Genomic DNA, 57,107 nt, shown 5'->3' with positions numbered 1-57,107 from the left:
GCCCGCGCTCGGCCAGGCGGTGCACCAGGTGACCACCGATGAAGCCGCTGGCGCCGGTGACCAGGATGTCGGGGGCGGCGGCGGAGGGGCTGTCTTGGCTGAGTGAGGACATGGATCACACCAGGAGGTCGAGGGAGTGTTCGAGGTCTGCTTCGCTGTGGTCGGCGTTGATGAAGAAGCGGAGCCGGCACTGGTCGCGCGGGACGGCGGGGTAGCCGATCGGCATGACGTTGACGCCGCGCTCCAGCAGCGAGTTGGAGAGCGCCATCGTCTTCTCCCAGTCACCGGTGATCACGGGGATCACCGCGGAGAGGCGGGAGACGCCGACGTCCAGGCCGCGGGCTCGGGCACCGGCCCGGAAGAACTCGGCCAGCTCCTGCACCCGGGCGACCCGTTCGGGCTCGTCCTGGACGACGCGCAGCGCCTCCAGGGCGGCGGCGGCGTTCGCCGGGGAGATGCCGGTGGAGAAGATGTGCAGCGGCGCCGTGAACTTGAGGTACTCGATGAGCGGACGGCGGGCCGCGATGTAGCCGCCGAGGCTGCCCAGCGCCTTGCTGAGGGTGCCCATCCACAGATCGACGTCGGTCGGGTCGGTGCCGTAGTGCTCGCCCACGCCGCGGCCGGTGCGGCCCAGGACGCCGATGGAGTGCGCCTCGTCGATCATCAGCATGGCGCCGTGCCGCTTCTTGACCTCGATGAAGCGCGGCAGGTCGGGGATGTCGCCGTCCTGGCTGTAGGCGCCTTCGATGACCACGAGCGCCCTGCGGTGCGAGGCCCGCGCTCCGGCCAGGATGCGGTCCAGGGCGGCCCAGTCGTTGTGCGGGAAGGACCGGCGCCGGGCGCCCGAGAGGATGCAGCCGCGCACGGTGCTGTCGTGGATCCAGGCGTCGTGCACCACCAGGTCCTCCGGACCGAACAGGTGGCCGACGGTGGCGACGTTGGTGGCGTGGCCGCCGGCGAAAACGATGGCCGCCTCGGCGCCGACGAACCGGGCGATCTCGGCTTCGAGTTCGTGGTGCAGCGGGGTCTCGCCGAACAGGAGCGGCGTGGCGGAGGCCGAGGTGCCGTAGCGGTCGACGGCGTCCTTGGCGGCCTGGCGCACTCGCGGGTGGTGGGAGAGCGCGAGGTAGTTGAAGGCCGCGAAGTTGACGACCTTGGTGCCGTCGACCGTGGCGAGCGCGGCGTTGAAGCCCTCGTGGGTGCGTCCGTAGGGGTTCGCGCCGCCGGTCCGGGTCTGCCGGAGCCTGCCCTGGAGTTCGGCGTACTCCGCCCAGTCCTCGAAGGTGTGCTCCTGGCGGACGGACGCGCCGGGCGCCGGTACGGGGTCCGACGCGCCTCCCGGGGCGGAGCCGGCGGCAGGCACGGGGGTGGGGGCCGGGCGGGCAGGTACGGGGACCGGCGGCGCCGGAACGGGCGGCGCCGGGAACGGCTGGGGGACGTAGTAGGTGTACCCGGGGGCACCGTGCGGCGGGTAGCCGTACGGGTAGGGGTACGGCACGCCGGGCTGCGGGGCCGGGGCGGCGACGGCGTAGCCGTGGGGTGGGGCCGGGAAGGCGCCGTAGGGGCCGTACTGCGGGGCCGGGGCGGGCGGCGGCGGTACGGCCGCGGGGTGGACCGGAGCCGTGTCCGCGCCGGCGCTGCCGGGGCGGGGGCCGCCGGTGCGGGCGCCGTCGCCGTCGTCGCCGGCCGTGAGCCGACCGATGATGTCCTGCACCGTGGGGTCCTCCGGCAAGTCCTGGAAGGTGTGCGCGCGTTCGGGGAAGCGGGCGGTGAGTCGGCGGTGGAGGTCGGTCCGCATCAGCGAGTCGAACCCCAGGTCGAGGCCCAGCCGGGCGTGTGCCGGCAGGTCGGCCACGGGGTATCCGCAGACGCGGGCGACGGTGTCGAGCACGGTGCGGGGGATCTCGCCCGCCGGGTCCGGCAGGGCCGTGCCCGTCACCGTGGGCTGGGGCGGCATGGGATCGCCTTCCTGGTCGTCAGAGGGCGCCGGGAACCGGTAGGTCCGGCGTTCGAAGGGCGTGTGCGGCAACGGGACCCGGGCGGGCGGGTGCTCCCCGTCGAGGGCGGCCCAGTCCACGGTTCCGCCGGCACAGTGGTGGGCGCCGAGCGACCGGAGCAGCGTGCGCCGGCCGGGTGCGCCGCGGCGCAGCGAGGGCAGCCACAGCGGGGGACGCGTCCCGCTTGCCGGGGCGTCGGCGACGGCGGACCGGCCGAGGTTGAGCAGGGTCGGGTGCGGACCGATCTCGACGAAGGCGTCGCAGAACGGCCCGTCCTCCGTCTCCCGGTCGCGCAGCCGGGCGAAGCCCTCGGCGAAGCGCACGGTGCCGAGCAGGTGCCGGACCCAGTACTCGGCGTCCACCCGCTGCACCGGTTTGCCGGTGGCGTCGGAGATCCACGGAATCCGCGGAGGGTGGAACCGGACGGCGCGGGCGGCCTCCAGCAACGGCCCGGCGGCGCCCGCCATCAGCGGTGAGTGGAAGGCGTGCGAGACGGCGAGCGGCCGCACGGTGACGCCCGCCCGCTCCAGGTCCGAGCGCAGCCGCGCGATCTCGTCCGCCGCGCCGGAGAGCACCAGGTGGCGGGGCGCGTTGACGGCGGCGAGGGCCACCTGGTCGTGACCGGCGGCGGCGTCCCGCACCGTGCCGGGGTCACCGACGCAGGCGATCATCGCGCCCTCACCGGGCTGTTCGTCCATGGCGCGTCCGCGGACGACCGCGAGCGTGAGGGCGTCCTCGAGGGAGAGGACACCGGCGACGCACGCGGCGGCGAGGGCTCCGGCGCTGTGTCCGAGCACGGCGGCCGGGCGGACCCCGCAGCTCGTCCACAGCTCGGCCAGGGCCACTTCGAGGGCCACCAGCGCGGGCTGGCAGTGCCGGGTGCGGCCCAGGTGCCCGGCGTGCTCGGGGTCGAAGAGCAGGCCGGTCACCGGGATCCCGCCCAGGTCGCGCAGCACCTCGTCGGCGCGCCGCAACGTGCGGGCGAAGGCGGGGTGGGTGTCGTACAGCTCGCGGCCCATGCCCGGGTACTGGGTGCCCTGTCCGCCGAAGAGGAAGGCGACGGTGGGTGCGCCGCCGTGCGCCGGGCCGCCGCGGGCCACGTCCGGGACGGGTTCGCTTCGGATCAACGCGTCGAGGGCGGCGTCCAGTTCGGCGGTGGTCCCGGCGGTGAGGACGGCCCGGTGGGGCAGGTGGGAGCGGCCGGTGCCGGCGGAGCGGCACAGCGCCGCGACCGATGCGCCGGGGTGGGCGGCGAGGTGGGTGCGGTACCGGCCGGCCAGGGTGGTCAGGGCGGTCTCGGTGTGTGCGGACAGGGGCAGGGCGTGCACCGGGCCTGCGAGCGCCTCGCAGGCCGGGGTAGCCGCCGCGGGTTCGGGCGCGGACTCGACGATCACGTGGGCGTTGGTGCCGCCGAAGCCGAAGGAGCTGACGCCGGCGCGGACCGTGCCCCGGGCGGGCAGCGCGCGCCGGGCGGTGGGCACGGCCAGGCCCGCACCCGTCCAGTCCAGGTGCCGGTTGGGCGTGGTGAGGTGCAGCAGCGGCGGCACCTCTCGCTGCCTCACCACGAGAACCGCCTTGATCAGCCCGGCGATGCCGGCGGCCGCCTCCAGGTGGCCGATACCGGTCTTGACGGAGCCGACCAGGCAGGGCGAGCCGGCGGGGCGGCCGCGGCCGTAGACACCGGCCAGCGCCTCCCATTCGACGGGGTCGCCGAGGGCGGTGCCGGTGCCGTGCGCCTCGACGAAGTCGATCTGCCCGGGCTCTACCCCGGCCCGCGCCAGCGCCTCGGTCAGCACGGCACGCTGGGCCGTGGCGCGGGGCGCGGTCAGGCCGTTGGCCCGGCCGCCGTGGCCGAGCGCGGAGCCGGTGAGCACGGCGTGCACGCGGTCGCCGTCGGCCAGCGCGGCGGACAGCGGTTTGAGGCAGACCAGGCCCGCGCCCTCACCGCGGACGTAGCCGTCGGCGGCGTCGTCGAAGGTGCGGCAGCGTCCGCCGGGGCCGAGCATGCCGCCCCGGGCGAGCGCCGCCGAGAGCCCCGGCGTCAGCATCAGGTTGACGCCGCCCGCGAGGGCGACGCCGCACTCGCCGTCCCGCAGGCTGCGCAGTGCGGTGTGGACGGCGGTGAGGGAGGAGGAGCAGGCGGTGTCGAGGGCGAGGCTCGGCCCGTGCAGGTCGAAGAAGTACGAGAGCCGGCCCGCCGCGACGGACTGGGCGTTGCCGGTGGCCGAGTACATGTCGACCAGGTCGGGGCGGGGCATCTGGAGGTCCGCGTAGTCGTGTCCGCTGACGCCGACGAAGACGCCGGTGTCCGTGCCCGCCAGGGAGGAGGGTGCGATCGCCGCGTCCTCCAGGGTCTGCCAGGCGACCTCCAGGAGCAGCCGCTGCTGGGGGTCCATGCGTTCCGCCTCGCGGGCGGAGATGCCGAAGAAGCGGGCGTCGAAGTCGTACACGTGGTCGAGGAACCCGCCCGGGCGCCCGCCCGGACCCGCGACGTCGCCCATCCGGTCGGCGGGGGCCTCGCCCACCGCGTCGCGGCCGTCCCGCAGCAGCCGCCAGTAGCTGTCGGCGTCGGGGGCGCCGGGGAAGCGGCAGCCGATGCCCACCACGGCGACGGGTTCGTCCGCGAGGGCGCGGCGGACGGAACCGTACGGGCGCGGGTGCGGGGCGCCGTCGGTACCGCCGGGTTCCGCCGGGCGGATCCCGGCCGCACCGGCCAACGCGCCGCCCGTACCGCTGCCGGCGGCGTCGGCGCTGACGTGCGCCGCCAGGGCCCGGACGGTCGGGTGGTCGTAGAGGGTGGCCGGGGTGACGGGCGAGCCGAGCCAGTCGCCGAACCGGTCGGCGAGGGCGACGGCCTGCTTGGAGTCCAGTCCGAGGGAGGTGAAGGGCACCGTCGGGTCGATCACCGAGGGGCGCAGGCCCAGCCGGGCGGCGACGGCGCGCCGCAGCCAGGTCTCGGCCTGGGCCCGCGTCCGCTCCGGCGCAGGTGCGGCGTCGGCGAGGGCCGTCCGGCACAGCTCGGTCAGCGCACCGGCGCCGTCCGGCTCGGGACCGGACAGGAGCGCGCCGACGTCCAAGGGGACGCCGAGCCCTTCCGCCAGCAGCCGCACGGCCGTCAGCAGCCTCGGGAATCGCGGGGCCCGGTCGTCGGCGTTCGCGACTGCGAGGGCGTCGGTGACGAGTGCGGCCGTACGGTCCTCGGTGCCGGTGCCGGTGTCCCGACAGTGCGGCGGGGTGCCGTGCAGGGGTGGGCCGTCCTGCACGACGCTGGCGGCCACCACGGGCAGTTCGAGCTCGAGCAACTGCTGTCGGCACGCCCGGCGCTGGATCTTGCCGCTGGTGGTGCGCGGTACCGAGGAGCGCTTGAGCAGCACGACGGTGTGTGGGGTCACCTGGTGCTCGTCGGCGACGGCCGTGCGCAGACGGGCCAGCAGGGCGTGCGGGTCCCCGGCGCCGGGCCCGCCGATCTCGTAGGCGAGCGCGAGTTGTTCGCCGTCCTCGGTGGGGATGCCGAACGCGGCCCCGTGCCCGGCGCGCAAGCCCGGGCAGACGCGTTCGGCCGTCTGCTCGACGTCCTGCGGGTGGATGTTGCGGCCCTGGACGATGATCACGTCCTTCGTCCTGCCGACCACGAAGAGCGTCCCGTCGTGGCGGAAGCCCAGGTCCCCGGTGCGCAGCCACACGGCGCCGGGTTCGCCCTCCACCCGGGTGCCGAAGACCTCCGCACCGGCCTCGGGACGCTTCCAGTAGCCGCGGGCCACGGCAGGTCCGGCCACCCGGATCTCGGCGACGGTGCCGTCGGGGACCCGGCGGCCGGTGGCGGCGTCGACCACCGCCACCTCGACGTCGGCGACGGCTGCTCCGCAGCCGACGACGCGGGTGGTGCGCGCGCCGTCCGGGCCGGGGCGGCGCGCGGTGCCCGCCTCCAGGGCCGCCGCGTCGAAGGTGCCCACCACGGGAGCCTCGTCCGGTTCGGCTCCGGTGACCATGAGGGTCGCTTCGGCCAGGCCGTAGCAGGGCAGCAGCGCGGTGCGCTGGAAACCGGCCGGCGCGAAGTACTCGGCGAACCGGTCGAGGGTGTCGGGGCGGATCGGCTCGGCGCCGTTCAGGGCGAGACGCCAGCGGCTGAGGTCCAGGCCGGCCCGCTGTTCCGGGGTGATCCGTAGCAGGCACTGCTCGAAGCCGAAGTTGGGCGCGACGCTGGTGGAGGCGCCGGTGCGGGAGAGGGTCTCCAGCCACAGCAGCGGGCGCCGCACGAAGGTCGCCGGGGCCATCAGGTGCGCGGGGAAGCCGCCGTACACCGGGGTGAGGATGCCGCCGATGAGGCCCATGTCGTGGTACGGGGGCAGCCACGACACCATGCCCGAGTCGGCGTCGTGCCCGAGCCGGAGGTGGATGGAGCGCAGGTTGCGCACCAGGTTGCCGTGTCCGACCATCACGCCCTTGGGCGTGGCGGTGGAACCGGAGGTGTACTGGAGGAAGGCCAGGGACTCCGCCGTGAGGCCGGCGTCCTCCCACGTGGTGGTGAAGTCGCCGCTGTAGAGGTCCTCGGTCACCAGCCAGCGCACGCCGTCGAGTCCGGTGCCGACGTGTCCGGTGCCGCGGGCGGCCACGGCCTCGCGGACCTGCCGGGTGGTGAGGGCGTGGGTGGCGGCGGAGTCCCGGGCGATCGCCGCGAGCCGGGGCACCGTCTGCCCGAACCGGGCGTTGTCCGGCGGGTAGGCGGGGACGGCCACGGCGCCTGCGTACAGGCAGCCGAAGAACGCGGCGAGGTAGTCGAGGCCCGGCGGGTGCAGCAGCAGGACGGGGCCCTGTCCCACCTGTTCGCGTCGCAGGTGTGCGGCCACCTCGCGGGCGTGCAGGTCGAGTTCCCGGTAGGTCCAGGCGACCGAGGTGCCGTCGCCGTCGGTGAGGAACCGGTGGGCGAGGGCGTCCGGGGTGTGCTCCGCCCGGTGCCGCAGCAGGGCGGTGACCGTCTCGGGTTCGGGTCCCCGCCAGTGCTCGCGCATCGGCTCCGTCGGCCCCTGACTCACGTTCTTCTCCCTGGATCGCCGGGCCACTTACCGGGCCGTTCCGAGCGGTGAGCCGACGCGGGGGGCCGCGTCCAGGCCGAGCCGGCGGTAGTCGGTCTTGCCGTTGGGGCTGAGCGGCATCCGGTCCAGGCGGACGGCGCCGTGCGGCACCATGTAGGACGGCAGGTACCGTGCGCAGTGCCGTTTGAGTTCGACCAGGCCGATCCGGTCGGCGCCCTGGCGCAGGGTGTAGTAGAGCCGCAGCCGTGCCCGGGGGCCGGAGCCGTCGACCAGGACGGCGGCGTCCGCGATGCCGGGGTGGCGCAGCGCCGCGGCCTCGATCTCGCCCAGCTCGACCCGGTAGCCGGAGAGCTTCACCATGCGGTCCTTGCGCCCGCGGTAGACGAGCCGGCCGTCCTCCTCGTAGCTGACCAGGTCGCCGGTGGGGTGGACGCCCCGGCAGTGGGCGGAGGAGACCGGCTCCTCGGTGCACCGCCAGTAGCCGGGGGTCACGCATACGCCGGACACCTGGAGTTCGCCGATGGCGCCGGGCTCGCGGACGGTGCGGCCGGCGTCGTCCACGACGGTGGTCTCGGCGCCGGTGATCGGCAGGCCGATCGGCACCGGGGTAGCCCGGAGCAGGTCCTCGGGACGCACCCGGTGGTAGGTGCAGACGTTGGTCTCGGTGGGTCCGTAGAGGTTGTAGAGGGGGGTGCCTGCGGGGAGCAGTTCGTTCAGCGCGCGCAGCTGCGGTACGGGGAAGACCTCGCCGGCGAAGAGGACGTAGCGCAGGCTCGCGGTGTGCCCGGGGGTGAGGGCCGAGGAGGCGGTCAGGAGGTGCAGGACCGACGGCACGGAGTACCAGACGGTGACCCGGTGCCGGCGGATGCCCTCGGCCAGGGCGGTCACGTCCTTGGCGTCCGCGTCGGGGACGATCCACACCGCGGCGCCGCAGGACAGCGCGGTGAACAGGTCGAAGGTGCTCAGGTCGAAGTTGAAGGAGGCGTGGCCCGCGAACACGTCGTCGGGGCCGACGTCCAGTTCGCCGCGGGCCCACGCCACGAAGTTGGCCAGGGAGCCGTGGGAGATGCGCACTCCCTTGGGCGTGCCGGTGGACCCCGAGGTGTAGAGGACGGCGGCGAGGTCCCCGGAGGTGAGGGACGGCAGCAGGGTGACTCCGCCCGCGCGGCCCTGCTCCCAGCTCTCCCACCGGGCCACCGGGGTGCCGCCCACCGTGTCGGGCAGTTCGCCGCCGACCGCGACGACCGCGGTGACGGACGCCGGCAGGTCGGCGTCGCCGAGCAGGGCGGCGTGGTGCGCGTCGGTGAACAGGACGAGGGGTTCGGCGTCCGCCAGGATGGTCCGCACCCTGTTCACCGGCTGGCCGCCGTCCAGCGGGACGTAGGCGCAGCCGGTCTCCAGGGCGGCGACGATCGCCTCGGCGTAACGCGGCTGCTTGTCCATCCAGATGGCGATCCGGTCGCCGACGCGCGCCCCCAGGCTGAGCAGGTGGGCGGCCACGGCCTCGACCCGGGCGGTGAACTCCCCGTACGTCAGCGGGTCGGGGCCGACGAAGGCGGGCCTGGCCGCGTGCAGCGTGGACGCGTCCTGGGGCAGGCGTATCACGGAGGGAGTGGTGGCGCTCATGGCGTGTGGGCCCTTCTCCTTGACGTGCGTGGGTGGCTCGGGGCCCGGGCCCCGTCCGGCAGGGAGGGGGCCTGCCGGGCGGGGGCCGGACGTGCGGGGTGGACGGACACGACCGCTGCGGGGGGGGGCTGCGTGCTGGACGGACACGGCTGCTGCGGGGCGGACGGGGACGGCTGGAACGGGGCGGGGAGTCCGCCACCGGTACAGGCGGCCGTCACGGGGCGGCGGGCAGCACCCCGGTCTCGCGGGCGGCGTCGACGAAGATGTCGGCGGCCAGGTCCAGGTCCTGCGGTGTGTGCTCGCAGGTGACGCTGACCCGCAACCGGGCGTCACCCAGCGGGACTCCCGGGTAGACCACGGTCTGGCAGAACAGGCCCCGGGCCCGCACCGCCCGGCCCATCTCCATCGCGCGGCGTTCGTCACCGATGACGATGGGCAGGATCGCGCTCTCGGAGTGCTCCAGGTCGAAGCCTGCCTCCAGCAGCCGGCCGCGCAGCGTGCCGATGTTGGTCCACAGCCGCTTGAGGCGCTCGGGTTCCGCCTCGATGACGTCGATGGCGGCGATCAGCCCGGCGGCGACCCCGGCGGGGATGTTCGCGGCGAAGACGTAGGAGTTGGAGTAGTAGCGCAGGTACTCGACGACCTCCTCCTCGCCGACGACGAACCCGCCCATGCCGGCCAGGGTCTTGCTCATGGTGCCAAGCTCCAGGTCGACCTCGCCCTTGAGGCCGAAGTGCTCGGCGGTGCCGGAGCCGCGTACGCCGAGGACGCCGGTGGCGTGGGCGTCGTCGATCATCACGCGGGCGTCGTACTCCTTCGCCAGCCGGACGATCTCCGGCAGGTCGCACACGTCGCCGTGCATGCTGAAGACGCCGTCGGCGACGACGAGCCTGCCGCCGGTCCCCTGCGCGGCGCTGCGGCTGAGGATGCGTTCGAGGTCGGCCATGTCGTTGTGCCGGTAGATCTTGCGGACGGCGCCGGAGAGCCGGGCCCCGTCGACGATGCTCATGTGGTTGAGCCGGTCGACGACGAGGGTGTCGTAGCTCTTGACCAGTGCCGAGATGGCACCGAGGTTCGCGGAGTAGCCACCGGGATAGACGATGCAGGCGGGCCGCCGCTTGAAGGCCGCCAGCCGCCGTTCCAGCTCCTTGTGCAGCATGTTGGTGCCGCCGATGAACCGGGAGCCGGTGTGGGTGGCACCGTAGGTGCGGGTGGCGTCGCAGACCGCCTCGATGACGGCGGGGTGGTTGGCGAGGCCGAGGTAGTTGTTGGAGGCGAACATGAGGAACTCGCGCTTGCGTCCCTCCAGTTCGTCGAAGATCACGGCGCGGTTCCCGCACTGCGAGTGCAGCGGCATGCCGTACCAGTACAGACGGTCCTGCTGACGGGAGCGCAGGTAGCCGGCGAAGCTGCGGGTCTTGGCGAACAGGTCGGGGTCGCGCTGCTCGGTGAAGTCCTTCATCGAGCGGTGGTCCCAGCCGTCCCGGGCACCCGCGGGCGCCGTCGTGGGCCGCTCCGCTTCGGCGCCCGTGCCCGTGCCCGTGTTCCGGGTGAGCGCCGCGCGGTCGCGCAGCGCGTCGGCCAGGGCGCGCAGAGTCGTGGCACCGGCGAGGTCCGGGGCCGCCCCGGCGAGGCCGAGCCGTTCGGTGGCCTCGGCGACGACGGAGGCCAGGACGACCGAGTCGACGCCCAGCTCGCCCTCCAGATCGGCGTCCAGGGGGAGTTGGTGCCGCTGGTACTGGGTCTGCCGCATGGCGGCGGCGACCACGGCCTCGGTGACGGGATCGTCGGCTCCCGCCTCGCCGCCGACGGGGACGTCGGCCCCCGATCCGCTGCCGACCGGATCGCCGGTCCCGGCGCGGGCGGTGGCGAGGGTGCCGGGTCCCGCGCCGGCGTCGGCCAGCGCGGCCCGCACGGCGTCGGCGAGTTCGCCGATGGTCGTCAGGCCGGCCGGCAGCTCGGTGGGCAGGGCGAAGTGCTCACGGACGGAGAGCAGGACGGACTCCATGATGACGGAGTCGATGCCGAGGTCCGCCTCGAAGTGGCTCTCCGGCCGCAGGTGACCGACGTCGTACAGGGTGCGGGCGGCGATGACCTGCACGACGCCGTCGCGGATCCGCGCGGCGTCCGGGCGCGCGTTCACGGTGCCGGTCATGCGGCGCTGCCCCCCTCGTCCTGCCGGAGCCGGTCGACCAGGGCGCAGATCGCGTCGACGGACCGGAAGTTCTGCGGGGTGACCTCCGTCAGGGGCACCGTGACGCGGAACTCGCCCTGGAGGTAGTGGACGAGGTCGAAGACGGCGGCGGAGTCGATGATGTTGAGCTCCGCGATGGGGGTGTCCGGCTCCAGGCCTTCGGCGTCGCCGCCCATCCAGGCGTCGGCGATGTAGTCGGTGATCAGTTTCCGAGGAGTCATGGTCGTCCTTGGTTCATCGGTCGTCTGCACGCTGGGGCCGGACCCGGCTCCGGGTCGGGCCCGCCGCCCTCAGACCGGATCGATGGCGGGCCAGGTCAGTGCGGCGGCGCCCCAGGTGAGGCCGCCGCCGAACGCGGTGAGCAGCACCCGGTCGCCGGGCCGGAGGGTGCCCCGGGCGTGCGCGTGGTCGAGTGCCAGGGGGATGGAGGCGGCCGCCGTGTTGCCCACCTCGGCGATGTTGCTGACGCTGCGCTCCCGGGGGATGCCGATCTCGTCGGCCAGTCGCGCGGTGATGCGGTGGTTGGCCTGGTGGCTGACCAGCCAGTCCACGTCGTCCAGCCGCCAGCCCGCCCGGTCCAGCACGTGCGCCGCGCACTCGCCCATGCGCTGGACGGCGAGCCAGAAGACCCGCTTGCCCTGCATCGTGAAGTAGCGGTCGGCGGGATCGGCCGGCTCCGCCCCGTCCGGCCGCGGCGGGCCGCCGGACGGTACGGTGATGAGGTCCACGCCGGTGCCGTCGCTGCCCAGCCGGAGCGGGCCGAGGGCACCGGTCTCGTCCTGCCCGCCGGCCCGCAGGACGACGGCGCCCGCGCCGTCACCGAAGATCACCGAGGTGGAGCGGTCCTCGGGGTTGAGGATGCGGGAGAACGTCTCCGCGCCGACGACCAGGACCCGTTCCGCGGCACCGGAGGCGATCAGACCGGAGGCCGTGGCGAGCCCGTAGAGGAAACCGGAGCACACCGCGGACACGTCGAACGCCGTGATCGGGCCCGCCCCCAGCCGGGCCGCCACCGTCGGCGCGGTCGCCGGGCAGGGCCGGTCCGGGGTGGTGGTGGCCACGATGACCGCGTCGATGGCGTCCGCGGACAGACGGGCGGACTTCAGCGCCCGCTCGGCGGCACCCACCGCCAGGTCGGAGGTGTGGGTGCCGTCCTCGACGACGTAGCGCCGCGCGATGCCCGTACGGGCCCGGATCCAGGCGTCCGAGGTGTCCATGGTCCGTTCCAGCTCCGCGTTGGTGACGCACCGGGACGGCAGACAGGAGCCGATGCCGGTCACCACGGACGCCCGCGTCACCGGGCACCGCTCACGGATCGGCTCCGGTGTGCGGTCTGCCGGCACGTGCGTCGGCGGAGACGGGAAACCACGTGTGCGCTCCTCACGTCGTGGACGGTTTGCCGGCCGGCGGGTGCGGGGAGTAACCCGGGCGCCGTGGCCGTCCCGAGTCTGGCCGGGGCCCCTGACCGGACGCTGACGGCTGACTGACCGCGTCCGGAGCCCGGCCGGGACGCCCACCGGGAGTCAGTGAGCCGTCAGCGAGCCGTCAGCGCACCGCCCCAGACTTGCCGCAGCGTCGCGTCGCCGCCGCGCCCCGCACCCGCACACCCCGCGGACGGGGTGGTGCGGCGTGCGGCGACCGAGCCACACAGGAAAGGCGGACCCCACTGATGAGCACCACCTACGACAGGCTCGTTGATCTGCTGGTCGACGGTTTCGCGGTGGACCGCGCCGCGATCCGTCCGGACGTGACCTTCGAGGAGCTGGAGATGGACTCGCTCTTCCTCGTGGAACTGCTTCTCGTCATCCAGTCCGAGTTCGGTGTGAAGATCGGCGAGGACGCCGCGGTCCCCACCGACACCATCTCCCACGCGGTGGACCTGGTGGACGGCGAGATCGCGGCCGCGGCGTCATGACCGACCGCTCCGTCGCCGTGACCGGCCTCGGTCTGGTGACCGCGGCGGGCCTGGGCGTCGACGCGACCTGGGAGGGTGTGCTGCGCGGCCGGTCGGCGGGAGCCAAGGACGATCGGCTCGCCGGACTGCCCGTGGACATCGCCTGCGCGGTGCCGGGCCTGGACCCGGCACGGCACGTGGACCGGCGCAGCGCCCTGTTCCACGACCGATTCGTGCAGTTGGCGATCGTCGCCGCCCGGGAGGCCGTGGCCGACGCCGGTCTGGACCCGTTGACCTGGGACGGCGCCCGGGTGGGCGTGGTCGTCGGCTGCGGACTGGGCGGCGTGTCCACGTGGGAGGCGCAGCACCGGCGGCTGCTGGAGCGCGGTCCCGCGGGGGTCTCCGCGCTGCTGGTGCCCATGCTGGTGCCGAACATGGCGGCCGGGCACCTCGCGATGGACCTGCGTGCCCTGGGCCCGAACCTGGTGACCGCGACCGCGTGCGCGTCGGGCGGCACCGCGCTCGGCATCGCGGCGCGGCTGCTGCGGGACGGGACCTGCGACATCGTGGTGGCCGGCGGCAGCGAGGCGGGGATCAGCCCGCTCATGGTCACGGGCTTCGCGCAGATGGGCGCGCTCTCCCGCCGTGTCGAGGAGCCGGCCGCGGCGTCCCGGCCCTTCGACGCCGACCGGGACGGCTTCGTGATCGGCGAGGGCAGCGGCATGCTCGTCCTGGAGCGGGTCGCGGACGCCGAGGCGCGCGGCGCCGCGGTCCGTGCCCGGCTGGTGGGGCACGGCGCCTCGGCCGACGCCCACCACGTCACCGCGCCCGACCCCGAGGGCGCCGGCGCGCTGCGGGCGATGGAGGCGGCCCTCGCCCAGGCGGGCGTCACCGGCCGCGACGTCGACCACGTGAACGCGCACGGCACCTCGACCCCCCTCAACGACGCGGTGGAGGCCGCGGTGCTGGGCCGGCTGCTGGGCGACCGGGCGACCGTCACCTCGACCAAGGGGGTGCTCGGGCACACGCTGGGCGCGGCCGGTGCCATCGAGGCGGCGCTGACCGTGCTGTGCGTCGAGCGGTCCACCGTTCCTCCGACCGCGAACCTGCTGCGGCAGGACGTGGCGGCCGGCCTGGACGTGGTCGCCGGTGCTCCGCGGGAGCAGAAGGTGGAGCTGGCGATGAGCAACTCGTTCGGCTTCGGCGGGCAGAACGCGGTGCTGGTCTTCGCCTCCCCGTGACGGCACCGTCCACCGCCCCGGCACCCGGGCCCCGGCCCGGAACCCGGCCTGTGTCCCCGCACCGCCCCCAGACCCCTGTCCCCCGCCCCTTCTGTCCCCGCCCCCCACCACGCCATGGGCGTCCCCCGTTCGCGACGCCCCTCGTCAACTCCGGAAGAAGCTGTCCCGTGACCGGAAGAAACCTGATCCTCCAGCGCGTCGTCGGCGCCCTCTACATCCTCGCGGGGATAGGCAAGTTCTTCCCGCAGCTGGAGTCGGTGGAGGGGCGCCTCGACGACGCCTCGGAAGCCAACCGGGGAACCGTGATCTCCGGCCCCGTCGACTGGCTGGACCGCCACCCCACCGGCGTGATGTGGGGCGTCGCCGCCGCCATGGTCGCGGCGGGGCTCGCCCTGCTGTGGAACCGCCGCTCCGTCGTCGTCATCGCGCTCTACGGCCAGTTGCTGATGCTGGTGCTGTTCGTGGTGATCCTGGTGAGTAGTGTCCCGGAGATCCTGGCGATGGACGCCGCGTTCTTCGCCGCCGCGATCTACCTCCTGTACCGCTACCACACGTCGCCGGGGACGAGAACCGCCGCGTCGACGGGCCCGTCCCGGGAAGCCAGGTGATCCGGTCATGACCTTCTCCGTCCCCTCCGATGCGATGGACACCCTGGAGGATCAGGTCACGCAGGCCCTGCGGACCACCGACGACCGGGCCCTGACCATCCTCGGCTACGGCGAGGTGACGCTGGTGCTGCGCCTGGAGACCGGCGCGGGTGCCTTCGCGTGCAAGCGCCTGCCGGTCTTCCCGTCCAGGGAACGGCTGGACCGGCACTCGGCACTGGTCGACGACTACGTCACCCGGCTCGACAAGGGCGGTGTCTCGGTCGCCGAGACCCGTATGTGGCACCGGTCGCTGCGGGGCGGCCGGGCCGTCGCGTACTGCGTGCAGAAGGCGCTGCCCGAGGAGCGGCTGTGCTCGCGGTTGCTGCACACGGCCGGCGACGCGTGGTGCGAGGGATTCTTCGAACGGTTCCTGGACCGCGTCGAGTCGACCGTCACCCCTCGTCTCGGGCTCGACGGACAGGCCTCCAACTGGATCGATGTGGACGGCGAACTGGTCTACCTCGACGTGACGACCCCGCTCATGCGCGACGAACGCGAACGCGAACTCCTCGACGTACCGCTGTTCTTCACCTCCCTGCCGTGGCTGATGCGGGACGTGGTGCGTCTGGCGATGACGAAATCGATCTTCGACAAGTTCTACTCGCCGCGCGGAGTGGTCCTCGACTTCCTCGGAAACCTGCACAAGGAACGGCTGGAGCGGCTGGTCCCGCGCTTCGTCGAGCAGGCCGACGCCCGCCTGGACCGGCCGCTGGACACCGAGGAGATCTCGGCGTACTACCGCGACGACGCACGGATGTGGGAACTCATCCAGCGGCTGCGGCGGGCGGACCGCTTCGTCCACCACAAGATCCTGCACCGGCCGTACCCCTTCCTGCTGCCCCGCCGTGTCACGCGCTGAGACCGCGGCGGCGCCGGAGACCGACGACCTCGCCGGCCAGGTCGTACTGGACGTGGCCCGCCCGCTGCGCGTCAGCCACCTGACGCCGGCGTCGCGACGGCTCACCCTCGCCGTCGTGTCCATCGGCTGGCTGCGCGGCCGAAGTCCGCAGACCCTGGCCGCGCTCCGGGCGCGGTACCTGACGCCCGCCGAGGCGGAGCGGGCCTTCGCACTGCACTCCCCGCGCCGGAGACACGAGTGGCTGGCCGGCCGGCTCGCGCTCAAGCACGCCGTCAGCGCGTACGGCCGACGGCACTGGGACCTGGACCGGGAGCCCGGCACCATCGAGGTGCGCACCGTGACCGGGGGCCTCCAGGCCGGCAGGCCGGTGGTGGACGCGCCGGTCGAGGTGGGCCTGACGCACTCGGGGGACTTCGCGGTCGCCGTGTGCGGACCGCACGCGATAGGCGTCGACCTGGAACACGACCGGCCCATGCCGCCGACCCTGGCCAGACTGCTCGACCAGGAGTGCGACCCGCGGGCGCCGACGCCCGACGCCCGGCGGCTGGCGGCCATGCCGGCGGCGCTGCGCTGGACGTGCAAGGAGGCCGTGCTCAAGTACTACGGGTTCGGGCTGCGGGTCGACGCCCGCGAGGTGGCGCTGACCGGCTGGCTGCCGGACGGCCGCTTCACCTGGCGGCCGGGAGGCGGGCTGCTGCGCCACGCGCCGACCGCCGAGACGCGGCGGCCGACGGGATGGGCCGGCGCGGTCCACGGCCACCACCTGGCCCTCGTGGGGCGATGAAGGCGGCCTTGCCCGGCCATGAACCGCCTTGCCCGGCCATGAACGGCCCTGCCCGGCCTTCGAAGAGGAGATCGTCATGACGACCCACGGTGCGGACCGGTGCGCTCCACCGGTGCCCCCGTTCACACAGGCACTGGAGGAGGCGGTGGGAACGGCGGCGCTGAGTCCCTCCTCGCACAACTGCCAGCCGTGGGGCCTCGCCCGGGTCACGACCGCGGCGGCGCGCCGGACGGCGGCGGAGCTGACCGGCGAGGACGCGGACGAGTACCTGGTCCTGGCCCTCGACCGCGGCCGGGAGCTGACGGCGCTCGCCGCGCACGCCGTCGAGATGGAGGTGAGCTGCGGCATCTACGGGCGCATCCTGCTGCGGGGGCTGGCGGCCCGGGGCTGGACGGTCGCCTCGGTGCGCGTCCTGGACGGCGACGCGCCGATCCGGGGCGGCGGCTCCCGGTTCGGCGCCGGTTGGCCGGCGAGGTGGACGCCGCTGTGCGTGGTGGCGCTGCGGCCGGGGACGCCGTCCGGGGAAGGTCCGGCGGACCTGCGCGAGACCGCGCTCGCCCGCCGCACCCACCGCGGGGCCTACCGCCCGGAGCCGGTGCCGGCCGAGCTGCTGCGCGATCTGGCGGGGACCGTATCGCCGGACGGTGAGAGGGACTTGATCCGCGTCCGGCACCTGACCGAGCCGCAGGAGCTGCGTGCGTTCGCGTCGTTCGTCGCCCGGCACGCGGGACGCGACTTCGGGCACCGCGCCGCCTGGCGGGAGACCCACTCCTTCCTGCGCCGGGACCTCGCGGATGCCACCGCGCGGGGGGACGGGTTCACGCCGGACCAGCTCTTCGGTCCCATGTCCCGGCCGCGCCGGGCCGCGCTGCGCTGCGCGCTGGCGCCGGCCACGATGCGTCTGCTGGGCAAGGTCGGCTACCACCGGGTGCTGGCCGCCGGGCTCGCCGACCTCGTGCGCCGCACTCCGGCCATGGTGACCATGGGGTTCGCCGGGCCGGAGCCCGGACGGGCGGAGCTGCTACGGGGCGGCGAGCGGCTGGCCGACTACTGGTGGCGGGCGACCCGGCACGGACTGTCCCTGCATCCCGTCAGCATCGTCGTCCAGCACGATGACCTGCGCGGCCGGCTGGAGCGGGAGCTGTCCCTGCCCGGACGCACCTTCTTCGTGAGCCGGGTCGGCGCCGCCGAGCGTCCCGCGCCCCGCTCCCACCGGCGCGACGACGCCGCCCGCTGCGTGCCGGTCTGATCCGAACGGATGCCGGACCAGCGGCATTCACAAGATTCCGGACAGGATCTTCATCACGCTGAAACAGCTTCGCACGGACCGTCATCGGGGGAACGCAGGACACTCTCCAACTGCGCACGTGCGTGCTAAGTTTGGCCGCATGACGCATATCGGGGGAATCACAAAGAAAGGCGTCCGGCACCGACCACTCACCGCCGGGGCGCGCCCGCACAGTCCGTGCAATGAACATCCTTCTCGTACGAAAGCTCACGTATGACGACACGTGTCCTGGTGTGCTGCGACCGCGTCATCCTGGGCGAGGGAATGCGCGCATTGCTGGAGCGGCACGACATGAAGGTGCAGGTGGAAACCACCCTGCGCGGCTCGCTGGCCACAGCGACGGAGACCGGTCCCGACATCATGGTGACCGTCGCCCCGCTGTTCACCCTGGACAGCATCGACAAACTGACGGAACTCGCGCGGCTCGGCAGGACCATTCTCCTGACCAAGCCGGAGAACACCTACCGCGCATTCGAGGCACTGCGCGTGGGAGTACGCGCCGTATTGTCGGCCGAAACGTCGGTCGAAGAACTGGTGCACGTCATCAAGACCATCACCGAAGTGAATGCCATAATCGCTCCCGGAGAGGCCCAGGAAGCCCTGACCCGCTATTGGCGGAGCAAGGCCCCGAAGAACCTCCGCCCCGAACTGACCCCTCGGGAAACGGAAGTGCTGGTGCTCCTGACCCAGGGAAAGACGAACACCGAGATGGCCGGCACCCTGTCCGTCTCCAGCACCACGGTCAGGTCCCACGTGCACCGGGTCCTGCGCAAACTGGGTGCGGCGACCCGTGCGCAGGCCGTCGCCATCGCCTACGAGTCGGGCCTCCTGGGCACCTGCCCGGGTTACGGCACCCCCGCCCGCTGACGGCCCCGCCGGGCCGAACGGCTCGCCGCCGCCCGGCCCCGCGTTCCGTGCCGCGGCGGCGGCGGACCCGCCGGGTCAGGACGCCGCCCGATAGCCCGGTCCCACGCGTTCGCCGCTCATCTCCCCGACCACCGAGGCCATCGCGTCGAAAGCCTCGGCCAGTCCCTGAAATGCCTCTGATTTCATGTCTTGGGAGAACGCGTCCGACGCGGTCACCGAAATGATCTCGAAGTAGTGGAATGGAGCGTCCCGTTCCGTGCTCACCCGCTGCACGCCGAAGGCGCGCACGCTGGGCAGCCGGGGACAGGACGCGTAGTCGACGTCCCGGACCCAGGCCTCGAAGCGGGCCGGGTCCACTCCGTCGTGCAGACGAATACGGTGGATGATGACGTCCATGTCTCGCGCCTCCCTGGCTGTGCGCTCAGCGACGTGCCACGGGACGCCGGCGCCCCAGGCCCAGCGCTCGCGCGACGTTGTTCTTCTGGATCTCGTTGGTGCCGGAGAAGATCCGGGCGGGCAGCGCGTCCCGCAGCAGGGACTCGGCCTCCCCGTCCAGCACTCCCAGTGCGCCCCTCAACTGGACGGCGTCGAGGCCGAGCTGTACGGCTGCCTCACTCACGGCGATCTTCGCGAGGGCCGGTCCGATCTCGTCCGCCCCGCCGTCGGCCAGTGACCGTGCCGCGCGGTAGAGCAGCAGTCTGGCCCCCTCGTAGCGGCCCAGCATGTCGACGATGCGGTGGCTGACCGCCTGGAAATCCCCGATGGGCGAGCCGAACTGCTCGCGGTTGCGGGCATGTTCCACCGTGGACTCGAGCACGCGGCGCATCGCTCCGAGGTAGGCCGCGAACAGGCAGGTGCGCTCCCACTTCATCGACGAGGAGAAGATGCTCGCCCCGGCGCCCTCCGCTCCCAGCACCGCACCGGCCGGGACGGGACAGTCGTCGAAGTGGACGTCGGCCGTCGGGGACCCGCGCAGCCCCACCTTGTCGTACGGCCGTCCGACGGTGAGCCCCGGGGTGGACGCCTGGACCAGGAAGGTGGTCAGCCCGAAGAAGCCGCCGCGGGCGTCGGTGGCGGCCTGCACCACGAACACGTCGGCCACCGGAGCGTTGGTGATGAAGCACTTCGAACCGTTGAGGACGTAACCGCCGTCGACGGCGCGGGCGCGGGTGTGCAGCCGCAGCGCGTCCGACCCGGCCTCCGGCTCGGTGACGGCGTGCGCGGCGATCCGCTCACCCGAACTCAGAGCAGGCAGCCACGCGCCGCGCTGCTCCTCGGTACCGAACTCGACGACCGGCATGACGGCGGCGAACAGGTGCGCGGCGACCGAGAAGGCGAAGCCGGTGTCCGCACAGCCGTATCCGAGCGCCTCCATGGTGGCTGCCGCGGCCACCGCGTCCAGACCGCTGCCGCCGAACTCTCCCGGCACGCTGGTGCCCACCAGGCCCTGTTTGCCGGCCAGTCGCCAGCGCCGCCGGAAGTCCCCGGCGTCGTCGAAGCAGCCGGGGGAAGCCAGCTCACGCCGGGCGAACCGCACGACCATGTCGCGCATCTGCGTGGTGTCGTCGTCGAACCCGGCGTCGAAGTCGAAGTTCATCGCGTTGCGTCCGTGCCTTCCTCGATGAGCAGGTGGTAGTTGATGCCGCCGGTTCCGAACGCGCTGACCGCGGCGCGCCGCGGCCGGCCCGGCCGCGCCGGCCAGGGCAGGGGCTCGGTGGCGACCCGCGCCGGTACCGCGTCCAGGGCGAGGTCGGGGCTGAGTTCGCTCAGGTTGACGCTGGGTGGCAGGGTCGCCCGCCGCAGCGCCTGGAGCGTGCGCAGCAGTCCGGCCGCGCCGGCCGCCGCGAAGGTGTGGCCGAGGAAGGACTTGACGGACCCGATGTGCAGCGGCGTCCCGCGCCGCCCCGTGCCGTACACCTGTGCGGCGGCGGCGATCTCCACCCGGTCCCCCAGCCTGGTCCCGGTGCCGTGGGCCTCCAGGTAGTCCACGTCGTCGGGGCCGAACTCCACCTGGGCGAAAGCCTGCCGTACGGCCCGGGCCTGGCCGTCGGCGTCCGGCGCGATCAGCGACTTCGCGTCGTTGGACGCACCGACCGCGCGGAGCACGCAGAACACCTGGTCGCCGTCGCGGCGGGCGTCCGCCAGGCGCTTGAGCAGGAACAGCGCGCAGCCGTCACCCGGGGTGAAGCCGTCGGCCGCGGCGTCGAACGGGGTGATCCTGCTGTGCGACAGCAGGCCCAGGGAGGAGCACAGGACCATGTCCCGCGCGTTGCACGGCAGTTCCACCCCGCCCGCCACGGCGTAGTCGGCCGCACCGGAACGCAGCCGCCCCACGGCGACGTCGAGCGCCGCCAGCGAGGAGGCGCAGGCGGCCTCCACGGCCACCGGCACCGCGTCCAGGCGGTGTTCGTTGCCGACCAGAGCCGCGATGCCGCTGGCGACACAGCCGTCCCAGGTCGTCGGCAGGTCGACCGGGCCGGGCTCCCCGAAGCGGTCCCGCACCAGCTTGGTGAGCGCTTCGAACTCGTCCGGTCCCAGGGCGCCGAGCGCGGTGAGGGAGCGGACGTCCGCCTCCAGGTCGTCGAGGCACAGACCGGTGTGCAGCCCGCGCTCCCTGGACAGGCCGAGGTTGCTGCCGACGGCGACGGTTCCGACACCCCTCAGGGTGTGCGGCGGGCGCCCGTATCGGGCGAACATCTCGGCCGCCACGTCGAGCCCGAGACGCTGGGCCGCGTCCATCGCCGCGTACCGGTGCGGCGGGACGCGCAGCCCGCCGGGCGGCGCCGAAGGCACCGGGACGGGCGCGCCGAGATCCGTGTAGCTGCGGCCGCGGGCCAGTGCGCCCGGGGCGTGGTACAGGTCCCGGTCGAACGACTCGGCCGGCAGCGGCCCGATCCGGTCCCGTCCGGAGAGCATGGTCCGCCAGAAGGCGTCCGCGTCGGGCGAGTCGGCGAAACGCCCGCCGAACCCGACGATCGCGACAGGCTCCCCGGCGCCGCGCACGAACGAGGGCGCACCATCGCGCGGGGCGGCCGCTCCCTCGTCTGATAGCCGGTCGCCGGGCGGGACGACGAGCGGGGCGCCGACGGCGTGCGGCGCGCGAGCCTGCGCCGTACGAGCCTGCGCCGTACGACCCTGCGCCGTACCGGCCTGTGCCTGCGCTCCGGCGGAAGCCGGTACGTCCTCTTCGAGCAGCACGTGGCAGACCGTTCCGGTCAGCGAGGCGCCCAGGACCGCCGCCCGGCGGGGGGTACCGTCCGCGGTCGGCTCCCAGGGCTCGGCCGTGCGCGGTACGCGGAACGGGCCCGCAGTCGGGCCTGCGCCGGTCGACGCCGGAGGGACGGTGCGGTGGTGCAGGGCCAGTGCCGCCTTGGTGACACCGGCCAGCCCCGCGTTGGCGAAGGTGTGGCCGAGCCGGTCGCGCACGCTGCCCAGGGCCACGGAGGCCCGCGGCGCACCGGCGTGCAGCGCGGCGAGCGCCTCCCGCTCGGCGAGCCCCACGGCGGCCGTGCCGTGACCCGCACACTCGACGAGGCCCACCGACCCGGGCGCGACACCCGCCGTGCGGTGCGCCGCCTCGGCCGCCGCCCGGCGATGCCCGGCCGACAGCGAGTAGCGGAAGGTGCCCGGCCGCCCCTCGTGCCGCAGCGCGCAGTCCAGTACCGACGCGTACACGCGGTCGCCGTCCCGCCGCGCGGTCGAGCGGCGCTTGAGCAGCAGCGCCCCGAGCCCTTCGGCGAGCACGGGGGTGTCCGCCGCCGCGTCCGGTCCGGGCGCGAGCCCCTTCGCCGCCAGCGCCCGCCGCGCGAAGCGGCCCTCGTCGCGCTGGCCCACCACGACCAGGACGGCGTCGGCCAGGCCGGCGCGCAGGCTGTCCACGGCGTGCGCGAGGGCCCAGTAGGAGGTGGCGTCCGCCGACTCGACGGCGAGGGTGCGCCCGCGCAGCCTGAAGGCGGACGCGACGCGTGCCGGGATCGTACTGGCCATCTCCCCCACCCGGTCGTGCGGCGAGGCACCGAGCCGGCGCACCAGTACGTCGTTGAGTTCCCGCTCGGCCGCCCCCGCGTCGGCTCCGGCCTCCTGCCAGGGACCGTCCGCGAGCGCCCCGGCCAGGTCCCGGGCGTAGCGGGCGCCGTCGACGCGCAGCGCGTTGGCGTACTGCCGGTCCAGGCCGAGGCAGGTGCCCACGACCACGTCCGTGCGGCCGGAGAGGCCGCCGGGTCCCGAGGCGTCGTCGAGGCACTGGCGGGCCGCCTCGATCACGAGCAGTTGCAGGCGCGCCATGGAGGCCGCCTGGGCCGGCGGGATGCCGAACCGTGCGACGTCGACCTCGATGTCACCGAGGCTTCGCGGCGCAGGGCCCGCGCCGGCGCCCGACGCCGGCGCGTCGGCGCGCAGCAGCCGCCACAGCTCCCCGATACCGCGGGCCCGTGGGTAGAGGGCGGACATGGCGACGATGGCGACGGGTTCCGCGGGGTCCGGCGCCGCCGGTGCCGCCTGCGGCGCGTCCCCGGCCGTGGCTGTTCTCTGGTCTGACAACTTCTCGTTCCCGTTCACGAGGGCGCCGGCCGCGACCGGGCCGTCAGGCGGTGAGCAGGCTGGTGTCGGCCGGGGCGTACGGCTGTCGCCACAGCGCGGACGGCACCTTCAGGACCGGGTCCTGCGCGAGGATCTCGGCGTGCCTCCGGCGCAGCAGCGCGCCCGGCTGGACCCCCAGCTCCTCGTCCAGCCGCTTCCTGGCCAGGTGGTACGAGTGCAGGGCGTCGCCCTGGCGCCCCACCCGGTAGAGGCCGACCATCAGCAGCTCGCAGAACCGCTCGCGCAGCGGGTACTGCGCCACCAGTTGCTGGAGCATGGCGATCGCCTGTGCCTCTGCGCCGAGCAGGAACATCGCGGTGGCCAGGTCCTCGAGCGCGGCGAGCCGGCGTTCCTCGAACAGGGCGGCGGCGCCCTGGCAGCGCCTGCCCTCTCCCGCGTCGATGAGGGCGGGGCCGCGCCACAGCCGCAGACCGGTCTCCAGCACTTCGACGGCGCGGGCGGGATCTGCGGGGAGCAGGGAGGCACCCCGCGAGACGAGTCCCAGGAAGCGGTTGCCGTCCACGCAGTGCGGGTCGACCTCCAGGAGATAGCCCCCGAGCACGGAGCGCAGGATGCCGTCGGCACGCTCGGGGCAGGCATGCTCGCTGAGCACTTTCCGGGCCCGTGCGGCGTGCGCCTGGAGGGCGTTGAGGACGTTGTCGGGCGGGTTCGCGCCCCAGAGCTCGTCCACCAGGTCCGCGAGTGACACCGCGCGGCCCGCGTCGACGGCGAGCGTCGCCACCAGTGTGCGGACCTTGCCGGCCCGGATTCCGCCGCCGCTGTGCGGCGTGTCGATCGATACGGGTCCCAATATGTTGATTTCCACACGTCCCCCGAAGTTGTACATGCCGTGGCCGTGGTCCGAGGGTCGGCCGCGCGCAGCCGGACGTCCCGGTGCGCCGGGCGCGTCCTCGCGCGCTCCTCGCACTCCCGTGAGCGGACGGAGTCGGTCACGGCCGTCCTGACCGGCCCCGAAGGGTCGCCGCCCGGGTTTTGGCTGGCTGCGGACCAGTTTTCGAACCGGAGTCCATCGTGGCAAGCACTCCCCCACCCGTCATCCACTCAACGACCGGATTCCGGCCTCAACACAGGACCGGTGAAGCGCGATGCAGGCGTCAATGTGTTGAGGCGCGCCCGCGCTCCGGTCCAACCGGACTGAACGACGCGAACGAACCACCCCGCCGGGGTCCGGCGGCGGCGGACCGGCATGATGGTGACCCGCGGCCCTCAGCGGGGCCGCCGGTGTTTGCCCGTCGAGCCGAAAGAGGAAGATGAACGGGATGTTCACCCCGGTAAGAGGGCTGAGAAGAAGAGTGGTGTGAGCCGTGCACATTGTCATCATGGGCTGCGGGCGGGTGGGCTCCGCGCTCGCCCAGACCCTGGAGCAGCAGGGGCACACGGTCGCCGTCATCGACCGGGACCCCACCGCCTTCCGACGCCTCGGTTCCTCGTTCGGCGGCCGCCGGGTCACCGGCATCGGCTTCGACCAGGACACCCTGCGTGAGGCGGGCATCGAGGACGCGGGTGCCTTCGCCGCCGTGTCCAGCGGGGACAACTCGAACATCATCGCCGCCCGCGTGGCCCGCGAGATGTTCGGTGTGGAGAACGTCGCCGCCCGCATCTACGACCCGCGCCGCGCCGAGGTGTACCAGCGCCTGGGGATCCCCACCGTCGCCACCGTCCGCTGGACGGCCGACCAGATGCTGCGCCGGCTGCTCCCCTCGGGTGCCGAGCCGCTGTGGCGCGACCCCACCGGCGGTGTCCAGCTCGCCGAGGTGCACACCTCCTCGGCCTGGGTCGGTCACAAGATCAGCCGGCTCCAGGAGGAGACGGGCGTGCGGGTGGCCTTCCTCACCCGGCTCGGGGAGGCGATCCTGCCCTCCTCGCAGACCGTCCTGCAGGAGGGTGACCTCGTGCACGTGATGATGCGCACCGACGAGGTCCACAAGGTCGAGGCGGCGTTCGCCAAGGGTCCCGAAGAGGAGGGCGGTCACTGATGAGGGTCGCCATTGCCGGAGCCGGCGCGGTCGGCCGTTCGATCGCGGGCGAGCTGCTGGAGAACGGCCACGAGATCCTGCTCATCGACAAGGCGCCGACCGCCATCTCGGTCGAGCGCGTTCCGATGGCGGAGTGGCTGCTCGCCGACGCGTGCGAGATCACGTCCCTGGACGAGGCGGCGCTCCAGCGCTGCAACGTCGTCATCGCCGCGACGGGCGACGACAAGGTCAACCTCGTCGTGTCCCTGCTGGCCAAGACGGAGTACGGCGTTCCGCGCGTCGTCGCCCGGGTGAACAACCCGAAGAACGAGTGGCTCTTCAACGAGTCCTGGGGCGTGGACGTCGCCGTCTCCACCCCGCGGCTGATGTCGGCCCTGGTGGAGGAGGCGGTGAGCGTCGGCGACCTGGTCCGGCTGCTGCGCTTCAGCCACGGCGACGCCAACCTCGTCGAGCTGACGCTGCCGGAGGAGTCGGCTCTGGCCGGCACCCAGGTCGGCGACGTCCAGTGGCCCGAGGACACCTCGCTGGTGACGATCATTCGCGGCACGCGGGTGCTGACGCCGTCCCGGGAGGACTCCCTGGAGGCGGGCGACGAGCTGCTGTTCGTCGCCGCTCAGGCCCGTGAGGAGCAGCTGGAGGACCTGCTGTCGGCGCGCCGGCGCCCGGACGACGCCGTCTGACCGACGCGGCGGGCGCACGGGCCCGCACGACGGGACGGTACGGCGGTGGGGCGCCCGGTGATGTCCGGGCGCCCCACCGCCGTACCGTCCCGTCCGGCCCGTCAGGCCTTGCGGTGCCTGCCGCCGCGCAGGTCCGCGGCCTCCCCGTCGGACTGGGGCGGCCCCGTCAGGGTGCCGTCGGCCTCCCGGTCGCTCCGCTCCCGCCCGTCCTTCTCCGCCTCGGCGGCCTTCTCGGCCTCCTCCGCCGCCTCCATCTCCGCGAACACGTCGATGGGGGCCGGCGCCTTGGCCAGGAAGACCCAGGTCAGCCAGACGGCGAGCAGGAAGGGCGGGATCTTCAGGATGACGAGGACCCAGCCGAGCTGTTCGGTGTCGGCCCACCAGTAGAGCGGGAAGAGGACGGCGCTCTTGGCGAGCAGGATCAGGCCCCACGCGTAGCTGGCCTTGGTGTACGCCTTCTTGCGGCCCGGGTTGCGGGTGCGCCAGGAGAGGTTCTCCTTGAAGACCGGGCCGAGGATCAGACCGATCAGGGGCACGCCGGCCAGCGAGGTGACGATGTACGCCAGTGCCAGGCCCAGGGTGTAGAGCATGCCCGGCAGATAGAAGTTCTTGGCGTTGTCGGTCATCATCGCGAAGACCACGCCGAAGGCGACGCCGAAGACACCGCTGAACGCGTGCTTGACGGTGTCCTTCATCACCAGCCGCACCACGACCAGCACCACCGACACGGCCAGGGCCGCGATCGCCGACATGTGCAGGTCGTTGTTGAGCGTGAAGATCGTGACGAAGAGCAGGCCCGGCAGCACCGTCTCGATCATGCCGCGCACGCCGCCGAACGCCTCGAACAGCGCGGCCTCCGTCACCGCCCGGGCGTCGTCGGCTTCCGTCGTGTCTTCGGTCGGCTTGTCGAGCGACGTCACCGGCTACTCCCGTCCGAGGGGTCTCAGTTCGTATTTCGGGTTGAAGAGCACCCGACGGCCGTGGCTCATCGAGACCCGGCCCGATGCGATCAGCTTGCGCCCCGGCTCTATGCCCACGATGGAGCGTCTGCCCAGCCACACCACGTCCAGGGCGGCGGTGCCGTCGAACAGCTCGGCCTCCAGGGCCGGGACGCCCGCACGCGGTCGCAGGGTGACCGTGCGCAAGGTACCAGTAACCGAAACGACCTGTCGGTCCTGGCAGTCTCCGATGCGCGTACAGCCGGCGGTGTCGGCGTCCTCGCGCAGTTCCTCCGACTCCAGGTCCTCCTGGGAGGAGGAGAGCCGGTCGAACATGCGCCGGAACCGGCCCACCGGCTTGTCGGAACGCGGAGCAGCACTCATATCTGAAGCGTACCGGGGCCCGCCGACAGCCATGCACCCCTCTCGGGCCGGGATGGCGAGCCTCACGTCGGCTCTCCGCCACCGGCGCCGCTCACCGCCGTTCACTTCTCGAAGCGGTAGCCCATGCCCGGCTCGGTGATGAAGTGGCGCGGGTGCGCGGGGTCCGCCTCCAGCTTGCGGCGCAGCTGGGCCATGTAGACCCGCAGGTAGTTCGTCTCCGTCCCGTACGACGGTCCCCACACCTCCTGGAGCAGCTGCTTCTGGCTGACCAGGCGCCCCGTGTTGCGCACCAGCACCTCCAGCAGATGCCACTCGGTGGGCGTCAGGCGTACGTCCTTCCCGCCCCGGTTGACCTTCTTCGCGGCCAGGTCGACGGTGAACTCCGCGGTGTCCACGACCACCTCGTCCTCGCCGCCGGGGACCGGCTCGGACCGTCGGACGGCGGCCCGCAGCCGGGCCAGCAGCTCGTCCATGCCGAAGGGCTTGGTGACGTAGTCGTCGGCGCCCGCGTCGAGCGCCTCGACCTTCTCGTCGGAGGAGTGGCGGGCGGACAGCACCAGGATCGGCACCCGGGTCCAGCCGCGCAGGCCCCTGATCACGTCGACGCCGTCCATGTCGGGCAGGCCCAGGTCCAGCACCACCACGTCGGGGTGGCGGGCGGCGGCGAGCTGGAGGGCGGCGGCGCCGTCGTGGGCGGCGTCGACCTCGTAGTGCCGTGCCCTGAGGTTGATCACGAGGGCCCGCACGATCTGCGGTTCGTCGTCGATCACGAGCACCCGGGTCATGGGGCGGCCTGCCTTTCCGCGGTCGCGTGCGGTGCCGTCACCGCGTTCCGTGCCGTCACGAGGTGCGGGGCCGGCTCCCCGGAGCCCACCGCGCGCAGGGTCAGGACCATGGTGAGGCCGCCGCCGGGGGTGTCCTCCGCGTTCAGGGTGCCGCCCATCGCCTCGGCGAAGCCCCGGGCCACGGCGAGACCGAGACCGACGCCGGCCCCGCGGGGGGCGTCGCCGTACCGCTGGAAGGGCTCGAAGATGCGGTCCTTGGCCTCGTCCGGCACTCCCGGCCCCCGGTCGACGATCCGTACCTCGACGCGGTCCGCGAGGGCGCTGGCGGCGACCAGGACGGTCCGGTCGTCCGGACTGTACTTGACGGCGTTCTCCACCAGGTTGGCCAGCGCCCGTTCCAGGAGGCCGGCGTCCACCGCGACCATGGGCAGCGTCTCCGGGATGTCCAGCTCCGCGCTGCCCTCGGGCACGCCGCCGAGCGCCATCGGCGCCACCTCGTCGACGTCGATCTCGCGGATCAGCGGGGTGACGGTGCCGGTCTGCAGGCGCGACATGTCGAGCAGGTTGCCCACCAGGTGGTCGAGGCGGTCGGCGCCCTCCTCGATGCCTTCGAGCAGCTCCGCCCGGTCCTCGTCCGACCAGGCCACGTCGTCGGACCTGAGGCTGGTCACCGCCGCCTTGATCCCGGCCAGCGGGGTGCGCAGGTCGTGGCTGACGGCGGCCAGCAGAGCGGTGCGGATGCGGTTGCCCTCGGCCAGCGTGCGGGCCCGGTCGGCCTCCTCGCGCAGGCGGCGCCGGTCCAGGACGACGGCGGCCTGGGCGGCGAAGGCGGCGAGCACCCGGCGGTCCTCGGCGGGCAGGACGCGGCCGGTCAGCGCCAGGGCCATGTGGTCCCCGACCGGCATGTCCACGTCGGCGTCCTCCGGCCGGTCGACCGGCGGCCCCGTTCCGGCGCGGCCGGCGCAGGTCCAGGGCGCCACGTCGCCCTCCCGTTCCAGCAGGGCGGCCGACTCCATGCCGAAGGTCTCGCGCACCCGCTCCAGCAGCGTCTCCAGGCTGGTCTCGCCGCGCAGGACGTCACCGGCGAGGAAGGAGAGGATCTCCGACTCGGCGCGCAGCCGGGCGGCCTGGTGGGTGCGGCGGGCCGCGACGTCCACGACCGAGGCCACGGAGAGCGCGACGCCCACGAATATGGCGAGCGCAAGCATGTTCCTCGGGTCGGCGATGGTGATCCGGTTGACGGGGGGCGTGAAGAACCAATTCAGCAGCAGCGACCCGACCGCGGCCGACGCCAGCGCCGGGTACAGCCCGCCGAGCAGGGCGGCCGCGACCGTCAGCGCCAGGTAGAGCAGGACGTCGTTGGCGAGTCCGAGGTGGACGGTGCTGAGCAGCAGCGTCAGCAGCACCGGGCCGCCCAGGCCGGCGAACCAGCCCCACACGATCCGGGACCGGCCGAGCCGCGCGCCCCTGGCCACCGGCAGTCCGCGCCCCTTGGCGACCTCTTCGTGGGTCACGATGTGGACGTCCAGGTCGGGCCCGGACTCGCGGGCGACGGTGGCGCCGACGCCGGGCCCGAAGACGTACTGCCAGGCCTTGCGGCGCGAGGAGCCGAGGACGATCTGGGTGGCGTTGACACCCCGCGCGAAGTCGAGCAGCGCGGCCGGTATGTCCTCGCCGAGCACGTGGTGGAAGGTGCCGCCGAGATCCTCCACCAGGGTGCGCTGCACCGCCAGCTCCTTGGGCGAGGCCGAGGTCAGCCCGTCGCTGCGGGCGATGTACACGGCCAGCACCTCGCCGCCCGCGCCCTTCTCGGCGAGGCGGGCGGCCCGCCGTATCAGCGTCCGGCCCTCGGGACCGCCGGTCAGGCCCACCACGATGCGTTCGCGCGAGCCCCAGATCCTGGAGACGCGGTGTTCGCTGCGGTACTGCTGGAGGTACTCGTCGGCCCGGTCCGCGACCCACAGCAGCGCCAGCTCGCGCAGGGCGGTGAGGTTGCCGGGGCGGAAGTAGTTCGACAGGGCGGCGTCGACCTTGTCCGGCTGGTAGATGTTGCCGTGGGCCATGCGCCGGCGCAGCGCCTGCGGCGACATGTCGACCAGTTCGATCTGGTCCGCGCGCCGCACCACCTCGTCGGGCACGGTCTCCCGCTGCCGTACGCCGGTGATGGACTCCACGACGTCGCCGAGTGACTCCAGGTGCTGGATGTTGACGGTCGAGACGACGTCGATGCCGGCCGCGAGGAGTTCCTCCACGTCCTGCCAGCGCTTGGCGTTGCGCACGCCGGGGACGTTGGTGTGGGCCAGTTCGTCCACCAGCGCCACCCGGGGGGCGCGGGCGAGGACCGCGTCCAGGTCCAGCTCCGTGAAGGCCGCGCCGCGGTGCTCCACCTCCCGGCGCGGCACCTCCTCCAGACCGCGCAGCATCACCTCGGTGCGGGAGCGGCCGTGGTGCTCGACGAGCGCCACCACGCAGTCGGTGCCCCGTTCGACGCGGCGGTGCGCCTCGGACAGCATGGCGTACGTCTTGCCGACGCCCGGTGCCGCACCGAGGTAGATCCGAAGCTTGCCGCGTCCCATGGCCTCATTGTCTTCCGGTCGGCGCCGAGTGCGCAGCGTCGACCTTACGACCCGCAATCGCGACAAATCGGGGCGGGGTGCGGGTGCCGGCCCGTCCTTGACGGAACCCTGACGCCCAGGGATGCCGTCCGGACCGCGGCGGGATCCGGACGCCGCCCCCGAGCGTCAGTCCTCGACGATCCGCCCGTCCCGCAGCTCCAGCACCCGGTCGGCGAGGCCCAGCAGGGTCGTGTCGTGGGTGGCGACCAGCGCGGTGACCTGTTCACTGTGCACGACGGCGCGCAGCAGCTCCATCACGGAGCGCCCGGTCTCCGCGTCCAGCTGGCCGGTGGGCTCGTCCGCGATCAGCAGGGCGGGCTCGTTGGCGAGCGCACGGGCGACGGCGACCCGCTGCTGCTGTCCGCCGGACAGCTCACCGGGGCGCTGGTTGGCGTGGTCGGCGAGGCCGACGAGGGAGAGCAGCAGCTCGACGCGTTCCTCGCGGGCGCGCGGCGCGGCCCGGCGCAACCGCATCGGTACACCGACGTTCTCGGCGGCGGTGAGGATCGGGAGGAGCCCGAAGGACTGGAAGACGAAACCGACCCGGTCCCGGCGCAGGGCGAGCAGGCCGTCCTCGTCCAGCGTCGCGAGGTCCCGGCCGTCGACCTCGACCCGTCCGGCATCCGGTGTGTCCAGGCCTCCGACGATGTTGAGCAGGGTGGTCTTGCCGGAGCCCGACCGCCCCTTGAGGGCGACCAGCTCACCGCGCGGCACGTCGAAGGAGACGCCGCGCAGAGCGTGTACGGCGGCGCTGTCCCGGCCGTACGACTTCTGAACGCCCTCGACGCGCACCATGGTCTCGGTGACCACCTGGCTCATTCCGCGTCCTCCCCCGTCGTACGCCGTGAAACCGGGCGCCAGTATCGCCGGAGGGGCGGGGGGATTCAACGGCCGGGGCCCGGTCTTCGGGGCGTGCGTGCCACGAGGGCCGCACCCCGCCGGGGATGCGGCCCTCGTGACGCGAGGTACGGCCGCCGGCCGTACCGAGTCGCGTGTCCTCGCCCAGGTCCGGCGACAGGTCCTAGCGGACCTCGGTGATCTCCGGTCCGCGCTGGAGCTGGCCCATGCCGCCGGCGAAGCGGGAGCCCTCCTCCTGCTGGACACCCTCGGGGACCATCTGGGCGTCGTTGGGCAGCTTGAGGACGATCGGGTCGCGGGGGGCCATCGGGCCCTCGCCGCGGACGACGACCGTGTCCCGGAAGATCTGCTCCAGCAGCCCGGCGGCCTGCGGCTGCACCGCGCCCTGGCCCGAGATCACGCCGCGCAGGAACCAGCGGGGCCCGTCCACGCCGACGAACCGCACGACCTGGAAGCCGCCCGTGCCGTCCGGCAGCTGCACCGGGACCTGCGCCCGCAGCTCCCAGCCCAGCGGACCCTCGACCTCGTCGACGATGCCGCCCTGCTGGGTGATGCCGGAGCCGATCTCCTCGCGCACCTCGCCCCAGATGCCCTCGCGCTTGGGTGCGGCGAAGCCCTGGAGCTGGATGGCGCTGTCGCGCAGGACCACGGTCGCGGCGACGATCGCGTCGCCCGCGACCTCCACCCGCAGTTCCATGCCGTCGACCCCGGGGATGAACAGGCCACCCAGGTCGACCCTGCCCTCGCCCGGGTCGCGGACCTCGGTGCTGTCCCAGGGCCCGTCGGGGCGCGGCTCGGGCTCGAGCCGCACGCGTTCGCGCTCTTCGTCCGCCTCGGTGTCGACGCTGTCGACGACCTGCTCGGTCTCGCCGGCCGCGTCCTCGGCGGCATCCCTCTTCTTGCGACGTCCGAACACGTCACTGTCCTTCCCGGTCGGATACGACCGAAGCGTATCGATTCCCACCCGTCGGGCCGCCTTCGGCGACCTGACCGCTTGTGCCGCTTGCACGGTCCAACCCGGCGTGGCCGCCGGTGGACCCGAAGCCCCCCTCGGCCCGCGCCGAGTCGGGAAGTTCCGCGACCTGACGGAAGCGGACCCTCTCGACCTGCTGGACGACCAGTTGGGCAATCCGGTCGAAGCGCTCGAACCGCACGCTCTCGCGCGGGTCGAGATTCACCACGATCACCTTGATCTCCCCACGGTACCCGGCATCGATCGTCCCCGGGGCATTCACGAGGGCGACACCGCAGCGGGCGGCCAGTCCGGAACGTGGGTGCACGAAGGCCGCGTACCCCTCGGGGAGCGCCACAGACACGCCCGTGGGCAGAACGGCGCGTTCGCCGGGCGCCAGCTCGCAGCCGGCGGTGGTGCGCAGGTCCGCTCCCGCGTCGCCGGGCTGCGCGTACTCCGGGAGCGGCACGTCGGGGTCGAGGCGGCGGATCATGACCTCGAGGTCGGCACGGCTCACGGGTTCACCTCGAAGGCGCGGGCGCGGCGGAGCTGGTCGGGGTCGTCCATGGCGGCGCGGATCTCCTCCTCGCGGCCGTTGCGGACGAAGTGCTCGACCTTCACCTCGATGAACAGGGCGTCGGCGCGGACGGCCACCGGGCCGTCGGGACCGCCGATCCGGCCGGTGGCGGTGGAGTAGATCTTCCGGCCGGCCACCGCGGTGACCTCGGCCTCCAGGTACAGGGTCGTGTCCACGGGCACCGGCCGCCGGAAGTCGGTCTCGAGCCGTCCGGTCACCGCGATGGTGCGCAGCAGCCAGTTCAGCGAGCCCAGCGTCTCGTCCAGCGCGGTGGCCAGCACGCCGCCGTGCGCCAGGCCGGGAGCGCCCTGGTGAGCGGGGCGGACGGTGAACTCGGCGGTGATCGACACGCCTTCACCGGCCCGCGCCTGGAGGTGCAGTCCGTGGGGCTGGTCGCCGCCGCAGCCGAAGCACTGCCCGTAGTGGGCGCCGAGCAGCTCGCCGGGGGCGGGCGCGTCGGGGTGCCGTACGGGTTTCACGGCGTCGGCGGGGGGCTGGAGACCTGGGGAAGTACCACTCACAGGCGCAGACCTTACCCGCGCGTCGGCCGAACACCGATACCGTGCCAAGCTTGCTTCATGCAGCTCTCCACGGCCCCGTACGAAGAACGCCTCACCGCGCCCCGTTCCTGGTGGCTGGTCTCCTTCCTGGTGGGGCTGGCGTTCGCGCTGATCCTGCTGCCCTTCGGCACGCTGTCGATGCTGGGCGGCCTCGTGGGCGGCACGGCGGTGGCGGCGGTGGCGGCCAGTTCGTACGGCGCGGTCCGCATCCGGGTCGTGGGCGACTCGCTGATCGCGGGCGAGGCGAAGGTGCCGGTCTCGGCGCTGGGCGAGGCGGAGATCCTCGACCCGGAGGAGGCCCGCGCCTGGCGCACGTACAAGGCGGACGTCCGGGCGTTCCTGCTGCTGCGCGCCTACATCCCGCGGGCCGTGCGCGTGGTGGTCACGGACCCGGAGGACCCGACCCCGTACCTGTACCTGTCGACGCGGGAGCCGGAGCGGCTGATCGAGGCCCTGACGGCGGCGAAGGCGGCGGCCGCGTAACGCGGACCCCCGGCCGGGCCGTCCGTTCCCGCTCGCGCGGGCGCGCGAGCCCGTCGGCGGTCGTCCCTCAGCGGTCGCCTGTCAGCGGTCGTCTGTCAGCGGCCGTCTGTCAGCGGCCGTCTTTGCCGAAGTTTTTCCCGAGGCCGCCGGGGCCGGGTCCGATGCCCTTGGCGACCTCACCCATGTCCAGGGCGTCCTGCGGCCGTTCCAGCGCCGGGAGGCCGTCGAGGGCGCTCCAGGCGACCTGGTGCTTGCGCAGGTCGGTCCGGATTCTCGCCGCCAGCTTCCTGGTGTCCCGGCGGTTCATGACGGCGCCCACGGCCGCGCCCACCATGAAGGGCATCAGGTTGGGCAGGTCGCGCACCATCCGCTTCATGATCTGCTGGCGCAGCTGGCGCTTCATGGGGCTGTTCATCGCCGAGCCGAGGGTCGACGGCTTGGTCACGTCGACGCCGCGCTCACCGGACCACGAGTTCAGGTACGCGGTGCTGCGCTGCGCGAGGCCGCCGGGCGGACGTACGCCGTAGACCTCGTGGAGTTCGGCGATCAGCTTGAGCTCGATCGCCGCGACGCCGGTGATCTCTGCGGCCAGTTCGGTGGGCATCGCGGGCGGTACGGGCAGCATCGCCGCCGCACCGACACCCGCGCCGACGGTCGCCGTCCCCTTGGCCGCGCCGGCCACGAGCCGGTCGGCGAGCTCCTCGGGGCCGAGGCCGGGGAAGTGCGCCCGCAGCGTCGCCAGGTCCCGTACGGGCACGCGGGGCGCCAGGTCGATGATCCGGTCGGCCAGGTGGGCCAGGGCGGCCCTGGCGCGAGCGCCACCGTTGCGGACGCCCTGTCCGGCCCTGCCCCGGAACGCCGCTGCCCTGCGCCGGGCAGCGGGTGCCGGTGGCTGCGTGGTCGCCGGGAGGTCACTCCGGCCGGCCACTGGCTCGAGCGGGGCCGTCCCCGTACCGGCGGGGCCCCGCTCGTCGTCACGCGCGCTGTGCGGACCGTCGAGCGGTCCTTGGTCCGCTTCCCGCCTGGAGAAGCGGCGCTTCCAGGGAGGGGTCGAGCCTGTCACGGCCGACCCCGCCTCAGTCGCAGTCGCGGCAGATCGGCTGGCCGTTCTTCTCCCGGGCCAGCTGGCTGCGGTGGTGCACCAGGAAGCAGCTCATGCAGGTGAACTCATCCTGCTGCTTCGGCAGCACACGGACCGCCAGTTCCTCGTTCGAGAGGTCGGCGCCGGGAAGTTCGAGGCCTTCCGCGGCCTCGAACTCGTCGACGTCGACGGCCGAGGCGGACTTGTCGTTCCGCCGGGCCTTCAGCTCTTCGAGGCTGTCCGAGTCGACGTCGTCGTCGGTCTTGCGTGGAGTGTCGTAATCGGTTGCCATGGTCGCTCTCCCCCTCTGGGTGTCTGCGGTGTCTTCAGCGCACGTAACGCGTGAGAGGCCGGACTTGTGCCCGACCCGAGGCGGAGATTTTGCCTCACATCAAGGTCTGTTACTCAATCGACACCCAACCGGCCCTCTCTCGAGTGATCGGCTTGGATGGCGATGGGGACCGTACACGGTCCGAATGCCGCACGCCAAAGGCGTCTCACCGTGTACTTCCCGTGATCCTGACCCCTGAAAACCGGGATTTTCCCGGCTTTCCGACAGGGTGCATGATCACGGAGAGTAGAGGGCGGGAAAGGCTCGGTTGTGATCGATCACACACGAGACTTCCGGGCCGGTGGCCTGGAAATTCCGCTCAAAGCGAACAACCTCGGGTCTCGGTGGGATGTAGGGGCCATGATCTCAGACGGGCAGCGTCACCCGCATCACGAGGCCTCCGCCCTCGCGCGGCTGCGCGTAGATGTGCCCGCCGTGCGCCCTGGCCACGGACCGCGCGATGGACAGACCGAGCCCGACGCCCTTGTCGCTGCCCGTGCGCTCGGTGCGCAGCCGCCTGAACGGCTCGAAGAGGTTGTCCACCTCGTAGGCCGGTACGACCGGGCCCGTGTTGGTGACCACGAGGACCGCCAGCCCGCCCTCCACGGCCGTGGTGACCTCCACCCAGCCCCGTTCGGCCACGTTGTAGCGCACTGCGTTCTGGACGAGGTTCAGGGCGATCCGCTCCAGCAGGACGCCGTTGCCCTGGACCACCGCGGCCTCACGGGTGCCGCGCAGCTCCACGCCCTTGGACTCCGCCTCGCCGTGCACCTGGTCGATGGCCTGGCCGGCCACCTCGGCGAGGTCCACCGGCTTGCGCTCGACGATCTGGTTGTCGCTGCGGGCGAGCAGCAGCAGTCCCTCGACCAGCTGCTCGCTGCGTTCGTTGGTCGCCAGCAGCGTCTTGCCGAGCTGCTGCAGCTCCACCGGGGCACCCGGATCGGACAGGTGCACCTCCAGGAGGGTGCGGTTGATCGCCAGGGGCGTGCGCAGCTCGTGGGAGGCGTTCCCGACGAAGCGCTGCTGGGCGGTGAAGGCCCGCTGCAGCCGCTCCAGCATGTCGTCGAAGGTGTCGGCGAGCTCCTTCAGCTCGTCGTCCGGGCCGTCCAGCTCGATCCGGCGGGAGAGGTCGGAGCCCGCCACCGCGCGCGCGGTGCGGGTGATGCGGCCCAGCGGGGACAGGACGCGCCCCGCCATGGCGTAGCCGAAGGCGAAGGCGATCACGGCGAGGCCGAGCAGCGCCAGCAGGGAACGGCTGAGCAAGTTGTCCAGGGCGACCTTGCGCTGGTGGTCCATGCAGTCGCTGATCGCCGCGTTGAAGTCGGACAGCGACAGGCCGCCGTTGTCGACCACGGGGCACGTGCTGCTGGAGACCTTGAGGTCGGTGAAGTCGACGATCTTGTACAGCGGTTCGTTGCCGGTGCGCACCGCCTGGGCGGCCAGCAGGTAGATGATCGACAGCAGCAGGATGCCGGCGATCAGGAACATGCCGCCGTACAGCAGGGTGAGCCGTATCCGGATGGTGGGCCGCAGCCACGGCAGGGGCGTGGCCGAGCGCGGGTCCCACGTGGGCTTCGGGGGCGCTCCGGGGGGCGCGGGTGTCGTCGCCACGGCCGGTCAGATCCGGTAACCGGAGCCGGGGACGGTGACGATGACGGGCGGCTCGCCCAGCTTGCGGCGCAGGGTCATGACGGTCACGCGCACGACGTTGGTGAACGGGTCGGTGTTCTCGTCCCAGGCCTTCTCGAGCAGCTGCTCGGCGGAGACCACGGCGCCCTCGCTGCGCATGAGCACTTCCAGGACGGCGAACTCCTTGGGCGCGAGCTGAACCTCCTTGCCGTCCCGGAAGACCTCGCGGCGGTTCGGGTCCAGCTTGATGCCGGCGCGCTCCAGGACGGGCGGAAGGGGGACGCTGGTGCGCCGGCCCAGGGCACGCACGCGGGCGATCAGCTCGCTGAACGCGAACGGCTTGGGCAGGTAGTCGTCGGCGCCGATCTCCAGGCCCTCGACGCGGTCGCTGACGTCACCGGAGGCCGTGAGCATGAGCACGCGCGTGGGCATGCCCAGCTCGACGATCTTGCGGCAGACGTCGTCGCCGTGCACGAGGGGGAGGTCGCGGTCCAGGACGACCACGTCGTAGTCGTTGACGCCGATGCGCTCGAGAGCGGCCGCACCGTCGTACACGACGTCGACGGCCATGGCCTCCCGGCGCAGTCCGGTGGCCACCGCATCGGCGAGCAGCTGCTCGTCCTCGACGACGAGTACGCGCACGTCGCTGGTCCTTCCTGTGTCCACCCGCGTAGCGCTTGTCGGCGCACGAGGGCAGGGGGCTGGTGGGTGTGTTGCCTCCATCCTGCCCTTTTCGGCCATAAGTCGGCTGTAAGGCGGGTGATGAGACGGTGACGAAGAAGGGTGCGGAAAGGCTGCGGGAGCGGGAATGCCGGATTTTCTCGCGCGGTTGAGGTTTCCGCGAAGGGGAGCTGGGGGAGGACGGCTTTACACCCCGCGATCACGCTCTGCCTGTACCGCGTTACCGCGCGGTACGCCGCGGTCCGCTTCCGCAGAGCGGGCGTGGGTGTCCGGCACCGTCGCCGCCCGGCCGGGCTGCGCTGGGCACTCCACCGGAGACGTGATCGTCCCTTTCGACCGGCACACCCCCGTGCCAACGACCCACGACCCAGGACGAGGGGGCGCAGCATGGACGCTTTCACCGCAGGACTTCTGCAGCGCATACAGACGACCGAGTCCGACCTCTCCCGGGCCCGCGACGAGGGCGACGAGTTCCTCGTCGAAGTGGAGCTGGGCGAGCTCGACGATCTGCGCCGCCTTGCCGCCGAGCACGGTGTGGAGGTCAGCGCGACCAACGCCTGATCGGCCCGCGAAAGACGAGGCCCCGGCGAGATCCAGCGCCGGGGCCTCGTCATGCGTACGACGGTGCGGGGACGCGGGCGCGCCGACCTGTACCTGCCCGCGCCGGCCCGCCAAGGGGGGCGCCCCGTGGACGCCGGGCGGACGGCACCTCTGCCGCACCTCGCACCGGACCACGCCGACGGCACCGCGCGCCGGGCCGGATGCGGGCCCGCGCGGCCGGAGGAGCGCCCCCGACGCACCTCCTCGCGCCGGAGCGGCAGCCTGCCTCCGGACCGCCGGAGGGCTACGCGCCGAAGTCCGTCAGGAGCCGCTGGAGGGGTTCGAAGACGGCCGGGGTGGCGGCGATGGTCAGCTCGCCGCCGGGGCGCTCACCGGGGCGTCCACCGGTCACCGCGCCCGCCTCACGGGCGATCAGGTCGCCCGCCGCGAGGTCCCAGGGGTGCAGACCGCGCTCGTAGTAGCCGTCGAGCCGGCCCGCGGCCACGTCGCACAGGTCGATCGCGGCCGAGCCGCCGCGCCGGATGTCCCGGACCAGCGGGATCAGCCGCCGCGCGATCTCGGCCTGCTCCGCGCGGACGTCGGCGACGTAGTTGAACCCGGTGGAGACCAGCGCCTGGTCCAGCGGTGCGGCGGACCGGCAGGTGAGCCTGCGCTCACCCTCCCAGGCGCCCGTCGCCCAGGCGCCGCCGCCGAGCAGCGCGTGGTACGTCTCGCCCCGCATCGGCGCCACGACCACGCCGGCCACCCGCTCGCCGTCCTGCTCGGCGGCGATGGAGACCGCCCAGGTGGGCAGCCCGTAGAGGTAGTTCACCGTGCCGTCCAGCGGGTCGATGACCCAGCGGACGCCGCTGGTGCCCTCGGTGGCGGAGCCCTCCTCGCCGAGGAAGCCGTCGTCGGGGCGCCGGTCGGCGATCATCCCGGTGATCAGCTTCTCCGCCGCGATGTCCATCTCGGTGACCACGTCGATCGGACTGGACTTGGTGGCGGCGACCGCCAGGTCGGCCGGGCGGCCGTCCCGCAGCAGGTCGCCCGCACGGTGGGCCGCCTCCTGGGCGATCTTCAGCAGGTCGGCATGGAGCGGGTCGGGCGTCACGTCGGTCACGGGGCTCCTCACGCGTAGGGACTGTCGGCGCCCGCGGCGGCGGGCCGGGGGGCGCGGGCGGGGCAGCAGCCGACCGGGCACAGGTCGTGGCTCGCGCCCAGGGTCCCGAGGGCGCACGGCACGACGTCCTGCCCGCGCTCGGTGGTGGCCCGCTCCAGGACCAGCTCGCGCACCGCGGCGGCGAACCGGGGGTCGGCTCCCACGGTGGCCGAGCGGCGCACCGGCAGCCTCAGCTCCGCGGCCTTGGCGGTGGCCTCCGTGTCGAGGTCGTACAGGACCTCCATGTGGTCGGAGACGAACCCGATGGGCGCCATCACCACGGCGGGGGCTCCGGCCGTGTGCCGCTCCTCCAGGTGGTCGCAGATGTCGGGCTCCAGCCACGGGATGTGCGGGGCGCCCGAGCGCGACTGGTAGACGAGCTGCCACGGGTGGTCGACGCCGGTGCGCTCGCGGACGGCGTCGGCGATCAGCCGCGCCACGTCCAGGTGCTGGCGCACGTACGCCCCGCCGTCGCCGTGCTCCTCGACCGGCCCCGAGGTGTCGGCGGCGGAGGTGGGGATCGAGTGGGTGCAGAACGCGAGGTGCGCGCCGTCCCGGACCTCCTCCGGCAGCTCGGCGAGGGAGCGGACGACCCCGTCGACCATGGGCTCGACGAAGCCGGGGTGGTTGAAGTAGTGCCGGAGCTTGTCGATCTCCGGCAGCTCCAGGCCCTCTGCCTCCAGCGTGGCGAGCGCGTCCGCGAGGTTCTCGCGGTACTGGCGGCAGCCGGAGTACGAGGCGTAGGCGCTGGTGGCGAGGACCAGGATGCGGCGGCGGCCGTCGCGGACCATCTCGCGCAGGGTGTCCGTCAGGTACGGCGCCCAGTTGCGGTTGCCCCAGTAGAGGGGCAGGTCCAGACCGTGCTCGGCGAAGTCCTTGCGCAGGGCGTCCAGCAGGGCGCGGTTCTGGTCGTTGATGGGGCTGACCCCGCCGAAGAGGAAGTAGTGCTGTCCGACTTCCTTGAGGCGTTCCTTGGGGATGCCGCGACCCCGGGTCACGTTCTCCAGGAACGGGACCACGTCGTCCGGGCCCTCCGGGCCGCCGAACGAGAGCAGGAGCAGGGCGTCGTAGGGGCTGGCATCGAGCACGTCTGGCATGTGTAGATCCTGCCACCCGCCACTGACGGCGAGGAAACGACGGGGTACCGCCCGTGTGTTTCGCCAGGTCCGAGGGGGTGTTTCCGAACGCGGGGGCGAGTAATCTGTATCAGCCGCGTTCACACCTTACGCACCCGCCACCCAGCAGTCACTGAGCCGCTTCCGGAGACCTCGTTGGCCAGTCCCTACCGCGCCCTGTTCGCCGCGCCCGGCACCAAGGGCTTCTCCGCCGCCGGCCTCCTCGGCCGGATGCCGCTGTCGATGATGGGCATCGGCGTGGTGACGATGATCTCGCAGCTCACCGGCCGGTACGGACTGGCCGGCGCGCTGTCGGCCACCATCGCGCTCGCCGCCGCCGTGGCCGGACCTCAGGTCTCCCGCCTGGTGGACCGGTACGGGCAGCGCCGGGTGCTGCGCCCGGCGACCCTGGTGTCGCTGACCGCGGCGGCGGTGCTGCTGCCGGCCGCACACTACGGGTGGCCGGACTGGGTGCTGTTCGTCGCCTGCGCCGGCATCGGCTGCGTGCCGAGCCTCGGCGCGATGGTCAGGGCCCGCTGGGCGGCCCTGTACCGGGGCACGCCGCAGCTGCACACCGCGTACTCCTTCGAGTCCGTGGTGGACGAGGTCTGCTTCATCTTCGGCCCGATCATCTCCATCGGCCTGTCCACCGCCTGGTTCCCGGAGGCCGGTCCGCTGCTCGCCGCCTGCTTTCTCGCGACCGGCGTCTTCTGGCTGACCTCGCAGCGCGCCACCGAGCCGGAGCCGCACCCGCGCGAGCACAAGGGCGGCGGCACCGCGCTGCGCTCGCGGGGCCTCCAGGTCCTGGTCGGCACGTTCGCGGCCACGGGGACGATCTTCGGGGCCATCGACGTGGTCACCGTCGCGTTCGCCGAGGAGGAGGGGCACAAGGCCGCCGCCAGCCTCGTCCTCGCCCTCTACGCGGCCGGATCGTGCACGGCGGCCATGGTCTTCGGGCTGCTGCGCTTCGCCGGACCGCCCGAGCGCCGCTGGCTCCTGGGCGTGTGTGCGATGGCCGTGAGTATGATCCCCCTCCTACTGGTCGGAAACTTGCCGCTTCTGGCCGCGGCGCTGTTCGTTGCGGGTCTGTCCATCGCTCCCACGATGATCACGACGATGTCCCTCATCGAAGAGCACGTACCACGCACGCAGCTCACCGAGGGCATGACCTGGGTGAGTACCGGACTCGCGGTCGGGGTCGCGCTCGGCTCCTCCGCGGGTGGCTGGGTGATCGACGCTTCCGGGGCGCGTGCCGGGTACGGGGTTCCGGCGGTGGCCGGGGTCGTCGCGGTCGCGGTCGGTTTCCTCGGGTACCGCCGGCTCAAGCGGCCGGAACCGCGTCGGGGAGGGACCGTTGAGCAGCACACGCACGGCGAACGGCAGGAAGAGCGGAAGGCCGGGCGGCCGGAACGGCACCTGGCGTAACTGGGGCGGCAACGTCTCCGCGCGCCCCGCGCGGGAGGTCGCTCCCGCCTCCGTCGACGAACTGGCCGGCGCCGTCCGCAGGGCGGCCGAGGACGGGCTGCGGGTCAAGCCGGTCGGCACCGGGCACTCCTTCACGTCGATAGCCGCGACGGACGGCGTACTGATCCGCCCTCACCTGCTGACGGGCATCCGCGGCATCGATCGCGACGCCATGACGGTCACGGTCGAGGCGGGCACCCCGCTCAAGAGGCTCAACCTGGCACTCGCGCGGGAGGGCCTGTCGCTGACGAACATGGGCGACATCATGGAGCAGACGGTGTCCGGGGCCACCAGCACCGGCACCCACGGAACGGGCCGGGACTCCGCCTCGATCGCCGCCCAGATCCGCGCTCTCGAGCTGGTCACGGCGGACGGCTCGGTGCTGACCTGCTCCGCGGACGAGAACCCCGACGTGTTCGCCGCCGCCCGGATCGGCCTCGGCGCGCTCGGCGTCGTCACCGCGATCACCTTCGCCGTCGAGCCGGTCTTCCTGCTCACGGCCCGCGAGGAACCGATGCCGCTCGACCGGGTCCTGGCCGACTTCGACGAGCTGTGGTCGGAGAACGAGCACTTCGAGTTCTACTGGTTCCCGCACACCGGCAGCACCAACACCAAGCGCAACAACCGCAGCGCCGGCCCGGAGCAGCCGGTGGGCCGGTTGCAGGGCTGGCTGGACGACGAGTTCCTGTCCAACGGCCTCTTCCAGGCGGTGAACTGGGTCGGCCGCGCGGCGCCCGCCACCGTCCCGGCGATCGCCCGGGTCTCCAGCAGGGCACTCTCCGCACGGACCTACACGGACACGCCGTACAAGGTCTTCACCTCCCCGCGCCGGGTGCGGTTCGTGGAGATGGAGTACGCCGTCCCGCGCGAGGCCGTCGTCGAGGCGCTGCGCGAGTTGAGGGCGATGGTCGACCGGTCGCGGCTGCGGATCAGCTTCCCGGTCGAGGTGCGCACGGCGCCGGCCGACGACATCACGCTGTCCACCGCATCGGGGCGCGACAGCGCGTACATCGCCGTGCACATGTTCCGGGGCACGCCCTACCAGGCGTACTTCACCGCCGCGGAACGCATCTTCACGGCGTACGAGGGCCGGCCGCACTGGGGCAAGGTCCACACCCGGGACGCCGAGTACTTCTCCCGGGTGTACCCCCGCTTCGGCGAGTTCACGGCACTGCGGGACCGTCTTGACCCGGAGCGTCTGTTCCTGAACGACTACTTGCGCCGGGTGCTGGGGCCGTAGCCGACGCGCCCGGGTCCGGGGTCGCGGAGTCACCGGCGTCCTCGTCGCCGGTGGCGTCCGGGGTGGGCGCGGGACCGGAACCCGTGCCGCCGTTCTCCGTACCGCCGCTCTCCGCGGCGCCGCCGTCCGCGCTGCCGGAGGGGGTGGAGGCGGGGGCGTCGTTGCCGGAACCGGAGTCCTTCGGGTCACCCGTGTCACGGGGACCCTCCGAACCTCGGCCGTCCGGCGCGTCGTCCGAGTCGCCGGAACCGCCCGAATCCGCCGCGGACTCGTTGTGACCGGTGAAGGCGCTTGTCACGGTGGTGCTGTGGCCGCCGCTCAGGCTCTGGCCGGAGGCGACCTCGTACGCGGTGATCCCGGCCATGGTCACGCCGAAGACGAGGGCGGCCGCGACCAGCGGGCGCCGCCAGCTCTTGACCCGGGCGCGGTAGACGGTGCCCGCGGTGAACCCGCCGCCGGGCCCCGGCTCCGGCCCGGCACCCGGGCCCGAGGCCGAGGTCGGGGTCGAGGCCGAGGTCGAGGGTGAGGTCGGCGCCGCGTCGGAGACCGAGACGGCACGCCCCGCGGTCCGCACCGTGGCGACGGTGCGCTTCACCCGGATCTGCTCCCCGGTGCGCTTGAAGAAGTGCTGGAGCACCGAACCGCCGCAGGTGGCGACGACACTGATCAGACCGGCGCCGACGATCGTGCCGTAGACGCCGAAGGAGGAGGCGAGTTTGGCGGCCACCACCGCTGCCAGGGCACTGCCCGCCACCTGGGGCACGCTCAGGTCGATCCGCTTGGACTCCCCCTTCGAACCCACGTCCGCCTCACCTGCGCCATCGGACCTTTCACGCATCCTCGGACCTTGCCTTCCTTTCCCCTACGGGAGCGATCAACTGCACGAGAAAGGGACGCGCGACCGAAACCATTAGTTCCGTTTCTGGTGATTGCGTGAAGTACGCCACGTTCAAGATCGCGGGATCCGCGCCGGCGACGGCCGGGCGTCACCTCTTGACGGAAGTCGGACGGCGCGCCAATCCACGCACGTGGCCCGAATGGAGTACTGTTGCGAGCCCTGGAGCCGGACTCCCGACGGGGGCCCGGCCCCTCGAAGGACCGCCGGGAGGGGGCTAGTTGCACAGGGTGACGGAGTTGGTCACTCAGCGTTGCGAATAGGTAACCGTGCCATAACGGCGATCCAGGGCCCGCGCCCGACACGCCGGGCAACTCGGCAAGGTTGTGGCAGCCTGCACCCGGGCAGGCCACACTCGACAGAGCGGAAGCAGCGACGCACGTGACGTCGGCAGGCACCACCCGGGAGGTCCCCATGCCCGAACTGCGTGTCGTGGCCGTCTCGAATGACGGCACACGGCTGGTGCTGAAGGCTGCGGACAGCACGGAGTACACGCTTCCGATCGACGAGCGACTCCGGGCCGCCGTGCGCGGCGACCGTCCCCGCCTCGGCCAGATCGAGATCGAGGTGGAGAGTCATCTCCGCCCCCGCGACATCCAGGCACGTATACGAGCCGGCGCGACCGCCGAAGAGGTCGCCCAGATGGCCGGCATCCCCGTCGATCGCGTACGGCGTTTCGAGGGTCCCGTGCTGGCCGAGCGCGCCTTCATGGCGGAGCGGGCTCGCAAGACCCCCGTCCGCCGTCCCGGCGAGAACTCCGGACCACCCCTCGGCGAGGCCGTCCAGGAGCGGCTGCTGCTGCGCGGCGCCGACAAGGACACCGTCCAGTGGGACTCCTGGCGCCGCGACGACGGCACCTGGGAAGTGCTGCTGGTCTACCTGGTCGCGGGCGAACCGCACTCGGCGAGCTGGACGTACGACCCGCCCCGGCGGCTCGTGCAGGCCGTCGACGCGGAGGCACGCGCGCTGATCGGCGAGTCCGACGACCTCGCCGCGGCCGAGCCCAGCTTCCCGTTCGTGCCGCGCATCGCCAGACTGCCGCGCGACCGGCCGCTGGACCGCACCCTCGACCGGGAGCAGCGCGAGCGGCCGAGTCTGCCCCCGCCGCCGGCCGAGCCGGCCGACGACACCGTGATCACCGCCTCGGCCGAGCGTGAACGCGACTCGCTCACCAGCCTGCTGGAGGCCGTACCGAGCTTCCGTGGCGACCTGGTGGTGCCCGAGCGCGCTCCCGACCCGGTCGAGGAGCCCGTCGAGGAACCCGAGGTGGAGGAGCCTCCGGCGCCCGCGGCGTCGGCCGGGTCCGCCTACGCGGACGTGCTCATGCCGCGGTCGGTGGCCAGCCACCGCGACCGCCTCACCGGTTCCACCGACCGCCAGGCCGAGGCCGACGGCGTCCGCCCGGGCCGCCGCGCGGCGGTGCCGAGCTGGGACGAGATCGTCTTCGGGACACGGCGCAAGAAGCAGGAGTGACCGGGCCCCGCCCGAGGTGAGTGAAGGGGGCGGGGGCCGCGCCCGTGCGGGCGCGGCCCCCGCCCCCTTCAGCGTCACGCCTTGACCGCGACCGCCGGGCGCTGTCCTACTGCGGGTCGGGACCCACCGCGACCGGCCGGCCCGGGTCCGAGGACCACTCGGACCACGAGCCCACGTACAGCGCCGCCGGAATACCGGCCACCGCCAGGGCGAGCACCTCGTGGGCACCCGACACGCCCGAACCGCAGTACACGCCGACCGCGCCGTCCTCCGTGGCGCCCAGGGTCTTGAACCGCGCCCGTAGTTCCTCGGCGGGCAGGAAGCGGCCGTCGGGAGCCACGTTGTCGGACGTGGGCGCGGACACGGCGCCCGGGATGTGTCCGCCGACCGGATCGATCGGCTCGACCTCGCCCCGGTAGCGCTCCCCCGCGCGGGCGTCGAACAGCACCCCGGACCGGGCCAGCGCCGCGGCCCCGTCCGCGTCCAGCAGTCCCGCCGCGCCCGGCGCCGGCGCGAAGTCGCCCGGTGCCGGAGCCGGCACGTCCGTCGACAGCGGCGCCCGCCAGGACGGCAACCCGCCGTCGAGGACCCGCACGTTCGGGTGACCCGTCCAGTGCAGCAGCCACCAGGCCCGCGCCGCCGCCCACCCCTGTCCGCCGTCGTAGACGACGACCGGCCGCGCCCGCGACACACCCGCCCGGCGCATCGCGTCGCCGAACTCCCCGAGATCGGGCAGTGGGTGCCGCCCGCCCGCGCCGGGCGCGGAGGCGAGTTCCCTGTCCAGGTCCACGAAGACGGCACCGGGGAGGTGCCCGGCCGCGTACGCGGCCCGGCCGTCGAACGTCGGGGCGCCGGCCGCCTTCGCCGTGCTCAGCTGCCAGCGGACGTCGAGCAGGACCGGCGGGTGCGCGTCCGCCAGTTCGTCGGCGAGTTCGGATGCGGAGATGATGGCGTTCATGGCTCCATCCTGGCCTACCGAGTGGCCGAGGCGTCGATGTCCGGCTACTCTGCCCGCCGGACAGTACCGGTCACGAGGCGTACGGGTTCGGGCACATGCTGTACTGCCCGGGCAGGGCGGGCTGCCCTCACACGCGCGAACATGCCCGAAGCCCCGCACCGGATCCGGTGCCGGCCTCGGTGCGCAGGCCGCGCGAGCCCGTCGGAGCGGAAGCGGACGCACGGCCCGCGAAGGGTCGAGAAGAGGGTGACGATGACCGACGCACGGGGATCGGACGGCCGGACCGGCGAGACGAACGCCCGGCGCGCGCCCGGCACACCCTGCTGGGTGAGTCTGATGGTGCACGGACCCGCGGCCACCCACGACTTCTACGGAGCCCTGTTCGGCTGGGAGTTCCGGCCGGGTCCCCAGCAACTGGGCCCGTACGCGCGGGCCCTGCTCGACGGGCGGGAGGTGGCCGGCATCGGGCAGCTGCCCCCGGACCGGCAACTGCCCACCGCCTGGACCCCGTACTTCGCCTCCGACGACGTCGACCGGACGGCCGCGACGGTGCGCCTGTGCGGCGGCACGGTCGGCGTCGGCCCGCTCGACGCGGGTGAGGCGGGCCGCCTGGCCCTCTGCTCCGACCCGTCGGGCGCCGTCTTCGGCATCTGGCAGGCGGCCGCCCACCTGGGCGCGGCCGTCACCGGTGTGCCCGGCACGCCGACGTGGAACGAGTTGCTGACCTACGAGACGGCGAGCGTCGCCACGTTCTACGAGACGGTGTTCGGCTTCGAACCGGTCCCCGAGCGCTCCACCGGCCGCGACCACGTCACCCTGCGCCTGGGCGGCCACCCCGTCGCCGGTGTCCACGGCGTCGGGGACACCCTGCCGCGCGACCGGGGGCCGCACTGGATGACGTACTTCGAGGTGGCCGACACGGACGCGTCCGTCGCGCGGCTCGTCGACCTGGGCGGGCACGTCCTCACCCCGGCCCGGGACACGCCCCACGGCCGGGCGGCGACGGTGGCGGACCCGGAGGGGGCGCGGTTCACGCTGCTGCACGGCGACCGGTGAGCCGGGCGGCCACGGCCGGTGCGGCAGGCGGGCCTCAGCCGGACGACACCGGCAGCACGTCCGGCGACAGCGCCGCCGCGCGGGCCGTCGCGGCGGTCGTACGGCGGCGGTGGTGACGTCGGCACAGCACCTCGTAACCGATCTCGTCGGGGGACTGGGCGACGTCGCCGACGACCACCTGGGCGCCCTCGACGACCATCACGCCGCCCACGGTCCGGGCGTTGTGCGTGGCGCGGGCGCCGCACCAGCACAGGGCCTCGACCTGGAGCACCTCGACCCGGTCGGCCAGTTCCACCAGGCGCTGGGAGCCGGGGAAGAGCTTGGAGCGGAAGTCGGTGGTGATGCCGAAGGCGTACACGTCGACGTCGAGGTCGTCCACCACGCGCGCGAGCTGGTCGATCTGCTCCGGCGCGAGGAACTGCGCCTCGTCGGCGATCACGTAGTCCACCCGGCCGCCCTGCGAGAGGTGATCGACGATGTGGGCGTACAGGTCCTGGCCGTCCCCGACCTCGACCGCGTCGGTGACCAGGCCGAGGCGGGAGGAGAGCTTGCCCTCGCCGGCGCGGTCGTCGCGGGTGAAGATCATCCCGACCAGGCCGCGCGCCGAGCGGTTGTGCTCGATCTGGAGAGCCAGTGTCGACTTCCCGCAGTCCATCGTTCCGGAGAAGAACACCAGCTCGGGCATGAGGGGTCGGGCACCTTTCGGCGGAGGGGGCTTGCGGGTCAGGAGCGTACTTCGAGCAGCGGGACGAGCTGTTCGGCGGGGGTCATCGAGCCGTGGTTGCCGACCATCGCCGACTCCTTGGGCTCCCGCTCGGAGGCGATGAGCAGGACGTCGTCGCGCGCGGCGGCGACCACGTCGCCGATGCGCTCGTACACCCGGTCGTCGATGCGGGGGCCGAACCAGCCCGCCGCGACCGCCTCGTCCCGCGAGGCGACCCAGAACTGCTCGCCGAGCACCTCGCGCCAGCAGGTCAGCACGTCGTTGTGCGCGCCCGGGACGGCGTAGACGTGCCGGGCGCGGCCCTCGCCGCCGAGGAGGGCGACGCCCGCCTTCAGCTCCCAGTCCTCGTCGAAGTCGATGCGGTGGTCCTCGTCGAACGGCACGTCGATCATGCCGTGGTCGGCGGTGACGTACAGGGCGCTGCGCGGCGGCAGCTGCTCGGCGAGGCGCTGGACGAGCCGGTCGACGTGCCCGAGCCGGCCGCGCCAGGTGTCGGAGTCGACGCCGAAGCGGTGGCCGGCGCCGTCGACCTCGGCGTAGTAGGTGTAGACGAGGGCGCGGTCGGCGCGGGCCAGCTGCTCGGCGGCGCAGTCCATCCGGTCCTCGCCGGACAGGCGCCCGTGGAACTCGCCGCCGCTGAGCGCGACCTTGGTCAGCGGGGTGTTGGCGAAGGCCGGGGAGGAGACCTGGGCGGCGTGCACACCCGCCTCGTGGGCGAGGCCGAAGACGGTCGGGTACGGCTGCCAGGGGCCGGGCGCGGTCCACGGCTGCCAGCGCAACTGGTTCATCAGCGCGCCGGTGGCGGGATCGCGCACCGTGTAGCCGGGCAGGCCGTGGGCGCCCGGCGGCAGTCCGGTGCCGACGGAGGCGAGGGAGGTGGCGGTGGTCGCCGGGTAGCCGGCCGTGATGGGGCGCCCGGTGCCGCCGCGCGAGCTGTCCAGCAGCGAGCTGAGGAAGGGGGCGTGGTCCGGGTGGGCGCGCAGCTGCTCCCAGCCGAGGCCGTCGATCAGGAAGACGCAGTTGCGGTCGGCCGGGGTCAGCTCGGTGATGCCCGCGGTCATGCCGGGGACGCCGAGGCCGGCGGCCAGGGTGGGCAGCAGGTCGGCGAGGGAGCCCGTGCCGTACTCGGGTACGGGGGCGGAGTCGACGGGGAGCGGTTCCGGGTGGGTGTCCCAGGCGGTGTGCTGCACCATCAGCGGGCGGAGTCGGCGGTCGCCTCGGACAGGGCCTGGGCGAAGGCGAGCGCCTGGCGCACCGTCTCGGGTCCGTCGCCGGCCTCGCTGACGCGCAGGCTCAGGTCGTCGGCCGTCGAGCTGCCCGTGTAGCCGTGGTCGGCCTCGCAGTTGGGGTCGCCGCAGGCGGCGGGCTCCAGGTCGAGGCGGGAGACGGCGCCCCAGCCGATGGTCAGCACGATCTCGCGGGGCAGCGTGCCCGGCTTGTACTGCTCCGGGTTGGCGACGACGCGGCTGACGACGATGGACGAGATCCGGCCGAGCTTGACGGACTCCGTGGACGTCGTGGCGTACGGCGTCGGGGAGGTGTCGTCGGCGGCCTGCTCGTCGGTGTGGCTGACGATGAAGCGGTTGCCGGTCAGGACCAGCACGGTCACGTGCCGGCGCACCTCGTTCTGGTCGAACGTCGTCTCCTGGTGGACCAGGTACGACCGCACGGGCTCGCCGCCCACGGCGGCCTCCACCGCCTCGGCCACGAGGGCCGGGTAGTAGCCGCTGCGCTCGATCGCCGCTCGCAGCCCCTGGGTCGTCGTACTGGTCTTGGCCATGCCGTCCATCCTACGGGGACCCACTGACTGCGAGGGACGCTCCCGCGGTACCCGTCCCGGGCCGAGCGCGGGCCGTGCTCGGGGACGTGCACGGGCCCACGCCCGGCCGCGCCCGGGAGGTCACCCGGGTCCTGCTCGGGCCGTCGCCGCGCCGCGGCGGGCCGTCGCCGGGTCCCGGCGGGTCAGTAGGCCGGCAGGGTGCGCGGGCCCAGGTCGTCGCGGGCGGGAGGGGGCGCGAGGCGGACGGAGGCGCCGAGGACGCTCAGGCCCTGCGGGGCGACCACGACCGGTTCCAGGGTGACGGCGACGACCTCCGGGTGGTCGTCGACCAGCCGGGAGACCCGCAGCAGCAGCTCCTCCAGGGCCGCCGCGTCGACGGGGGCCGAGCCGCGCCAGCCGAAGAGGAGGGGTGCCGTGCGCACCGAGCGGATGAGCGAGGTGGCGTCCCGGTCGGTGACCGGGATCAGCCGGTGCGCCATGTCGCCGAGCAGCTGCGTGGCGGCGCCGGCGAGCCCGAAGGAGAGCACCGCTCCCGCCGCCGGGTCGATGACCGCCCGTACGACGGTGTCGACGCCGCGCGGGGCCATGCCCTGGACCACCGGGCGCAGCTCCTCGGGCTTGCCGAACAGCTCGGACAACTCGGCGTAGGCCCGCCGCAGTTGCTCCTCGTCGGCGAGGTCGAGGCGTACGCCGCCCAGGTCGGCGCGGTGCCGCAGGTGGGGGGCGGTGGCCTTGAGGGCGACGGGGTAGCCGAGGGTCCGCGCGGCGGTCACGGCCTCGTCGGGGGTGGGGGCGGGCAGCGCGCGGTGGACGTGGACGCCGTACCTGCCGAGCAGCTCACAGGTCTCCTCGGCGCCGAGGGTGAGCCCCTGTCCGCGGGCGAGGAGGCCCGCGATCTGCCCGGCGGCGCCCTTCTCGTCGATGTCCTCGTACTCGGGCACCTTGCCGGGGTCGGCGGCCTCGCGTCGCCACTGGGCGTAGGCGACGGCCTGGCCGAGGGCGCGGACGGCGCGCTCGGCGGCGGGGTAGGCGGGGATGAGGTGGGCACCCTCCGGGGCGCGGACGGCGGGCCGCTGCTGGGCCGGGGCGGCGGGCGCGGCCTCCTCGGCGGGTCCCGGGGCGGCCTGCGGGGCGGTGCTCGCCGCCGCCGACAGGGCCTCCGCCAGGCCGCCCAGTTCGACGTGGACCACGAGGACGGGCTTGGTGGGGACCGCGGCCGCCGCCGAGCGCAGGGCCTCCGCCAGCGCGGCGTCCCCGGCCGCCCCCTCCCCCACCGTCGGGATGGCGGTGACGACGACCGCGTCGCACGTGTCGTCGGCCAGGGCCCGGGACAGGGCCGCGTGGAAGTCGTCGGCGGAGGCGGCCGTCGTCAGGTCCAGCGGGGGGTGCGGGCGCAGTCCTTCGGAGAGGCACGCGTCGTAGGTGAGCAGTCCCAGGGACTCCGAGTTGCCCAGGATGGCCACCCTCGGTCCGGCGGGCAGCGGCTGGCGGGCGAGCAGCAGTCCCGCGTCGACCAGGTCGGTGATGGTGTCGACGCGGATCACGCCGGCCTGCCGCAGCAGCGCGGAGACCGTCGCGTGCGGCAGCCGCGTCGCCCGGACGGCGTGTCCCTGCGGCGCCACCCCGCCGTGCCGGGCGCCCTGCACCACGACCAGGGGTTTGGCGGCCGCGGTCCGCCGGGCCAGGCGGGTGAACTTGCGCGGGTTGCCGATGGACTCCAGGTACATCAGCGCGACGTCGGTCTCGGGGTCGTCGTACCAGTACTGGAGGACGTCGTTGCCGGAGACGTCGGCGCGGTTGCCGGAGGAGACGAAGGTGGAGACGCCGGTGTGGCCGGTGACCCCGCCGCCGCGCCGGTGCAGCCGGGAGAGCAGGGCGATGCCGATGGCGCCGGACTGGGCGAACAGGCCGATCCGGCCGGGGCGCGGCATCTCCGGGGCGAGGGAGGCGTTGAGCCGCACGCCCGGGGAGGTGTTGATGATCCCGAAGGCGTTGGGGCCGATGATCCGCATACCGTACGAGCGCGCCTGCCGCACGAGGGCGCGCTGCCGCTCGCGTCCCTCGGGACCGCTGTCGGCGTACCCGGCGGAGATCACCACGAGCCCCTGCACGCCGTGCTCGCCGCAGTCGGCGACGGCGTCGGGGACGCGCTCGGCGGGCACGGTGACGACGGCGAGGTCGACGGGCCCGTCGATGTCGCGCACGGAGCGGCACGCCGGGACCCCGTCGAGCTCCTTCCGGTCCTCGGGGAAGGCCCTGTTCACGGCGTACAGGCGGCCCGTGTAGCCCGCGTCCCGGATGTTGCCGAGGATGCTGCGGCCGACGCCGCCCGGGGAGCGGCCGGCGCCGACGACCGCGACCGAGCCGGGCTGCAGCAGCCGCTGGACGGACCGGGCCTCCGCGCGGTGCTCGCGCGCGTACTGCACGGCGAGCGAGCGGTCGGTGGGTTCGAGATCGAATTCCAGGCGGACCACGCCGTCCTCGAAGCTCCGCTTCTGGGTGTACCCGGCGTCCATGAAGACTTTGATCATCTTGTTGTTGGCGGGCAGCACCTCGGCGGCGAAGCGGCGGATGCCGCGCTCGCGGGCCACGGCGGCGATGTGCTCCAGGAGGGCCGAGGCGACGCCGCGCCCCTGGTGGGCGTCCTGGACGAGGAAGGCGACCTCGGCCTCGTCGGCCGGTGCGGGGGCGGGCGTTCCGCCGGCGCCGATCCGGTCGTAGCGTACGGTGGCGATGAACTCGCCGCCGACGGTGGCCGCGAGTCCCACCCGGTCCACAAAGTCGTGGTGCGTGAAGCGGTGGACGTCCTTGGCGGACAGGCGAGGGTACGGCGCGAAGAAGCGGTAGTACTTCGACTCGTCGGAGACCTGCTCGTAGAAGCTGACCAGGCGCTCGGCGTCATCAACGGTGATGGGGCGGACGCGCGCGGTGCCGCCGTCGCGCAGCACCACGTCGGCTTCCCAGTGGGCGGGGTACTCGTGCCGGTCCGACGAGGTCTGCATGGGCCCCAGACTACGGCTCGCGTACGACAACGGCGCGGGGCAGTCTGTGGAGGACGGAGACTCGGACCGAGGCCGCGGTCCGACGACCGGACGGGACGGCGCAGCGGTCGTCCCGGCTTGCTTCACGATGTGGGAAACTGGTCTAGACAATATGGTCTAGACAACTCCAACGCCTCTGAACACCGAAGGGCAGCATCACATGGCTGAGCGCCGCGTCAACGTCGGCTGGGCCGAGGGCCTCCACGCCCGCCCCGCCTCCATCTTCGTCCGAGCCGCCACGGCCACAGGCGTCCCGGTGACGATCGCCAAGGCCGACGGGTCCCCCGTCAACGCGGCCTCCATGCTGGCCGTCCTCGGCCTCGGCGCCCAGGGCGGCGAGGAGATCATCCTCGCCTCCGACGCCGAGGGCGCCGAGGCCGCCCTGGAGCGGCTGGCGAAGCTGGTCGCCGAGGGGCTCGAGGAGCTTCCCGAGACCGTCTGACGGACAGCGGCACGGGACAGCAGCACGAACAGCAGCACCGAAAGGCCCGCCGGACCACCGGCCGGGCCTTTCGCCTTTTCCCGGCCGACCCGGACCGGCACGTATTCACGCCCGCCGCACATTTACGAGGCAGCGGAAAAAGAACGGCCGAGAATCAGCCACCCTTTTGTGTACGGCACCCGTGTTACCGTCGCGAGATCGCCGTGTTTACGGAATGTTGCGCATTCCTCACCGGCCCCGTCCGTCCGTCGCCGGAAGCGAATCGCAGGCGGTGCGCGGACGCCGACCGCTCGACGTGCAGGGTCATGAGCGCCCGCGCGCGTTCGCCGTCGCCCCGGGCCACCGCGTCGGCGATCGCGCCGTGCTCCGCCCAGTACTCCACCGGCCCGGCGGGGGCCTCCACGACGTACATCCAGGCGATCTTGTGGCGGAGCTGGGTGAGCAGCGCCGTCAGGGAAGGGCTGCCGGCCGCCTGGGAGAGAGTCTCGTGGAACCAGCCGCCCAGGGAGCGCAGGTCGTCGCCGGTGCCCTGCCTGGCCCGCTCCTGGCCCAGCCTGACCAGGCCGCGCAGCACCTTGAGGTGGGCGTCGGTGCGCCGCCGGGCGGCCCGGGAGGCGCCGAGCGGCTCCAGGAGCGAGCGCGCCTCCAGCAGGTCGGCGGCCTCCCGCTCGGTCGGTTCCGCGACGCACGCGCCCGCGTGCCGCCGGGTCACCACGAAGCCCTCGGCCTCCAGCGTGCGCAGCGCCTCGCGGACGGGCACGCGGGAGACCCCGTAACGGCCGGCGAGGAGTTCCTCGGTGAGCCGGCTCCCGCGGCCGTGTACGCCGGAGACGATGTCGTCCCGGATCGCCGTGCACACCGAATGCGCCGGAATACGCATGACCGACCTCCCCTTCGACCCCCGTGAAGCGTCGACGATTGACGCGCGTTGCGCAACCACCGGCCAATCAAGCGTTATTAAATGCGAAAAGCCCCGGCTCGGGAAGCCGGGGCTTTCTGGGGGTGCCGCCGTCAGACGTTCACACCGTGGGAACGGAGATAGGCGACGGGGTCCATGTCCGAGCCGTATTCGGGGCTCGTACGGGCCTCGAAGTGCAGGTGGGGCCCGGTGACGTTGCCGGTGGCACCGGAGAGGCCGATCTGCTGACCGGCGTCGACCGACTGGCCGACCGAGACGCCGATCGACGACAGGTGTCCGTACTGCGTGTACGTGCCGTCGTGCATCTTGATCACGACCTGGTTGCCGTAGGCGCCGCCCCAGCCGGCCTCGACGACGGTGCCGACGCCGACCGCGTGCACGGAGGTGCCGCTGGAGGCGTGGAAGTCGATGCCGGTGTGACTGCCGGAGGACCACAGGGAACTGCCGGCCTGGTAGGCGGTGGAGACGTAGGAGGCGGTGATCGGCGCGACGAAGGTGTTGAGGCGCTTGCGCTCCGCCTCGCGCGCGGCGCGCTCCTTGGCCTCTCGGGCTTCCTTGGCCGCCTCGGCCGCCCGCTCGCGGGCCGCCTCCTGGGCCGCCTCGCGGGCGGCGGCGTCCACGGCCGCCTGCCTCTGGGCGACGGCCTGGGCGTCGATCTCGTCGGCCACGGAACCGCCGATGGTGACGACCGGGGTGAGGCCGCTCTGTTCCACCGCGGGCTCCGCGGCGAGCGCCGGAGCGGCGAGGGTGCCGACGACACCGGTGGTGGCGAGGGCCGCGACCCCCGCGGCGCGGGCGGTGGTGCGGTGCACCCGTCCAGGACGACGGTGCTTCCCGGTGGCGCGCGTGAACGCCATGTAGAGGCTTGTCCTTTCCTTCCCTCTCGCCTACCGGGTTAGCTGACGGGTTCGGAGCAGGAAGGTCTCCTACGGACCCCCTCGCCGTGGGCGCGGGCGTCCGATTCACCCCAGGGACTGCGATGGGTCCCCGGCTCCCCTGGCTCGCGCCGTACGGGGACTCGGCGATGACTGTCCGGTGCCGCGGGTGCGGCGCACTGCCTGACGAACAGCCCGGACGACGCTAAACGCGGCTGTGTTCAATTCTCAAACGCAACAGGGATTTTGTAGTGCACGCCACAGGGCAGACGGTGATCACTCCCCCAATCCGGACAAACGGCGGCCCTGGTGACACTCCGGTCACCAGGGCCGCCGCACGCGTGTGCCGCTACTCGGCCGCCACCACGGTGACTTCACCGATGCCGAGGGCCTCGACGGGCTCCTTGATCTGCGCCGCGTCGCCGACGAGGACCGTCACGAGGCGGTCCACGGGGAACGCGTTCACGACCGCCGCCGTGGCCTCCACGGTGCCCGTGGCGGCGAGTTGACGGTAGAGCGTCGCCTGGAAGTCGTCGGGCAGGTGCTGCTCCACCTGGTCGGCCAGGGTGCTCGCCACGGCCGCCGCGGTCTCGTACTTCAGCGGCGCCACGCCGACGAGGTTCTGCACGGCCACGTCGCGCTCGGCATCGGTGAGCCCCTCAGCGGCGAGCTTGCGCAGCACCGTCCACAGGTCCTCCAGGGCCGGGCCGGTGTTGGGCGTGTCGATGGAGCCGCTGATGGCGAGCATCGAGGCGCCCGTGCCGTCCGGCGCGGAACGCAGGACCTGGCCGAACGCCCGGACGCCGTAGGTGTAGCCCTTCTCCTCGCGCAAAACGCGGTCCAGACGGGAGGTGAGGGTGCCGCCGAGGCAGTAGGTGCCGAGCACCTGCGCGGGCCACACGCGGTCGTGCCGGTCGGCGCCGGTACGGCCGATCAGCAGCTGCGTCTGGACGGCGCCGGGACGGTCGACGATGACGACCCGGCCGCGGTCGTCGGCGGTCACCGGGGGCACGGGGCGCGGCTCTGCGGCCGAACCGGTCCAGGCGCCCAGGGTGTCGCCGAGCAGCACGTCGAGGTCCACTCCGGTGAGGTCGCCGACGACCACGGCGGTGGCCGTCGCCGGGCGGACGTGCCGCTCGTAGAAGGCGCGTACGGCCGCCGAGTCGACGGCGGCGACGGTCTCCTCGGTGCCCTGGCGCGGCCGCGACATGCGCGAGGCGGCCGGGAACAGCTCCTTGGAGAGCTCCTTGGCGGCGCGCCGGGCGGGGTTGGCCAGCTCGTGTGGGATCTCGTCGAGCCGGTTGCGCACCAGCCGTTCGACCTCGCCGTCGGCGAAGGCGGGCGCCCTGAGGGCGTCGGCGAGCAGCCCGAGGGCCTTGGCGAGGCGCGAGGCGGGAACCTCGAGGCTCAGCCGGACGCCGGGGTGGTCGGCGTGCGCGTCCAGGGTGGCGCCGCAGCGCTCCAGCTCGGCGGCGAAGTCCTCGGCGGAGTGCTTGTCGGTGCCCTCGGAGAAGGCGCGCGCCATGATGGTGGCGACGCCGTCGAGACCGGACGGCTCGGCCTCCAGGGGCGCGTCGAGGAGCACCTCGACGGCGACGACCTGCTGGCCGGGGCGGTGGCAGCGCAGCACGGTGAGGCCATTGTCCAGGCTGCCGCGCTCGGGGGCCGGGAACGCCCACGGCTTGGGCTCGCCGGCCTGGGGCCGGTCGTGGAATTCCATGGTGGCGAGCTCGGTCACTTGTCCGCCTCCTCGTTCTCGTCGTGGGCGTCGGCGTCGGCGGGGGCGGTGGGCTCGTAGACGAGCACCGCCCGGTTGTCGGGGCGCAGGCGGGCCTTGGCGACCTCCTGGACCTCCTCCGCGGTC

At 73.4% G+C, this 57,107-nt stretch carries 50 protein-coding genes and 1 riboswitch (2 of these 51 running past the window's edge); of the genes, 16 read left to right on the top strand and 34 right to left on the bottom strand.

Going from position 1 to position 57,107, the window contains the following annotated elements; all coding sequences use genetic code 11:
- The 6 genes from EV562_RS31125 to EV562_RS31100 all read right to left on the bottom strand — a co-directional run.
- On the bottom strand, window positions 1-112 hold the 5' end (the start) of the coding sequence (locus tag EV562_RS31125) for an NAD-dependent epimerase/dehydratase family protein (protein ID WP_133890196.1). It extends 932 nt beyond the left edge of the window; only the first 112 of its 1,044 coding nucleotides appear in the window; its start codon is at window positions 110-112; its stop codon lies off the left edge, out of view.
- A 3-nt stretch (window positions 113-115) separates the two neighbouring features.
- Complete coding sequence (locus EV562_RS31120; protein ID WP_243860273.1) at window positions 116-7,030, bottom strand: type I polyketide synthase; 6,915 nt, start codon at window positions 7,028-7,030, stop codon at window positions 116-118.
- 27 nt (window positions 7,031-7,057) lie between these two features.
- Complete coding sequence (redM, locus tag EV562_RS31115; protein WP_133890194.1) at window positions 7,058-8,656, bottom strand: L-proline--[L-prolyl-carrier protein] ligase RedM; 1,599 nt, start codon at window positions 8,654-8,656, stop codon at window positions 7,058-7,060.
- 214 nt (window positions 8,657-8,870) lie between these two features.
- Window positions 8,871-10,811 (bottom strand): aminotransferase class I/II-fold pyridoxal phosphate-dependent enzyme, encoded by a 1,941-nt coding sequence (locus EV562_RS31110; protein ID WP_133890193.1) that lies wholly within the window; start codon window positions 10,809-10,811, stop codon window positions 8,871-8,873.
- A complete protein-coding gene (locus EV562_RS31105) occupies window positions 10,808-11,071 on the bottom strand; it encodes an acyl carrier protein (protein ID WP_133890192.1) in 264 nt (87 codons plus the stop codon). Before EV562_RS31105 ends, EV562_RS31110 begins: the two co-directional genes overlap by 4 nt.
- A 69-nt stretch (window positions 11,072-11,140) precedes the next feature.
- Window positions 11,141-12,148, bottom strand: a complete 1,008-nt coding sequence (locus tag EV562_RS31100; RefSeq protein ID WP_133890191.1) for a beta-ketoacyl-ACP synthase III — start codon at window positions 12,146-12,148, stop codon at window positions 11,141-11,143.
- A 371-nt stretch (window positions 12,149-12,519) separates the two neighbouring features.
- On the opposite strand from EV562_RS31100, the gene EV562_RS31095 reads away from it, so the two are divergent.
- The 7 genes from EV562_RS31095 (at window position 12,520) to EV562_RS31065 (ending at window position 18,430) form a co-directional block, all read left to right on the top strand.
- Window positions 12,520-12,765, top strand: a complete 246-nt coding sequence (locus EV562_RS31095) for a phosphopantetheine-binding protein (RefSeq protein ID WP_133890190.1) — start codon at window positions 12,520-12,522, stop codon at window positions 12,763-12,765.
- Window positions 12,762-13,985, top strand: a complete 1,224-nt coding sequence (locus EV562_RS31090) for a beta-ketoacyl-[acyl-carrier-protein] synthase family protein (RefSeq protein ID WP_133890189.1) — start codon at window positions 12,762-12,764, stop codon at window positions 13,983-13,985. The genes EV562_RS31095 and EV562_RS31090 overlap by 4 nt, the downstream gene beginning before the upstream one ends.
- A gap of 167 nt (window positions 13,986-14,152) precedes the next feature.
- Entirely contained in the window at window positions 14,153-14,593 is a 441-nt protein-coding gene (locus tag EV562_RS31085) for a DUF6041 domain-containing protein (protein ID WP_133890188.1), read from the top strand.
- A gap of 7 nt (window positions 14,594-14,600) precedes the next feature.
- Window positions 14,601-15,491 carry a DUF6206 family protein gene (locus EV562_RS31080; RefSeq protein ID WP_133890187.1) on the top strand — a complete coding sequence of 297 codons (891 nt, stop codon included), beginning with the start codon at window positions 14,601-14,603 and terminating at the stop codon, window positions 15,489-15,491.
- A complete protein-coding gene (locus EV562_RS31075) occupies window positions 15,478-16,275 on the top strand; it encodes a 4'-phosphopantetheinyl transferase superfamily protein (protein ID WP_133890186.1) in 798 nt (265 codons plus the stop codon). Before EV562_RS31080 ends, EV562_RS31075 begins: the two co-directional genes overlap by 14 nt.
- A 76-nt stretch (window positions 16,276-16,351) precedes the next feature.
- The gene (locus tag EV562_RS31070) at window positions 16,352-17,524 is read left to right on the top strand and encodes a RedV protein (protein ID WP_133890185.1); all 1,173 of its coding nucleotides are present in this window, start codon (window positions 16,352-16,354) and stop codon (window positions 17,522-17,524) included.
- Between the two features lie 252 nt (window positions 17,525-17,776).
- Window positions 17,777-18,430 carry a response regulator transcription factor gene (locus EV562_RS31065; protein WP_133890184.1) on the top strand — a complete coding sequence of 218 codons (654 nt, stop codon included), beginning with the start codon at window positions 17,777-17,779 and terminating at the stop codon, window positions 18,428-18,430.
- A gap of 75 nt (window positions 18,431-18,505) precedes the next feature.
- On the opposite strand, the gene EV562_RS31060 is transcribed toward EV562_RS31065, so the two are convergent.
- From EV562_RS31060 to EV562_RS31045, 4 genes are read right to left on the bottom strand one after another with little or no spacing between them, the layout of a single operon-like run.
- On the bottom strand, window positions 18,506-18,826 hold the full coding sequence (locus EV562_RS31060; RefSeq protein ID WP_133890183.1) for a RedY protein: 321 nt from the start codon (window positions 18,824-18,826) through the stop codon (window positions 18,506-18,508).
- A gap of 25 nt (window positions 18,827-18,851) precedes the next feature.
- Entirely contained in the window at window positions 18,852-20,027 is a 1,176-nt protein-coding gene (redW, locus tag EV562_RS31055; RefSeq protein ID WP_133890182.1) for an L-prolyl-[peptidyl-carrier protein] dehydrogenase, read from the bottom strand.
- Window positions 20,024-22,969: a polyketide synthase gene (locus tag EV562_RS31050; protein ID WP_133890181.1), complete on the bottom strand. Its 2,946-nt coding sequence runs from the start codon at window positions 22,967-22,969 to the stop codon at window positions 20,024-20,026. Before EV562_RS31050 ends, redW begins: the two co-directional genes overlap by 4 nt.
- Before the next feature lie 43 nt (window positions 22,970-23,012).
- Window positions 23,013-23,819, bottom strand: coding sequence for an AfsR/SARP family transcriptional regulator (locus EV562_RS31045; protein WP_166662078.1), 807 nt, complete (start codon window positions 23,817-23,819; stop codon window positions 23,013-23,015).
- A 514-nt stretch (window positions 23,820-24,333) separates the two neighbouring features.
- Here EV562_RS31045 and EV562_RS31040 point away from each other — a divergent pair.
- Window positions 24,334-25,005 (top strand): TrkA family potassium uptake protein, encoded by a 672-nt coding sequence (locus EV562_RS31040; RefSeq protein WP_133890180.1) that lies wholly within the window; start codon window positions 24,334-24,336, stop codon window positions 25,003-25,005.
- Window positions 25,005-25,685, top strand: coding sequence for a TrkA family potassium uptake protein (locus EV562_RS31035; RefSeq protein ID WP_133890179.1), 681 nt, complete (start codon window positions 25,005-25,007; stop codon window positions 25,683-25,685). Before EV562_RS31040 ends, EV562_RS31035 begins: the two co-directional genes overlap by 1 nt.
- A gap of 101 nt (window positions 25,686-25,786) precedes the next feature.
- On the opposite strand, the gene EV562_RS31030 is transcribed toward EV562_RS31035, so the two are convergent.
- From EV562_RS31030 to EV562_RS30995, 8 genes are all read right to left on the bottom strand, one after another.
- The gene (locus tag EV562_RS31030; RefSeq protein WP_133890178.1) at window positions 25,787-26,605 is read right to left on the bottom strand and encodes a DUF3159 domain-containing protein; all 819 of its coding nucleotides are present in this window, start codon (window positions 26,603-26,605) and stop codon (window positions 25,787-25,789) included.
- Window positions 26,606-26,608: 3 nt separating this feature from the next.
- Window positions 26,609-27,007 (bottom strand): OB-fold nucleic acid binding domain-containing protein, encoded by a 399-nt coding sequence (locus tag EV562_RS31025; RefSeq protein WP_133890177.1) that lies wholly within the window; start codon window positions 27,005-27,007, stop codon window positions 26,609-26,611.
- A gap of 101 nt (window positions 27,008-27,108) precedes the next feature.
- Window positions 27,109-27,792, bottom strand: coding sequence for a response regulator (locus tag EV562_RS31020; RefSeq protein WP_133890176.1), 684 nt, complete (start codon window positions 27,790-27,792; stop codon window positions 27,109-27,111).
- Window positions 27,789-30,368, bottom strand: a complete 2,580-nt coding sequence (locus tag EV562_RS31015; RefSeq protein WP_133890175.1) for a sensor histidine kinase KdpD — start codon at window positions 30,366-30,368, stop codon at window positions 27,789-27,791. The genes EV562_RS31020 and EV562_RS31015 overlap by 4 nt, the downstream gene beginning before the upstream one ends.
- Window positions 30,369-30,533: 165 nt before the next feature.
- Entirely contained in the window at window positions 30,534-31,226 is a 693-nt protein-coding gene (locus tag EV562_RS31010) for an ABC transporter ATP-binding protein (RefSeq protein WP_133890174.1), read from the bottom strand.
- A 202-nt stretch (window positions 31,227-31,428) separates the two neighbouring features.
- Entirely contained in the window at window positions 31,429-32,181 is a 753-nt protein-coding gene (locus tag EV562_RS31005) for a DUF3710 domain-containing protein (protein WP_052840057.1), read from the bottom strand.
- Between the two features lies 1 nt (window position 32,182).
- Window positions 32,183-32,734: a dUTP diphosphatase gene (dut, locus tag EV562_RS31000; protein ID WP_133890173.1), complete on the bottom strand. Its 552-nt coding sequence runs from the start codon at window positions 32,732-32,734 to the stop codon at window positions 32,183-32,185.
- Window positions 32,731-33,315, bottom strand: a complete 585-nt coding sequence (locus EV562_RS30995) for a PaaI family thioesterase (RefSeq protein WP_133890172.1) — start codon at window positions 33,313-33,315, stop codon at window positions 32,731-32,733. The genes dut and EV562_RS30995 overlap by 4 nt, the downstream gene beginning before the upstream one ends.
- 57 nt (window positions 33,316-33,372) lie before the next feature.
- Here EV562_RS30995 and EV562_RS30990 point away from each other — a divergent pair, with 57 nt between their 5' ends.
- Window positions 33,373-33,837 (top strand): DUF3093 domain-containing protein, encoded by a 465-nt coding sequence (locus EV562_RS30990; RefSeq protein ID WP_133890171.1) that lies wholly within the window; start codon window positions 33,373-33,375, stop codon window positions 33,835-33,837.
- 109 nt (window positions 33,838-33,946) lie between these two features.
- Here EV562_RS30990 and EV562_RS30985 read toward each other — a convergent pair whose 3' ends face one another.
- From EV562_RS30985 to EV562_RS30970, 4 genes are all read right to left on the bottom strand, one after another.
- Window positions 33,947-34,900 carry a hypothetical protein gene (locus EV562_RS30985; protein WP_133890170.1) on the bottom strand — a complete coding sequence of 318 codons (954 nt, stop codon included), beginning with the start codon at window positions 34,898-34,900 and terminating at the stop codon, window positions 33,947-33,949.
- 13 nt (window positions 34,901-34,913) lie between these two features.
- Window positions 34,914-35,210 (bottom strand): DUF4193 domain-containing protein, encoded by a 297-nt coding sequence (locus EV562_RS30980; RefSeq protein WP_003993510.1) that lies wholly within the window; start codon window positions 35,208-35,210, stop codon window positions 34,914-34,916.
- 405 nt (window positions 35,211-35,615) lie between these two features.
- Window positions 35,616-36,860 (bottom strand): HAMP domain-containing sensor histidine kinase, encoded by a 1,245-nt coding sequence (locus EV562_RS30975; RefSeq protein ID WP_133890169.1) that lies wholly within the window; start codon window positions 36,858-36,860, stop codon window positions 35,616-35,618.
- A 6-nt stretch (window positions 36,861-36,866) separates the two neighbouring features.
- Complete coding sequence (locus EV562_RS30970; RefSeq protein ID WP_003993508.1) at window positions 36,867-37,520, bottom strand: response regulator transcription factor; 654 nt, start codon at window positions 37,518-37,520, stop codon at window positions 36,867-36,869.
- A 426-nt stretch (window positions 37,521-37,946) separates the two neighbouring features.
- On the opposite strand from EV562_RS30970, the gene EV562_RS35220 reads away from it, so the two are divergent.
- Window positions 37,947-38,120: a hypothetical protein gene (locus EV562_RS35220; RefSeq protein WP_166662077.1), complete on the top strand. Its 174-nt coding sequence runs from the start codon at window positions 37,947-37,949 to the stop codon at window positions 38,118-38,120.
- 283 nt (window positions 38,121-38,403) lie between these two features.
- Here EV562_RS35220 and EV562_RS30960 read toward each other — a convergent pair whose 3' ends face one another.
- On the bottom strand, window positions 38,404-39,222 hold the full coding sequence (locus EV562_RS30960; protein WP_133890168.1) for an inositol monophosphatase family protein: 819 nt from the start codon (window positions 39,220-39,222) through the stop codon (window positions 38,404-38,406).
- Between the two features lie 8 nt (window positions 39,223-39,230).
- Window positions 39,231-40,358 (bottom strand): ferrochelatase, encoded by a 1,128-nt coding sequence (locus EV562_RS30955; protein ID WP_133890167.1) that lies wholly within the window; start codon window positions 40,356-40,358, stop codon window positions 39,231-39,233.
- A 174-nt stretch (window positions 40,359-40,532) separates the two neighbouring features.
- On the opposite strand from EV562_RS30955, the gene EV562_RS30950 reads away from it, so the two are divergent.
- Window positions 40,533-41,801 (top strand): MFS transporter, encoded by a 1,269-nt coding sequence (locus EV562_RS30950; protein WP_133890166.1) that lies wholly within the window; start codon window positions 40,533-40,535, stop codon window positions 41,799-41,801.
- Window positions 41,731-43,080, top strand: a complete 1,350-nt coding sequence (locus tag EV562_RS30945) for a D-arabinono-1,4-lactone oxidase (RefSeq protein WP_133890165.1) — start codon at window positions 41,731-41,733, stop codon at window positions 43,078-43,080. The genes EV562_RS30950 and EV562_RS30945 overlap by 71 nt, the downstream gene beginning before the upstream one ends.
- Here the strand turns inward: EV562_RS30945 and EV562_RS30940 are convergent.
- Window positions 43,004-43,918 (bottom strand): hypothetical protein, encoded by a 915-nt coding sequence (locus EV562_RS30940; RefSeq protein ID WP_133890164.1) that lies wholly within the window; start codon window positions 43,916-43,918, stop codon window positions 43,004-43,006. The genes EV562_RS30945 and EV562_RS30940 overlap by 77 nt on opposite strands.
- Before the next feature lie 471 nt (window positions 43,919-44,389).
- On the opposite strand from EV562_RS30940, the gene sepH reads away from it, so the two are divergent.
- Window positions 44,390-45,448, top strand: a complete 1,059-nt coding sequence (sepH, locus tag EV562_RS30935; protein WP_133890163.1) for a septation protein SepH — start codon at window positions 44,390-44,392, stop codon at window positions 45,446-45,448.
- 106 nt (window positions 45,449-45,554) lie between these two features.
- Here the strand turns inward: sepH and EV562_RS30930 are convergent, their stop codons facing one another.
- The gene (locus EV562_RS30930; protein ID WP_133890162.1) at window positions 45,555-46,406 is read right to left on the bottom strand and encodes a sulfurtransferase; all 852 of its coding nucleotides are present in this window, start codon (window positions 46,404-46,406) and stop codon (window positions 45,555-45,557) included.
- A gap of 252 nt (window positions 46,407-46,658) precedes the next feature.
- On the opposite strand from EV562_RS30930, the gene EV562_RS30925 reads away from it, so the two are divergent.
- On the top strand, window positions 46,659-47,462 hold the full coding sequence (locus EV562_RS30925) for a VOC family protein (protein ID WP_133890161.1): 804 nt from the start codon (window positions 46,659-46,661) through the stop codon (window positions 47,460-47,462).
- 34 nt (window positions 47,463-47,496) lie between these two features.
- Here the strand turns inward: EV562_RS30925 and EV562_RS30920 are convergent, their stop codons facing one another.
- The 4 genes from EV562_RS30920 to EV562_RS30905 all read right to left on the bottom strand — a co-directional run bounded on the left by EV562_RS30920 (window position 47,497) and on the right by EV562_RS30905 (window position 52,968).
- Window positions 47,497-48,147 (bottom strand): thymidine kinase, encoded by a 651-nt coding sequence (locus EV562_RS30920; protein WP_133890160.1) that lies wholly within the window; start codon window positions 48,145-48,147, stop codon window positions 47,497-47,499.
- Window positions 48,148-48,185: 38 nt separating this feature from the next.
- On the bottom strand, window positions 48,186-49,379 hold the full coding sequence (locus EV562_RS30915; protein ID WP_133890159.1) for a nucleotide pyrophosphatase/phosphodiesterase family protein: 1,194 nt from the start codon (window positions 49,377-49,379) through the stop codon (window positions 48,186-48,188).
- Window positions 49,379-49,975, bottom strand: coding sequence for a DUF5998 family protein (locus EV562_RS30910; protein ID WP_042825364.1), 597 nt, complete (start codon window positions 49,973-49,975; stop codon window positions 49,379-49,381). The genes EV562_RS30915 and EV562_RS30910 overlap by 1 nt, the downstream gene beginning before the upstream one ends.
- Before the next feature lie 173 nt (window positions 49,976-50,148).
- Window positions 50,149-52,968: a bifunctional GNAT family N-acetyltransferase/acetate--CoA ligase family protein gene (locus EV562_RS30905; protein ID WP_133890158.1), complete on the bottom strand. Its 2,820-nt coding sequence runs from the start codon at window positions 52,966-52,968 to the stop codon at window positions 50,149-50,151.
- A 199-nt stretch (window positions 52,969-53,167) separates the two neighbouring features.
- Between EV562_RS30905 and EV562_RS30895 the strand changes: the two genes are divergently transcribed.
- Window positions 53,168-53,449, top strand: a complete 282-nt coding sequence (locus EV562_RS30895; RefSeq protein WP_133890157.1) for an HPr family phosphocarrier protein — start codon at window positions 53,168-53,170, stop codon at window positions 53,447-53,449.
- Between the two features lie 184 nt (window positions 53,450-53,633).
- On the opposite strand, the gene EV562_RS30890 is transcribed toward EV562_RS30895, so the two are convergent.
- The 4 genes from EV562_RS30890 to EV562_RS30875 all read right to left on the bottom strand — a co-directional run.
- Window positions 53,634-54,329, bottom strand: a complete 696-nt coding sequence (locus EV562_RS30890; protein WP_133890156.1) for a GntR family transcriptional regulator — start codon at window positions 54,327-54,329, stop codon at window positions 53,634-53,636.
- 131 nt (window positions 54,330-54,460) lie between these two features.
- A complete protein-coding gene (locus EV562_RS30885) occupies window positions 54,461-55,225 on the bottom strand; it encodes a M23 family metallopeptidase (protein WP_133890155.1) in 765 nt (254 codons plus the stop codon).
- Between the two features lie 12 nt (window positions 55,226-55,237).
- Window positions 55,238-55,402: riboswitch (cyclic di-AMP (ydaO/yuaA leader) on the bottom strand.
- 190 nt (window positions 55,403-55,592) lie between these two features.
- A complete protein-coding gene (locus EV562_RS30880; RefSeq protein WP_133890154.1) occupies window positions 55,593-56,981 on the bottom strand; it encodes a pitrilysin family protein in 1,389 nt (462 codons plus the stop codon).
- Window positions 56,978-57,107, bottom strand: partial view of a pitrilysin family protein gene (locus tag EV562_RS30875; protein ID WP_133890153.1) — the final stretch only. 1,220 nt of this gene lie beyond the right edge of the window; only the last 130 of its 1,350 coding nucleotides appear in the window; its start codon lies off the right edge, out of view; the stop codon is at window positions 56,978-56,980. Before EV562_RS30875 ends, EV562_RS30880 begins: the two co-directional genes overlap by 4 nt.

The sequence above is a fragment of the Streptomyces sp. BK208 genome (assembly GCF_004364245.1).
In the GTDB taxonomy this organism is placed as follows: Bacteria; Actinomycetota; Actinomycetes; order Streptomycetales; family Streptomycetaceae; genus Streptomyces.
This window is presented reverse-complemented; position numbering and strand designations above follow the sequence as displayed.

What these genes read in the sequence shown, in the direction of transcription:
- redM (WP_133890194.1), bottom strand. Translation starts at nt 8,656, where the DNA reads ATGAGCGCCACCACTCCCTCCGTGATACGCCTGCCCCAGGACGCGTCC.
- EV562_RS31110 (WP_133890193.1), bottom strand. Translation starts at nt 10,811, where the DNA reads ATGACCGGCACCGTGAACGCGCGCCCGGACGCCGCGCGGATCCGCGAC.
- EV562_RS31105 (WP_133890192.1), bottom strand. Translation starts at nt 11,071, where the DNA reads ATGACTCCTCGGAAACTGATCACCGACTACATCGCCGACGCCTGGATG.
- EV562_RS31095 (WP_133890190.1), top strand. Translation starts at nt 12,520, where the DNA reads ATGAGCACCACCTACGACAGGCTCGTTGATCTGCTGGTCGACGGTTTC.
- EV562_RS31090 (WP_133890189.1), top strand. Translation starts at nt 12,762, where the DNA reads ATGACCGACCGCTCCGTCGCCGTGACCGGCCTCGGTCTGGTGACCGCG.
- EV562_RS31080 (WP_133890187.1), top strand. Translation starts at nt 14,601, where the DNA reads ATGACCTTCTCCGTCCCCTCCGATGCGATGGACACCCTGGAGGATCAG.
- EV562_RS31070 (WP_133890185.1), top strand. Translation starts at nt 16,352, where the DNA reads ATGACGACCCACGGTGCGGACCGGTGCGCTCCACCGGTGCCCCCGTTC.
- EV562_RS31065 (WP_133890184.1), top strand. Translation starts at nt 17,777, where the DNA reads ATGACGACACGTGTCCTGGTGTGCTGCGACCGCGTCATCCTGGGCGAG.
- EV562_RS31060 (WP_133890183.1), bottom strand. Translation starts at nt 18,826, where the DNA reads ATGGACGTCATCATCCACCGTATTCGTCTGCACGACGGAGTGGACCCG.
- redW (WP_133890182.1), bottom strand. Translation starts at nt 20,027, where the DNA reads ATGAACTTCGACTTCGACGCCGGGTTCGACGACGACACCACGCAGATG.
- EV562_RS31035 (WP_133890179.1), top strand. Translation starts at nt 25,005, where the DNA reads ATGAGGGTCGCCATTGCCGGAGCCGGCGCGGTCGGCCGTTCGATCGCG.
- EV562_RS31025 (WP_133890177.1), bottom strand. Translation starts at nt 27,007, where the DNA reads ATGAGTGCTGCTCCGCGTTCCGACAAGCCGGTGGGCCGGTTCCGGCGC.
- EV562_RS31020 (WP_133890176.1), bottom strand. Translation starts at nt 27,792, where the DNA reads ATGACCCGGGTGCTCGTGATCGACGACGAACCGCAGATCGTGCGGGCC.
- EV562_RS31015 (WP_133890175.1), bottom strand. Translation starts at nt 30,368, where the DNA reads ATGGGACGCGGCAAGCTTCGGATCTACCTCGGTGCGGCACCGGGCGTC.
- EV562_RS31010 (WP_133890174.1), bottom strand. Translation starts at nt 31,226, where the DNA reads ATGAGCCAGGTGGTCACCGAGACCATGGTGCGCGTCGAGGGCGTTCAG.
- EV562_RS30990 (WP_133890171.1), top strand. Translation starts at nt 33,373, where the DNA reads ATGCAGCTCTCCACGGCCCCGTACGAAGAACGCCTCACCGCGCCCCGT.
- EV562_RS30980 (WP_003993510.1), bottom strand. Translation starts at nt 35,210, where the DNA reads ATGGCAACCGATTACGACACTCCACGCAAGACCGACGACGACGTCGAC.
- EV562_RS35220 (WP_166662077.1), top strand. Translation starts at nt 37,947, where the DNA reads ATGGACGCTTTCACCGCAGGACTTCTGCAGCGCATACAGACGACCGAG.
- EV562_RS30955 (WP_133890167.1), bottom strand. Translation starts at nt 40,358, where the DNA reads ATGCCAGACGTGCTCGATGCCAGCCCCTACGACGCCCTGCTCCTGCTC.
- EV562_RS30940 (WP_133890164.1), bottom strand. Translation starts at nt 43,918, where the DNA reads ATGCGTGAAAGGTCCGATGGCGCAGGTGAGGCGGACGTGGGTTCGAAG.
- sepH (WP_133890163.1), top strand. Translation starts at nt 44,390, where the DNA reads ATGCCCGAACTGCGTGTCGTGGCCGTCTCGAATGACGGCACACGGCTG.
- EV562_RS30930 (WP_133890162.1), bottom strand. Translation starts at nt 46,406, where the DNA reads ATGAACGCCATCATCTCCGCATCCGAACTCGCCGACGAACTGGCGGAC.
- EV562_RS30925 (WP_133890161.1), top strand. Translation starts at nt 46,659, where the DNA reads ATGACCGACGCACGGGGATCGGACGGCCGGACCGGCGAGACGAACGCC.
- EV562_RS30920 (WP_133890160.1), bottom strand. Translation starts at nt 48,147, where the DNA reads ATGCCCGAGCTGGTGTTCTTCTCCGGAACGATGGACTGCGGGAAGTCG.
- EV562_RS30915 (WP_133890159.1), bottom strand. Translation starts at nt 49,379, where the DNA reads ATGGTGCAGCACACCGCCTGGGACACCCACCCGGAACCGCTCCCCGTC.
- EV562_RS30910 (WP_042825364.1), bottom strand. Translation starts at nt 49,975, where the DNA reads ATGGACGGCATGGCCAAGACCAGTACGACGACCCAGGGGCTGCGAGCG.
- EV562_RS30905 (WP_133890158.1), bottom strand. Translation starts at nt 52,968, where the DNA reads ATGCAGACCTCGTCGGACCGGCACGAGTACCCCGCCCACTGGGAAGCC.
- EV562_RS30895 (WP_133890157.1), top strand. Translation starts at nt 53,168, where the DNA reads ATGGCTGAGCGCCGCGTCAACGTCGGCTGGGCCGAGGGCCTCCACGCC.
- EV562_RS30890 (WP_133890156.1), bottom strand. Translation starts at nt 54,329, where the DNA reads ATGCGTATTCCGGCGCATTCGGTGTGCACGGCGATCCGGGACGACATC.
- EV562_RS30885 (WP_133890155.1), bottom strand. Translation starts at nt 55,225, where the DNA reads ATGGCGTTCACGCGCGCCACCGGGAAGCACCGTCGTCCTGGACGGGTG.